Here is a 54,263-nt window from a genome sequence, read left to right on the forward strand (position 1 = left end):
GCCCCATCTACGCCGGCAACGCCATCGCCACCGTGCAAAGCCAGGATGCCGTCAAGATCATCACCGTACGCACCACCGGCTTTGACGCCGCAGCCGCCACGGGAGGCAGCGCAACGGTTGAAACAACAGCCGCCACCGCAGACAACGGCAAGAGCAAGTTTGTGGGCAGCGAAATCGCCCAAAGCGACCGCCCCGAACTCACGGCCGCCAAGATCATCGTCTCGGGTGGCCGGGCCTTGGGCAGCAAGGAAAAGTTCGACGAAGTCATGACCCCGCTGGCCGACAAGCTCGGCGCCGCCCTGGGCGCCAGCCGCGCAGCGGTCGATGCGGGCTACGCCCCCAACGACTGGCAAGTGGGCCAGACCGGCAAGATCGTGGCGCCGCAGCTGTACATCGCAGCGGGCATCTCGGGTGCGATCCAGCACCTGGCGGGGATGAAAGACTCCAAGGTGATCGTGGCGATCAACAAGGACCCGGAGGCACCGATCTTCAGCGTGGCCGACTATGGGCTGGAGGCGGATTTGTTTGCGGCCGTGCCGGAGCTGGTGAAGGCGCTGTAAGGCCTGCAGGCCCGCAAAAAGGCATCGCTTGCGGTGCCTTTTTTTTGACATTCATATCCCCTGGAGATACCCATGAGCTACACCGCCCCTGTCAAGGACATGCTGTTCAACATGCAGCACCTGGCGAATATTGAACAGATCGCACAGATCCCCGGCTTTGACGACGCGGGCCTGGATACAGCGCAGGCCGTGCTGCAAGAGTGCGCCAAGTTCACCGAGGGCGTGCTGGCTCCGCTCAATTTCGAGGGCGACAAGAACCCGTCATCGTGGAAGGACGGCGTGGTCACGGCCACGCCGGGGTTCAAGGACGCCTTCCGCCAGTTTACCGAGGGCGGTTGGCAGGGCCTGCAGCACCCGGCTGACTTTGGTGGCCAGGGCCTGCCCAAAACCATTGGCGCGGCCTGCATGGAAATGCTCAACAGCGCCAACATGAGTTTCGCGCTGTGTCCGTTGCTGACCGACGGCGCCATCGAGGCGCTGCTGACTGCCGGCAGCGACGAGCTCAAGGCCATCTACCTTGAAAAACTCATTTCGGGCCAGTGGACCGGCACCATGAACCTGACCGAGCCGCAAGCCGGATCGGACCTGGCGCTGGTGCGCACCAAGGCCGATCCGCAGCCCGATGGCACGTACAAGATTTTCGGCACCAAGATCTTCATCACCTGGGGTGAGCACGACATGGCCGAGAACATCGTGCACCTGGTGCTGGCCCGCGTGGCTGGCGCACCCGAAGGCGTCAAGGGCATCAGCCTGTTCGTCGTGCCCAAATTTCTGGTGAACCAGGACGGCAGCCTGGGTGTGCGCAACGACGCACACTGCGTGAGCATCGAGCACAAGCTGGGCATCAAGGCCAGCCCCACGGCTGTGCTGCAGTTTGGCGACGGCATGGCGGAAAGCATCGCAGACAGCGCCGGGCCCGGCGCTGTGGGTTATCTGGTGGGCCAGGAAAACCGTGGCCTTGAATACATGTTCATCATGATGAACGCCGCGCGCTACGGCGTGGGCATCCAGGGCATTGCGATTGCCGAGCGCGCCTACCAGAAGGCCGTGAGCTATGCCAAGGACCGCGTGCAAAGCCGCCCGGTGGATGGCAGCATCAATGCCAGCGCGGCCATCATCCACCACCCCGACGTGCGCCGCATGCTCATGACCATGCGTGCCACCACCGAAGGCTGCCGCGCCATGGCCGCCGTGGCCGCCGCAGCCTATGACGCCGCCCACCACCACCCGGATGCAGACACGCGCAAGCAGAACGCCACGTTCTACGAATTCATGGTGCCGCTGGTCAAGGGCTACAGCACCGAAATGAGCCAGGAGGTCACCAGTCTGGGCGTGCAGGTGCATGGCGGCATGGGCTTTATCGAGGAAACCGGCGCGGCCCAGTACTACCGTGACGCCAAGATTCTGACCATCTACGAAGGCACCACCGCGATCCAGGCCAACGACCTGGTAGGCCGCAAGACCGCGCGCGATGGCGGCCAGACGGCCAGGGCGATTGCTGCGCAGATCGAAAAGACCGAAGGCGAACTGCTGGCCTGCGGCACCCCTGCCGCCAAGGCCGTGGCGCGCCGGCTGGCGGCGGCGCGCCAGGCCTTTCTGGAAGTGGTGGACTTCGTTGCCGGTGGCGCCAAGGCCAGCCCCAACGCCGTTTTTGCGGGCAGCGTGCCTTACCTCATGCTCGCTGGCAGCCTGGTGGCCGGCTGGCAGCTGGCGCGCAGCCTGCTGGTGGCCGAGGCGCTGTTGCCCAAGGGACAGGACGAGGCTTTTTTGCGCGCAAAAATCACCACGGCGCAGTTTTATGCCGAGCACATCCTGGTCAAGGCACCGGGCCTGCGCGACAGCATCGTCGAAGGCGCAGGCAGCGTGACCGATCTGGCGCTGGAGTCGTTCTGAGACTGTGACCGGGCCGCCTGCGTTGCACCGCGGGGGGCTTTGTTGATATAAAAATGATAGCTGCTAGCGCTTTATATATAAGCGCTAGAGGCATATTTCACCCCTATTTTTGTTCAGGAAGTTGTTGCCATGTCCAAACTGCCTCCCGCGTTGCAGAACCTGTCGCTGCCCGTCATCGGCTCGCCGCTGTTCATCATCAGCAACCCCAAGCTCGTGATCGAGCAGTGCAAGGCCGGCGTGGTGGGCTCCATGCCCGCGCTCAATGCCCGCCCCGCCGAGCTGCTGGACGAATGGCTGGCCGAGATCACCGAGACCCTGGCGGCCTACAACCAGGCCCACCCCGACAAGCCCGCCGCGCCCTTTGCCATCAACCAGATCGTGCACAAGAGCAACGACCGGCTGGAGCACGACATGCAGGTCTGCGCCAAGTACAAGGTGCCGATCATCATCACGAGCCTGGGCGCCCGTGAAGACGTGAACCAGGCCGTGCACGCCTGGGGCGGCATCGTGCTGCACGACATCATCAACAACAAGTTTGCGCACAAGGCGATTGAAAAGGGCGCCGACGGCCTGATCGCCGTGGCCGCAGGCGCTGGCGGCCATGCCGGTGTGAAGAGCCCGTTTGCCCTGATCCAGGAAATTCGCCAGTGGTTTGACGGACCGATTGCGTTGAGCGGCTCCATCGCCAGCGGCGACGCCGTGCTGGCCGCGCAGGCCATGGGCGCCGACTTTGGCTACATCGGCTCGGCCTTCATTGCCACGCACGAGGCGCGGGCCTCGGATGCCTACAAGCAGGCCATCGTGGAAGGCGACTCGGACGACATCGTTTACAGCAACCTGTTCACCGGCGTGCACGGCAACTACCTGGCGCCGTCGATCCGCGCAGCGGGCATGGACCCGGACAACCTGCCCGAGTCCGATCCGAGCAAGATGAACTTTGGCGGCGATGCGAAAAAGGCGTGGAAGGATATCTGGGGCTGTGGTCAGGGCATTGGGGCGATCAATGCGGTGACGAGCACGGCCCAGCTGGTGGCCAAGTTGCGTGGTGAGTATGAGGCGGCGCGGGCGCGGTTGAAGTTGTAGTTTTGGTCTTTTTTGGCTCTGGCGCTTATGTAGCATGCGCTGGTAGCTATTGTTTTGATAGTTCGTGGCGTGCCTTTGCTCAGGGCGGGTGCCGGGTCTCGCCCCGGCGGGCGCCTCACTTTCTTTTGCTTCGCCAAAAGAAAGTAAGCAAAGAAAAGGCGACCCACAGTCTGCGACCCCTTCGCGTTGCTACGGGGCGACCTGCGGCGGTGCGGTTGCGGGGTGCGCCGTGGAACTCGCTACGCGCTGGCGCGCTGCGCTCAAACAACCACGGCGAGTCAGATGACGAGGCGTGTGTCCTGCGGCACACGCTCACCCCGCAACCGCCCCGCCGCAGGCGCAGCCAGATGGGGGAAACCACCGAACATCCAAACAACCCCACGGGCCATCGCTGCGCTCGGCCCAGGTTGCGCAGCGCGAGGCGCTTGCGCCCGCGAGACGGGGCCGAGCGCAGCGATGGCCCGAGTGGATGTTGGCTCCCCATCCCTTCTGGATGCGCCTGGGGCGCGCAGGGCGCGGGGTGGCGGGTGTGCCGCAGGACACACCCGCTTCGTGATCTGACTCGCCGTGGTTGTCTGAACGAAGCGCCGCAGGCGCGCAGTGAGTTCCACGGCGCACCCCGCACCCGAGCACCCCAGGTTGCGGGTTATTGGGGTCAGACACCCATTTCACTGCGGTGCGTAGCACCGCACCCTCCGGGCGAGCCAACGGCTCGGTGAATTGGGGCTCTGACCCCAAAAACCCGTCGCAGACAGCAGGGTCGCCTTTCTTTTGGGTACGTTTCTTTGGCGAAGCAAAGAAAAGTACCTCGCCCGCCGGGGCGCAACCCGGCCCCCACCCTCAAAAAAAGCACGCAAAAAACTATCAAAACAATAGCTACCAGCGTTTGATACACAAGCCCCAGAGCCCAAAAACATCACATATCAAAAAATCCGCCCCCAACGAAAAGCCTGAAACCCCTTACCCCGCCCCCGCTGCCATACGCCCCGAAGCCGTCACCAGGCAGGCGCAACGCTCTTCATCCGTTGCGCGCGCTTCAGCAAACATTGCTCGATCCGACGACAATTGAAGGTTTTTTGGCGCCGCCACTTGGCGGGCACTGAGCCGCCGTATCTTTTTGCTGCATGACATCTCCTCACTCCCGCACGCCGCTGATCGACATGGTCAAGGGCATTGCCTGCGCCACCATCGTGTGGCACCACCTGGCTTTTTATGGCCCCATGTCCGACATCGCGCAGCCGCTGGCGCCCGGGCTGATGGCATGGCTTTACGACTATGGGCGCATGGCCGTGCAGATCTTTCTGGTGCTCGGCGGCTATCTCGCGGCGGCCAGCCTGGCGCCGCAGGGGCTGGCGCGGTTTGACAGCGCCAGCCAGCAGATCGCACGGCGCTTCGTGCGGCTGGTGGTGCCTTATGCCGTGGCGCTGGTGTTTGCCGTAGTGGTGGCGGCGCTGGTGCGCAGCTGGATGGATCACCCCTCGGTGCCCGATGCGCCCGATCTGGCCCAGCTGGTGGCCAATGCGCTGCTGCTGCAGGACATCGTGGGCGAAGAGGCCCTGTCGGCGGGCGTGTGGTACGTCGCCATTGATTTTCAGCTTTTTGTGTGCTCCGTGCTGCTGCTGACGCTGGTGCGGTCGGTGTGCGGCGAGGGGGGTGGCGCGGTGTGTGTGCGCCACGCCGCCTGGCTGGGGCGTGCGCTGGTGGTTGCCGGCACGGCGGTGTCGCTGCTAGTTTTTAACCGCGAGCCGCAACTCGATATGTGGGCCCTGTATTTTTTTGGGGCCTATGGGCTGGGCATGATGGCTTACTGGGCGGTGCAGGCCCCGCGTGCTGGCGGCTGGATGGCCACCATCGCCGTGCTGGGTGCCGCCGCCCTGGCGCTGGATTTCCGCGCGCGCATTGCAGTGGCGCTGGTGACGGCGTTGGCGCTGGCCTGGGCGCTGCGCTCATCCCGCTGGCGGCAATGGCAGGGGTTCGCACCCGTGGTGCGGCTCGGTCAGATGTCGTACTCGGTGTTTCTGGTGCACTTTCCGGTGTGCCTGCTGGTCAATGCCGTGGTCAGCCACCTCTGGCCGCAAGCGCCTGTGTGGAATGCCCTGGGCATGCTGGCGGCGTTTGCACTTTCGCTGCTGGCCGGGCGGCTGCTGTATGAGCGGGTGGAGCGCCACGTTCCGACCTGGACCACGGCGCTGCGCTGGCAGGCCGGGCTGGTGGGCACCGGCATGCTGGTGGCGGTGACCACCAGCCAGTGGGCCTGAGAGGCTGAGAATCTTTTGCGCATGCCCGCTCATCACGCCAAAACGCACCGGCTCGTCGTTGCAAATACTCGCCATAGCCCGAGCTATGGCTGTGTTTTGCGCCTAGATCGGCTGCGTTGTGGCGCGCTGCTCGGACCCGCGCAAAAAACTCTCAGCCTCTGACGCCACACGCCTTGGCCTTGGTGTGGCACCTGGGGTGCGCGACCGCCCGGCGGGTCAGCGGTGCAACTCGCCCGCGCTTTCGGGTTGGTAGACGATGCTTTTCACGCGCACTGTCATCGATTTGCCACCCGGCCCGGGCCAGGCCAGTTCATCGCCCACCGACAGGCCGAGCAGCGCACTGCCCACGGGCGCAAAGATCGAGATGCGGTCGGCGCTGCCGTCCATGTCGCGCGGGTACACCAGCGTCAGGCAAAACTCCTTGCCGGTCTCCTGGATCGTGAACTGCACGGTGGAGTTCATGGTCACCACATTGGGCGGAATCTCCTCGGGCGCCACCACGTCGGCGCGGTCCAGCTCTGCCTGCAGATCGGCCTTGCCCGGAAAGACGCTGGCCGGAATCACCGCCAGCAGTGCTTCAATGCGGTCCAGGTCCAGGGAGGACAGGGTGATCTGGGGTTTTTTCGCCATGGCGTATCTCGACAGCTGGTTGTAAAGGCCGGGACTGTAGTGGATCGCGAATCTCGCACTGCGCCGCGTGGTCAAAAAAGGCACCGTTTCTGGGTTTGTTGCTGCGAATAAAGTCGAGAAACGGTGCATTCCTGCCGTGATGAGGGGCGATGCGGATCCGGCCGATCCGCTCTGTCGCCCTCCCTGTGACCCGTCCTGTCGGGCCCGTCTCAGCCTCTCAGGTCTTGACCGGGTTCGATGTTTTGCCAGTTGGCATGGGAGCGCCTGCATGGCCATGGTTGGCAAAGTACTCCCGGGTCAGGCGCACGATCACCGGGCTGAGCAGCAGCAGCGAGATCAGGTTCGGAATCGCCATCAGCGCGTTGAGCGTGTCGGCCACCAGCCAGGCAAAGTCCAGGCTCAGCACGGCGCCCGGAAACACCGCCAGCGTCCACAGCAGGCGAAACGGCTTTTCGGTCACGGTGCCGAACAGGTAGGCCCAGCATTTTTCGCCGTAGTAGGCCCAGCCCAGGATGGTGGTGAAGGCGAACACGGCCAGCGACCCCGCCAGCAGGTACTTGCCCACGCCGGGCATGGCTGCTTCAAAGGCCGCGGCGCTCAGGATGGCGCCGGTCTGGCCCGAGTCCCACACGCCGCTGACGATGATGGCCAGACCGGTGCAAGTGCACACGATGATGGTGTCGATGAAGGTGCCCATCATGCCGATAAGGCCCGAGAACACCGGATCGCGCGTGGCGCCCGCCGCCTGGGCGATGCCTGCGGTGCCCAGGCCCGCTTCGTTGGAGAAAATGCCGCGCGCAACACCTTTTTGCAGTGCCAGCATGACCGAGGCGCCGACAAAGCCGCCGGTGGCCGCCACCGGGTTGAAGGCGTGGTGCAGGATCAGCGCGAAGGCGCCGGGAATGCGATCGGCGAACACCGCCAAAATCACGGCCACGCAGGCGATATAGCCGATACACATGGCCGGCACCAGGCGCTCGGCCACTGCGCCGATGCGCTTGATTCCGCCCAGTACCACGGCGCCGGTCAGCAGGGTCAGCGCCAGGCCGGTGATCCAGGTCTCCACGCCAAAGGCGTTGTGCATGGCGCTGGCGATGCCGTTGGCCTGCACCATGTTGCCAATGCCAAAACCGGCCAGGCCGCCAAACACCGCAAAGACCGTCGCCAGCCAGCGCCAGCGCTTGCCCAGACCGTTCTTGATGGCGTACATCGGCCCGCCTACATGCTCGCCGCGCTCGTCCACCTCGCGGTATTTCACCGCCAGCACCACCTCGGCGTATTTCGTGGCCATGCCGACGAAAGCGGTCATCCACATCCAGAACAGGGCGCCTGGGCCGCCGATGGCGATGGCTGCGGCAACCCCGGCGATGTTGCCCGTGCCCACGGTGGCGGACAGCGCCGTCATCAAGGCGGCGAACGGCGAGATCTCGCCGTCGCCAGCGTTGCCGGGTTGCCGGCTTTGCCCGATCATGCGAAAGCCGTAGATGATCTTGCGAAGGGGCATGAAGCCCAGACGCACCTGCAGGTAAAGGCCCGTGCCCAGGATCAGGGTGATCATCGGAACGCCCCAGACCAGCCCGTTGAGCCATTCAAAAAACATGTGCAGGGATTGCATAAATCAGTTTCCTTCGGAAACAGGGTTGGGGGAGGTCGATAAGCAGGGGGAAAACCATCGGCGCCGGGCACCGCCGGGCACCGACGGGCACGGCGGCAAGCCTCAGCAATGCTGAGACTGCAGGACGGATGGCGCGCCAGCGGCGGGTGCGTGGGCACCACAGGCCTGCACGATGACGCCAGCCACCATGTCGGCGGTGACGGCCGACAGCGTCCAGCCGAGGTGGCCGTGGCCGGTGTTGTAGAAGACATTGGCACTGCGCCCGCGTCCCACGCGCGGCATCATGTTAGGCATCATTGGGCGCAGGCCGGCCCAGGGCACGACCTGTTGCGTGCTCACGCCAGGAAAGCACTGGTGCACCCAGTCCACCAGGGGCGCAATGCGGTCGGCGCGGATGTCCTTGTTGCAGCCGTTGAACTCGGCCGTGCCGGCCACGCGCAGGCGGTCAAGCCCCAGGCGGCTGGTGACCAGCTTGGTTTCGTCATCGAGCAGGCTCACGGTGGGGGCGGCCTGCTGGCTTTGCGCGTCCCGCAGGTTGACGGTGATCGAATAGCCCTTGACCGGGTAGATGTTGACACGGTCGCCGAGCTGGGTGGCAAAGTCGCGGCTGGTCACGCCAGCGCACACCACCAGGCCATCGAAGCGGTGGGTTTGGGGGGCGTCAGCCTCGCCCACGGTGACGCTGGCGGTCTTGCCGTCGCTGCGCAGGGACAGCACGTTTTGCCCGTACAGGCAGCGCACGCCCAGGCGCTCGATGGCCGCGGCCAGGCCGACGGTGAACTTGTGGATGTCGCCGGTGGCGTCGCTCTCGGTGAAGTAGCCGCCGTAGTAACTGCCGGCCAGCGTGGGCTCGATGGCGCGCATCTCGGCCGGCGTGACCGGGCGGCGTGGCAGGCCGCCAGCGGCCAGCAGTTTGGACACCTCGCCGGCGTGGTCAAAGCCTTTCTTGTCGCGGTAGATGTGCAGGATGCCTTGCTTTTTCAGGTCGAAGTCCACGCTTTCGGCATCGGCCCAGGCAAACAGGTGCTCGCGCGCAGCGACGGCCAGGCGGGCGGTCTCGATGGTGTTTTGCCGGTAGTGCGCAATGTTGCCGATGAATTCGGCAAACCACGACAGCTTGTGCCAGCTGGGCTTGGGGTTGACCAGCAGCGGTGCATCGCCCTTGAGCATCCACTTCAGGCCCTTGACGATGGTCGACCAGTGGGTCCAGACCTCGGCGTTGGATGCCGACAACTGGCCTCCGTTGGCGAACGACGTTTCCATGGCCGCATAGCGGTGTTTTTCGAACAGGGTGACGGCAAAGCCGCGCTTGGCCAGGGCATAAGCGGTGGTGACACCGGTGATGCCGCCGCCGATGACTGCGATGGATTTCATGATGACAGGCTTCCAACAGGTCGTGGGGACGTGGCACGCCGCGCACCATGCGCAACGCACGCCCCCTCTGTTTAGAACCTGAGAGATTCACGCCCCGGTGCCGGGTGCGCTTGCTCCTGCGGTGTGCCGTCTGACGAAGACCGGCAGCTCTTCAGAGTTCCTGTGAGCTGATCGGTCCTTTTGCCTGAGAGTTTCCGGGGCGGTTGCTCCTTCGGCGCCGCGGGTGCATGCCAGCGGTCTCTCCCGATCAGATCTTGGCGCAAGGCCAAGGACTGAAGCAATGATGCACAAAGCGTGCTAGTGCGCTCTCCGTAAATACCCGCCATGGGCGCAAAAAAATGCACGGTTTCAGAGCCAACGAGACTTGCGCCGTCTGGTGGGTGGCATGCGAGGCAGGGGCCGTGTGCCGATCTGGCGCACCAACGGTTCTGCGCGGCAGCCGGGGGGCTCAGACGCGGCGCTGGCGGCAGGGCGCGTAAATGTCCTGGCCCGGCTGGTAGGCCGCGGTCTGCACGTCCATCAGGCCCAGCACCGAATGAAAGTAGCCATCGTGCGTGATGCGCCGCTCGGCCAGGTCTTTTTGCAGGCAGGGCGTAGAGACGCCGCTGCGCGCCTGCATGGCGGGAGACAGCCAGGTGATCCAGGGCACATGCTTTTGCGTGTCGGGTGCGATGGAATAGGGCAGGCCATGCAGGTAGATGTTGTTTTCACCCAGCGACTCGCCATGGTCTGATACATAAATCATAGCTGTTTGCGCTTTCTCCGATTGGGCTGAGAGCCAATTGATCACTGAATCGAGAAACTGGTCGGTTTGCACGATGCTGTTGTCGTAGGCGTTCACCACCTGCGCTTGCGTGCATTCCTGCAGAGCGGTGGAGGTGCATTCGGGCTGAAACTTCTTCAGGGCCGCTGCCGAGCGCTTGAAGTAGGCCGGGCCATGGCTGCCCATCTCGTGCAGCACGACCACGGTGCCGCGGCTGCGCTGCTCGGCGGGCAGGTTGGCCAGGCGCTGGTCCAGGTCCTTGAGCATGATGGGGTCCAGGCATTCACCGTCGGGGCACAGCGCCGGGTCGTGCTGTGCCGTGGTGTGCACTTGCCCGATACGCTCGCACACGCCCTTGCAGCCTGCCTGGTTGTCCACCCATAGCACGGCCAGGCCCGCGTGGTGCAGCACATCCATCAGGTTTTCGTAATTGGCCTTGCGCGCCTCGAAGCCGTTGCGCCCCAGGTGCGAAAACATACAGGGCACCGATGCGGCGGTGCTGGTGCCGCACGACCAGGCGTTGCGCGCCGTGGCCAGGTCGGTGCGGGCCGACAGCAAGGGCGTGGTGGGCCGGTCGTAGCCGTTGAGCCCGAAGTTCACGCTGCGCCCGGTTTCGCCCAGCACCAGCACCAACAGGGGCGGCTTTTGCTGGCCCGCATAGCTGGCGCCCAGCCGGGCGTCACGTCCCAGTGGCATGAGCGTGCTGGTGTCCATCCGCAGCGGCTTGGTGGCGATGTTGCCCAGGGCGTACACGCTGTTGAGCGGATTGATCAGGTAACGCAGCTTGGTGTGGTTGCGCATGGTCGAGGCAAAGTCCTGGAACACCAGCAGCAGGCAGACCACGATGACCACGATAGCGCCCACCAGCAGCGCGCCGTTGTGGGCCATGTGGCGAAAGGCATGCATGCGGCGCACCGGGCGGCGGTACAGCCACAGCAGCGGCGGTGCTGTCAGCGCCAGCACGGTGGCCAGCATGCGCCAGTTGAGCAGGTCGCCAGCCTCTTTCACATCGGTCTGCATGACGTTGACCAGCATGCTTGCGTCAATGGCAATGCCATAGGCCAGCATGAAATAGGCACCGAAAGCGGCCATGAGCAGCACCACGGTGATGGCGGGCTTGAGCGTCCAGCGCCAGGCCAGAAGACTCAGCAGGGCGGCATTGCCGGCCGCCACGATGACCGCAAAAGCCAGTGCAAAACCCCAGCCGCGCAGCGTGCCATGGCCCGGCAGCGCCGCCACTTCGCGCCACAGCGGCACATTGCAGGCGGTGGCCAGCCAGGCGCTGGCCAGCACCACGGCCCACGCAGGGTGGATTTCACGGGAAGGGTGGGTAGGGTGGGCAACGGCACGGTGGCCGAGCGCGAAACGCTGCAATAACAATGGCATGACCCATTGTTTGCAGCGCAGCTTAAGTGGAAATTAATGTTCCGAGCGTGTTCGCGTTCTCAGACCAACGCAGTTGCGTGGTGCTGCAGGTGGTCGGCCATGAAGGTCTGGATGAAATAGTAGCCATGGTCGTAGCCCGCATGCCTGCGCAGCGTGAGCGGCTGCCCGACCTGGGCGCAGGCGCTCTCGAACAGGTGCGGGTGCAACTGCGTGGCAAGAAACTGGTCGGATAGGCCCTGGTCGATCAGGATGCCCTGGGGGTAGGGCGCGCTGGCTTTCTGGCCCATCAGCGCACTCGCGTCATGTGCGCCCCAGGTGCTTTCTTCCTGGCCCAGATAACCGGTGAAGGCGTTGTGCCCCCACGGGCACTGGGTGGGCGCACAAATGGGCGCAAAGGCCGAGACGCTGCGGAACACACCGGGGTGCCGCAAGGCGAGCGTGAGTGCGCCGTGGCCGCCCATCGAATGCCCGAAAAGGCCCAGTCGCTGATCGTCGAGGGCAAACTGCGCCGTCACATCGGGCAGCAACTCTTTGACGATGTAGCTTTCCATGCGCCAGTGGCCGGCCCAGGGCGTCTTGGTGGCATCCAGATAGAAGCCGGCGCCCACGCCGAACTCCCAGTGGTTGCTCTCCCCCACAATGCCCGCGCCGCGCGGGCTGGTGTCGGGGGTGAGGATGGCCAGCCCCATCTGTGCGGCCAGGCGCTGTGCGCCGGCCTTGATGGCAAAGGTTTCTTCCGTGCAGGTCAGGCCCGCCAGGTAGGTCAGCAATGGCACTTTCTGCCCGGCCAGGGCTTGGGGTGGCAGATACAGGCCAAAGCGCATGGGCAGGCCGATTTCGGACGAGCTGTGTTGGTAAAAGCGCTGCACGCCACCAAAACAGGCGTGCTCGCTTCGCAGCTCCAGAGCGTCTGAGGTCATGGCGGCCCCGCTTTTCAATACACCACCACCGAGCGGATCGACTTGCCCTCGTGCATCAGGTCAAACGCGGTGTTGATCTCGGTCAGCCCCATGGTGTGCGTGACAAACGGTGCCAGCTGGATTTTTCCGCTCATGGCGTCTTCGACCATGCCCGGCAGTTCGCTGCGCCCTTTGACGCCGCCAAAGGCCGAGCCCAGCCACTTGCGCCCCGTCACCAGCTGGAACGGGCGGGTGGAAATCTCCTTGCCGGCCCCGGCCACGCCGATGATCACGCTCTGGCCCCAGCCGCGGTGCGCGCACTCCAGCGCCGCGCGCATCACATCGACATTGCCAATGCACTCGAAGCTGTGGTCCACGCCCCAGCCGGTCATCTCGACGATGACTTGCTGGATGGGTTTGTCAAAGTCTTTCGGGTTGACGCAGTCGGTGGCGCCAAACACCTTGGCCAGATCGAACTTGGCCGGGTTGGTGTCAATGGCGATGATGCGGCCGGCCTTGGCCAGCTTGGCGCCCTGGATCACGGCCAGACCGATGCCGCCCAGGCCGAACACGGCCACGCTGTCGCCCTCTTGCACCTTGGCGGTGTTCTTGACCGCGCCCAGTCCCGTGGTCACGCCGCAGCCCAGCAGGCAGACTTGCTCGGGGTTGGCGTCGGGGTTCACCTTGGCCAGCGACACCTCAGCCACCACGGTGTATTCGCTGAACGTGCTGCAGCCCATGTAGTGGTAGATGGGTTGGCCGTTGTAGGAAAAGCGCGTGGTGCCATCGGGCATCAGGCCCTTGCCTTGGGTGGCGCGCACGGCCACGCACAGGTTGGTCTTGCCGCTCTTGCAAAACAGACACTCGCCGCATTCGGCGGTGTAGAGCGGGATGACGTGGTCGCCAGGCTTCACGCTGGTCACGCCTTCGCCCACTTCGACGACGATGCCCGCGCCCTCGTGGCCGAGCACGGCGGGGAAAACGCCCTCGGGGTCTTCGCCCGAGAGCGTGAACGCATCGGTGTGGCAGACGCCGGTGTGGGTGATTTTGACCAGCACCTCGCCTTTTTGCGGCGGTGCCACATCGATTTCAACGATTTGCAGCGGTTCTCCAGCCTTGAAGGCTACGGCGGCGCGGGATTTCATGGTGTGGCTCCTGGTGCTGAAAGGGTGAATGGGTGGCTTATTTCAGGTACGAGCGCAGCAAAGACAGGGTTTCATCGATCGCCTGGGGCGAAGGCGCGGGCTGCTGGGCCAGTGTCTCGCGGATATGGCTGTCGAGCAAGTCGGCCATCAGCCCATGCACGGCGCCGCGCAGGGCGGCGAGCTGCTGCAGAAGGGGGGCGCAGTCGCTACCCGCCTCTACGGCGCGCTCCAGCGCCTCGGCCTGGCCACGGATGCGGCGCAGGCGGCTGATGGCGCGTTGCTTGTCTTCGGCGGTATGGGGCATGGTGCTGGCGGCTTTCTGGCGGTCTGCGTCAGTGCTTTTTGCTGTACTCAGGGGGAGTATAAAATGTTTTTCAAATTTTGTATTTGTGAAAATTAACTTTTTATCAATTACTGGGTGGGGGTATATGGTTGGGGTGCGGCTTGAACGGCATGAAGGCTGCGTCCGATGAAAAAGCGCAGGACAAAAAAAAGCCCGCCAGTGCGGCGGGCTGGGTGAGGGGCCAGGCGCGCTGCGGGTGCAGCGCGCTGCCTGTCAGCGCTTGTCCAGGGCGGGCACGTCGCGGCGCACCGAACCGGTGAACAGCTGGCGTGGGCGACCAATCTTGTACTCAGGGTCGCTGATCATTTCGTTCAGCTGGGCAATCCAGCCCACGGTGCGGGCCAGCGCGAAGATGCCGGTGAACAGGTTGACCGGGATGCCCATGGCGCGCTGCACGATGCCCGAGTAGAAGTCCACGTTCGGGTAGAGCTTGCGCGAGACGAAGTAGTCGTCTTCCAGGGCGATTTTTTCCAGCGCCTTGGCCAACTTGAACAGCGGATCGTTTTCCAGGCCCAGCTCTTTGAGCACTTCGTCGCAAGTTTCCTGCATGAGCTTGGCGCGGGGGTCGTAGTTCTTGTAGACACGGTGGCCAAAACCCATCAGCTTCACGCCGGAGTTCTTGTCCTTGACCTTTTCCATGAACTCGCCGACCTTGTCGATGCCGCCTTGGCGCTGAATGTCTTCCAGCATGTTCAGGCAGGCTTCGTTGGCGCCACCGTGGGCAGGGCCCCACAGGCAGGCGACGCCAGCGGAGATGGCGGCAAACGGGTTGGTGCCCGACGAACCGCACAGGCGCACCGTGGAGGTGGAGGCGTTTTGCTCGTGGTCAGCGTGCAGGATGAAGATGCGGTCCAGAGCGCGCTCAAGCACGGGATTGACCTTGTAGTCTTCGCAGGGCGTGCCGAACATCATGCGCAGGAAGTTGCCGGAGTACGACAGATCGTTGCGCGGGTACATGTATGGCTGGCCGACGCCGTACTTGTAGGCCATGGCGACCAGCGTGGGCATCTTGGCAATCAGGCGGATCGCGGCGATGTCGCGGTGCTGCGGGTTGTTGATGTCGGTGCTGTCGTGGTAGAAGGCCGACATGGCGCCCACCAGGCCCGTGAGCACCGCCATGGGGTGCGCGTCACGGCGGAAACCGCGCAGGAAGAATTGCATCTGCTCGTTGACCATGGTGTGGTCGAGCACCAGCTTGTGAAAGTCACCGCGCTGGGTGGCGTTGGGCAGATCGCCCTTGAGCAGCAGGTAGCAGGTGTCGAGGTAGTCGCACTGCGTGGCCAGTTGTTCGATGGGGTAGCCGCGGTACAGCAACTCGCCCTTGTCGCCATCGATGTAAGTAATGGCGGACTGGCACGACGCCGTGGACAGGAAACCGGGGTCATAGGTGAACATGCCGGTTTGAGCGTACAGCTTGCGGATGTCGATGACGTCCGGGCCAATGTTGCCCTGGTAGACCGGCATTTCCACGCTGGGGCTGCCGTTACTGAACGACAGGGTTGCTTTGTTGTCAGCTAGCTTCATTGTTACTTTCCTTTGGGTTTCCGATGATCCGGTCTGGGGCTATCGTTTTTGTGCCAAGGCACTACGGCACTACGGCACTACGGCACCGCGGTGCGGCCAGCTTGCCGCAGCATGGCCAGCACTTCGTGCACTTCGGGAGTGTCCAGCGGGGCCTGCGGCTCGCGGCGGCGCAGCAGCAGGTCCAGCAGGTCGTTGTCCGCCAGGTCCATCAGGGCCATCAGGCCGTCGGCGTGGCGTTGGGTGAGCTGGGGCTCAAAGCGGGTGAAAAACTGCTCGATGAACAGGTCGTTCTCCAGCAGCCCCCTCCTGCAGCGCCAGTGCAGCTTGCTCAGTGCGCGCTCATCGAGCAGCGGCGAGGCTGCCGGGCTGGCGATGGTGGAAGTTTCACCCATGGCTTTGCGCTCGCATCAGATGGCGCGACGCACCATCAGTTCCTTGATCTTGCCGATGGCCTTGGTGGGGTTCAGGCCCTTGGGGCACACGTCCACGCAGTTCATGATGGTGTGGCAGCGGAACAGGCGGTAGGGGTCTTCGAGGTTATCGAGGCGCGCACCCGTGGCGTCATCGCGGCTGTCGGCGATGAAGCGGTAGGCTTGCAGCAAACCCGCAGGGCCCACGAACTTGTCGGGGTTCCACCAGAAGCTGGGGCAGCTGGTGGAGCAGCTGGCGCACAGGATGCACTCGTACAGGCCGTTGAGCTCTTCGCGCTCTTCGGGCGACTGCAGGCGCTCGCGGTCGGGAGCCAGTTCTTCGTTGATCAGGTAGGGCTTGATCGAGTTGTATTGCTTGAAGAACTGCGTCATGTCCACGATCAGGTCGCGGATCACGGGCAGGCCCGGCAGCGGCTTGAGCACGATGGTGCCCTTGAGCGTGTTCATGTTGGTCAGGCACGCCAGGCCGTTCTTGCCATTGATGTTCATGGCGTCCGACCCGCAGACGCCTTCACGGCAGGAGCGGCGGAACGACAGCGTGGGGTCCTGTTCCTTGAGCTTGATCAGCGCGTCCAGCAGCATGCGTTCGTGGCCGTCGAGCTCGATCTCGATGGTCTGCATGGTGGGCTTGGCATCCTTGTCCGGATCGTAGCGGTAGATTTGGAATGTGCGTTTTTGCATGTTTCTTCTCTCGTGACGATTTAGAACGTACGGACCTTCGGCGGAACGCTGTCCACTGTCAAAGGCTTGAGGTTGACGGGCTTGTAGTCGAGGCGGCTGCCTTCGCTGTACCACAGCGTGTGCTTGAGCCATTCCTTGTCGTTGCGGCCCAGCGGGAAGTCGGCGTGGTCGGCGGGGTGCTCGTAGTCGTACACGGTGTGCGCGCCACGGCATTCCTTGCGGGCTGCGGCAGACACCATGGTGGCCTGGGCCACTTCGATCAGGTTGTCCACTTCCAGCGCTTCGATGCGCGCGGTGTTGAACACCTTGGACTTGTCCTTGAGCGTGACACCGGCCACGCGGGTGCGAATTTCGGCGATCTTCTTGACGCCTTCGTCCATGCTGGCCTGGGTGCGGAACACGCCGGCATGCTGCTGCATTGTGGTGCGGATGTCGCCGGCCAGGCTCTGGGCGTAGATGCCGTCGCTGGACTTGTCGAGCTGGTTAAGGCGTTCCAGGGTGCGATCGGCCGCATCCTTGGGCAGGGGCTTGTGCTCCTTGTTCTTGTTGTTGAACTCGACGATGTGGCGGCCAGCGGCCTTGCCGAACACCAGCAGGTCCAGCAGCGAGTTGGTGCCCAGGCGGTTGGCGCCGTGCACGCTCACGCAGGAGCATTCGCCCACGGCATACAGGCCGTTCACCACGGCGTTGTTGATGCCATTGGCCTGGGTGATCACCTGGCCATTGATGTTGGTGGGCACGCCGCCCATCTGGTAGTGGATGGTGGGCACCACGGGAATGTCTTCCTTGGTGATGTCCACGTTGGCAAAGTTGACGCCAATTTCATACACCGACGGCAGGCGCTTGTGGATGGTGTCCGCACCCAGGTGGCTGAGCTTGAGCATCACATAGTCCTTGTTCGGACCACAGCCACGACCTTCCTTGATCTCCTGGTCCATGGAGCGCGAGACGAAATCGCGCGGCGCCAGATCCTTCAGGGTGGGCGCATAGCGCTCCATGAAGCGCTCGCCATTGCTGTTGAGCAAGATGGCGCCTTCGCCGCGGCAGCCTTCGGTCAGCAGCACGCCGGCACCGGCCACGCCGGTGGGGTGGAACTGCCAGAACTCCATGTCCTGCAGCGCAATGCCGGCGCGTGCCGCCATGCCCAGGCCGTCACCGGTGTTGATGAAGGCGTTGGTGGAGGCGGCAAAGATGCGGCCGGCACCACCGGTGGCCAGCAGCACGGTCTTGGCTTCGAGGATGTACAGGTCGCCGGTTTCCATCTCCAGCGCGGTCACGCCGACCACATCGCCATCAGCGTCGCGGATCAGATCCAGCGCCATCCACTCGACGAAGAAGTTGGTCTTGGCCTTCACGTTCTGCTGGTACAGCGTGTGCAGCATGGCGTGGCCGGTGCGGTCAGCGGCGGCGCAGGCGCGCTGCACGGGCTTTTCGCCGTAGTTGGCAGTGTGCCCGCCGAAGGGGCGCTGGTAGATCGTGCCGTCGGGGTTGCGGTCGAACGGCATGCCGAAGTGTTCGAGCTCGTACACCACCTTCGGTGCTTCGCGGCACATGAACTCGATGGCGTCCTGGTCGCCCAGCCAGTCGGAGCCCTTGATGGTGTCGTAGAAGTGGTAGTGCCAGTTGTCCTCGGACATGTTGCCCAGCGAGGCCGAAACGCCGCCTTGTGCTGCCACAGTGTGGCTGCGGGTGGGGAACACCTTGGACAGCGAGGCCACGTTCAGGCCTGCGCGGGAGAGTTCAAGCGCGGCGCGCATGCCGGAGCCGCCGGCGCCGATGATGACAACGTCAAATTTGCGCTTGGTGATGTTAGCGTTGGTGTAGCTCATTGTTTGCCTTCAGTCGCGGGAATCAGAGACGCCACAGAACCTGGATACCCCAGCCGGCGCAGCCGACCAGCCAGACGATGGTGAAAATCTGCAGCACCAGGCGCAGGCCCACGGGCTGGATGTAATCCATGAAAATGTCGCGCACGCCCACCCAGACATGCCAGGCCAGTGCGACGATGATGGAGAAGGTCAGAACCTTCATCCACTGGGCAGAGAAAATGCCGGCCCACACGTCGTAGCCGATGGGGCCTTGGGTGAAGACCAGCTGCGCGAGCAGGGCGATGGTGAACAGGGCCATGAGGGCCGCGGTCACACGCTGGCTGAGCCAGTCACGCAGACCATAGTGGGCGCCCACAACAATGCGCTTGGAGCCGTAATTGACGGACATGGTGTTTTCCTTTGGTGCTTGCGCGGCCCCGCCCAAGGCGGAAACCGCTGTGTTACTCAATACAAACCGAACAGCTTCGCGCCCAGCACCAGCGTCAGCGCAATGCTGATCGCCAGCGTGGCAATGGCCGAAGTCTTGCCGAACTCCTTGGTCACGGCGTCGTGGCTGATGTCCATCCACAGATGGCGCAGACCTGCGGTGAAGTGGTGCAGATACGACCAGATCAGCGCCAGTGCCAGGAGCTTGAAGAACCAGCCGGGCACAAAGCCGACGCCAATATTGAAGACGGCCTTGAATTTCGCGAAAGAAAATTCGGACGACACGGACGTGTCAAACATCCAGAGGATGAACGGCAGCAGCAGGAACATGATCACGCCGCTGGCACGGTGCAGGATGGATACCCATGCTGCAGGTGCCATGCGGTAGGTGGTGAGGTCCTTGAAGGCGTTGATGTTGCGGAATTCAGGCCGTTTTTTGGCAAGCTCTGTCATGGCGGGGTGCTTTCGTGGATGTAACTACTTTGTAATTTGACGGTGCAAAGAACACAAAATTCTATTGCAACGCAACAAGTGGGGTATTCCCTTGCTGCAATATTTTGATGTGTCTGCTCAAGTGCCAGCGTGTTGTCAGCTCAATTCATTGTGGTAGTGGTGGGTGTCGGTGCGGTAAAGGCCTCGTCGTAACTCCATGGGAACATCGTTGTAGGTGTAGGCGATGCGCTCTACGCTCAGCAGGGGGGTGCTGGCGGTGGTGTGCAAAAGCTGCGCCTGCTCGCCATCGGGCAGCACGGCACGGATTTTTTCTTCGGCCCGCACCATGCGCACGCCAAAGTCGAGTTCAAACATGGCATAGGTCGGGCCCTGGTAGGTGGCCATCTGCCCGGCCGTCAGGCCCTTGAAGGCCTGGCCGGGCAGCCAGATGTCTTCGAGAATGGTGGGTTCGCCCGCAAACGACAGGATGCGCCGCGCATGCACCACCGGGTCGCCGCTGCGCAGCGCCAGGGCGCGCGCCACATCGGCGCTGGCGCGCACGCGCCGGCATTCCAGCACGGTGCGTTGTGCCGGGCCTTCTTCGCGGGCGTCGCCGCTGTCGGGCAAGAGCTTCAGGAATCGGTATTGCACATGTTGCTCGGCATGGGTGGCCACGAAAGTGCCCTTGCCCTGGCGGCGCACCACGAGGTTTTCGGCCGCCAGCTCGTCAATGGCCTTGCGCACCGTGCCCTGGCTCACGCGAAACCGCGCCGCCAGTTCCATTTCGCTGGGAATGGCTTCGCCAGGCTTCCATTCGCCCTGCTGCAGGCTCTGCAGGATCAGCGCCTTGATCTGCTGGTACAGCGGGCTGAATGCCGGTGTCGCCGCGCCCGCACCACCGGGAGGTGGCGCTGGCGCGTCAACGGGGAGCGAAAGCGAAGACATGGCGAAGAAAAATAGGGTGGAGCGGCTGCGCGAAGCAGTCTCGCGCGCTGATGGCTGGGCTCGATCATATCTTATATAAGACATAAGACAAATTGACCTGTCGCAGCAATCGGCGGTACACTCCAAGGCTGTTTTTGCGGGGCACGGGCTGCTGGTAACAGGCGCTGGTGCTTGCATTTCACCTATTCCTGTTTTCCCATTTCCTGGAGTTTTCACCATGAGCAAGAAGCCCGTCCGTGTTGCCGTTACCGGCGCTGCTGGTCAAATCGGTTACGCCCTGCTGTTCCGCATCGCCTCGGGCGAAATGCTGGGCAAGGACCAGCCCGTCATCCTGCAACTGCTTGAAGTGCCCGTGGAAGGCCCGCAAAAAGCGCTCAAGGGCGTGATGATGGAACTCGATGACTGCGCTTTCCCGCTGCTCGTGGAGATGACCGCCCACAGCGACCCGATGACCGCCTTCAAGGATGCCGACTACGCCCTGCTGGTGGGTTCGCGCCCCCGTGGCCCCGGCATGGAACGCGCCGAGCTGCTGGCCGTCAACGGCGCCATCTTCACCGCACAAGGCAAGGCCCTGAACGCCGTGGCCAGCCGCGATGTGAAGGTGCTGGTGGTGGGCAACCCCGCCAACACCAACGCCTACATCGCCATGAAGAGCGCGCCGGATCTGCCGCGCAAGAACTTCACCGCCATGCTGCGCCTGGACCACAACCGCGCCGCCAGCCAGATCGCTGCCAAGACCGGCAAGGCCGTGGCCGACATCGAAAAGCTGACCGTCTGGGGCAACCATTCGCCCACCATGTACGCCGACTACCGCTTCGCCACCATCAACGGCGAAAGCGTTGCCAAGATGATCAACGATCAGGAATGGAATGCCAACGTGTTCCTGCCCACGGTGGGCAAGCGCGGCGCGGCGATCATCGAAGCCCGTGGACTGTCGTCGGCTGCCTCGGCTGCCAACGCTGCCATCGACCACATGCGTGACTGGGCCCTGGGCACCAACGGCAAGTGGGTCACCATGGGTATTCCTTCGGACGGCCAGTACGGTATTCCCAAGGACACGATGTTCGGCTTCCCCGTCACCTGCGAAAACGGCGAGTACAAGATCGTTGAAGGCCTGGAAATCGACGCGTTCTCGCAAGAGCGCATCAACATCACGCTGGCCGAACTGCAAGGCGAGCAAGACGGCGTCAAGCACCTGCTCTGATGCCATGAGCGTTGTGCGCCGCGCAGAACCACCCTCGGGCAGTGCCTCCCTTCCCCAGGGCGGCGCAGCCTTTGGCGTGAACAGCGCGGGCGGGCGAGCCCACCCGCGCGAGGTGCTGCTAGGCGCCCAGGCGGCTTCCGCCACCTTGCCGGTGTGCGACCATTACAGCGGTGCCCCGGCACGCATGCGCAAGAGCCTGCAATTGCAGGCCCAGATGACCGAGGAGTTCGGCGCGTGCGTCTTTGACGTCACGCTCGATTGCGAAGACGGTGCCCCGGTGGGTGACGAAGCAGCGCACGCGGCCCTGGTGGCTGCCCTGGCGCGCGATGCCGCCCCGGCGGCGCGCGTGGGTGCGCGGGTGCACCCCGTGGACCACCCCGCATTTACCAACGATGTGGCCACCATTGCCGGGGAAGCCGGTCATCGGCTTACCCACATCATGCTGCCCAAGGTCGAGTCGGTGGATGACGTGATACAGGCCGAAAAAGCCCTGCAACGCGCATCGGCCGGGCATCTGCCCCTGCAGGTGCTGATCGAATCCCCGGCTGCGGTGCACCGAGCCTTCGAGATCGCCGCGCACCCGCTGGTGCAAAGCCTGAGCTTTGGGCTGATGGATTTTGTGTCGGCCCATGGCGGCGCCATTCCCGCATCGGCCATGACCTCGTCGGGGCAGTTCTCGCACCCGCTGGTGGTGCGTGCCAAGCTGGAAATCGCCTCCGCCTGCCATGCCCATGGCAAGGTGCCTTCGCACTGCGTAGTGACCGAATTCAGCGACATGGCGGCCATGCAGGCCGCAGCCAGCCGCGCTGCCCGCGAGTTTGGCTACACGCGCATGTGGAGCATCCACCCGGCGCAGATCCGACCCATCCTCGAGGCCTTTGCGCCCACGCAGGATGACATTGAAGTTGCATCAAAAATAATAGCTGCTGCCGCAGACGCTGATTGGGCTCCCATCAGTTTTGACGGCACCTTGCATGACCGTGCCAGTTACCGCTATTACTGGCAGTTGCTGGAGCGTGCGCACAGCACCGGGCGCACTTTGCCTGCGGCCGTGGGCCCGTGGTTCGCCCCTTCTGTGCCCCCTGTCCCTGAACAAGCCTGTCCCTGAACATTTACCTGCAGGATCTCTGATGAAAACCTTTATCGCCTCTGCCCTGATGCTGCTGGCGCCCGCCTTTGCGCTGGCCCAGACACCCGCACAGCCTGCAGCCAAACCGGCTGCCAAGGCAACCGCCAAGGCACCAGCCAAAGCCAAGACCGCCAAGACCGCCAAGGCAGAGCCTCCAAGCAGCCGCACCCAGCTCAGGTCTGCCACCGGTCAGGTGGCTGCGGGCATCATGGCCGCCGAGGCCGCACTTTCGCCTGCCGAATTGGCCATTGCCCAACGCGTGCATGTAGGCCGCATTGCCTGCGAGCTCGGTGCCCACGTCACCCTGAAAGCCGACCCCGCCTCGCCCGGCCACTTCGATGTGGAAGGCAAGGGCTTCAAGTACCGCATGGCGCCGGTTGAAACCTCCACCGGCGCGGTGCGTCTGGAAGACCAGAAGGGCGGCGCGGTCTGGCTGCAGATTGCCAACAAGTCCATGCTCATGGACCAAAAGCGCGGCCAGCGCCTGGCCGATGAATGCATGAGCCCCGAGCAAAACCTGGTGGCCGAATCCCTCAAGAAGAACCCGCCCCCCAGCGTGCTCGAACCCCTGCCCGTCGCCAAGCAATAACGATTGCGGTGCGCCCGGTTTCCGGCACGCACCTGACCCACTTTATAGAACGCAACCGGAGAAAATCGATGTTGAAAGCCTACCGTGACCATGTGGCCGAACGCGCCGCATTGGGCATTCCGCCCCTGCCTTTGAGCGCCAAGCAGACCAGCGAACTGATCGAGTTGCTGAAGAACCCGCCCGCAGGCGAGGAAGCAACCCTGCTTGATCTGATCACGCACCGCGTGCCCGCCGGCGTGGACGATGCCGCCAAGGTCAAGGCCAGCTACCTGGCCGCCGTGGCGCACGGTACCGAAAAATGCACGCTCATCAGCCGTGAAAAGGCCACCGAGTTGCTGGGCACCATGCTGGGCGGCTACAACCTCACGCCGCTGATCGACCTGCTCGACGACGCTGCCGTGGCCGCCGTGGCGGCCGAGGGCCTGAAGAAAACCCTGCTGATGTTCGACCAGTTCCATGACGTCAAGGAAAAGGCCGACCAGGGCAACACCTTCGCCAAGGCCGTGCTGCAAAGCTGGGCCGATGCCGAGTGGTTCACCAGCCGCCCTGAAGTGCCGCAAAGCATCCAGCTCACGGTGCTCAAGGTCACCGGCGAAACCAACACCGACGACCTGTCGCCCGCGCCCGACGCCTGGAGCCGCCCCGACATTCCGCTGCATGCGCTGGCCATGCTCAAGAACAAGCGCGACGGCATCACCCCTGAGGAAGACGGCAAGCGCGGCCCGGTGAAGTTCATCGAAGACCTGCGCGCCAAGGGCAGCCTCGTGGCCTACGTGGGTGACGTGGTGGGCACGGGTTCGAGCCGCAAGTCGGCCACCAACAGCGTGCTGTGGTTCACGGGCGAAGACATCCCCTTCGTGCCGAACAAGCGTTTCGGCGGCGTCTGCCTGGGCAGCAAGATCGCTCCCATCTTCTACAACACCATGGAAGACGCGGGCGCGCTGCCCATCGAACTCGACGTCAGCCAGATGAACATGGGCGACACCATCGAGCTGCGCCCCTACGAGGGCAAGGCCCTCAAGGATGGCAAGGTCATTGCCGAGTTCACCGTCAAGAGCGACGTGCTGTTCGACGAAGTGCGCGCCGGCGGCCGCATTCCGCTGATCATCGGCCGGGGCCTCACCACCAAGGCGCGCGAGGCGCTGGGCCTGCCCGTGAGCACGCTGTTCCGTCTGCCGCAAGTGCCCAAGGGCCACGGCAAGGGCTTCACGCTGGCGCAGAAGATGGTCGGCCGTGCCTGCGGCCTGCCAGAAGGCCAGGGCGTGCTGCCCGGCACCTATTGCGAGCCCAAGATGACCTCGGTGGGCTCCCAAGACACCACCGGCCCCATGACGCGCGACGAGCTGAAAGACCTGGCCTGCCTGGGTTTCAGCTCCGATCTGGTGATGCAGTCCTTCTGCCACACGGCCGCTTACCCCAAGCCCGTGGACGTGAAGATGCACCACGAACTGCCCGAGTTCATCAGCAACCGCGGCGGCATCTCGCTCAAGCCCGGCGACGGCATCATCCACAGCTGGCTCAACCGCATGCTGCTGCCCGACACCGTGGGCACCGGTGGCGATTCGCACACCCGCTTCCCCATCGGCATCAGCTTCCCCGCAGGTTCGGGCCTGGTGGCGTTTGCCGCGGCCACGGGCGTGATGCCGCTCGACATGCCGGAATCGGTGCTGGTGCGCTTCAAGGGCCAGATGCAGCCCGGCGTCACGCTGCGCGACCTGGTGCACGCGATTCCGCTGTATGCCATCAAGGCCGGCCTGCTGACTGTGGAGAAAAAGGGCAAGAAGAACATCTTCTCGGGACGCATCCTCGAAATCGAAGGTCTGCCCGACATGAAGGTCGAGCAGGCATTCGAGCTGTCCGACGCCTCGGCCGAGCGCTCTGCCGCCGGCTGCACCGTGCGCCTGAACAAGGAGCCGATCATCGAGTACATCAACTCGAACATCGTGCTGCTCAAGAACATGATTGCCCAGGGCTATGCCGACGCGCGCACCATCGGCCGCCGCATCCAGGCCATGGAAGCCTGGCTGGCCAAGCCCGAGCTGCTGGCACCCGATGCCGACGCCGAATACGCCGCCGTGATCGAGATCGACCTGGCCGAGATCACCGAGCCCATCGTCTGCTGCCCCAACGACCCCGACGACGCCAAGACGCTGTCGGACGTGGCTGGCGCCCCGATCGATGAAGTGTTCATTGGCTCGTGCATGACCAACATCGGCCACTTCCGCGCAGCTTCCAAGCTGCTCGAAGGCAAGAAGGACATCCCGGTCAAGCTGTGGATGGCCCCTCCCACCAAGATGGACGCGCACCAGCTCACCGAAGAGGGTCACTACGGCGTGTTCGGCGCCGCTGGTGCCCGCATGGAAATGCCGGGCTGCTCGCTGTGCATGGGCAACCAGGCGCAGGTGAAGGAAGGCGCCACCGTGATGTCCACCAGCACGCGCAATTTCCCCAACCGCCTGGGCAAGAACACCAACGTGTACCTGGGTTCTGCCGAACTGTCAGCCATCTGCTCCAAGCTGGGCCGCATCCCGAGCAAGGCCGAATACCTGGCCGACATGGGCGTGCTCAGCGCCAATGGCGACAAGATCTACAAGTACATGAACTTCGACCAGATCGCTGAGTACAAGGACGTGGCCGACGGCGTAGCCGCCTGAGCGATCAACGCCTTTCAAGGCTAAAAAAAGCCCGGTGCTCGCGAGAGCATCGGGCTTTTTGCTATTTGTTTAATAGCTAATAGCGCTTTCTGTATGAGCGCTAGAGGCTTATTTTCTCTAAATTGTGCCGGGTTCGAGCACGCGCGCTACCCATGCGCCTTCGGCCGGCGACGCCAGCGGAATGCGCGCGCAGCGGGGCGGCCGGCCACGGCGTCGTCAAATTTTCAATCCTGCGGGCGAAAACCGATTTCCAGCGTGGATGGAACGCGTCCGTCCACGTCGCGGGGCAGCGACTCGGTCTTGTCCAGTGCGCGCAGCACGGCGTCGTCCCAGGCCTTGTTGCCGCTGGACTGGATCAGCTTGGTGCCGACGATGGTGCCATCGGGCGCCGCGCGCACCTGCACCACCGCGCGCGGATTGCCGGCGATGGCATCGGGGTACACGATGTTGGGGCGGACCTTGGCTGCCACCTTGCCGCCATAGCTGCCCGAGGGGCCTGAATCACGCAGGGCCTTGCCGGTGGCGCTTTCGCCGCCCGTGGCGCCGGCCAGGCCTTGCATGCGGCGGATGTTTTCCTGGCGGCGGGCTTCGGCCGCCTTGGCATCGGCCTTGGCGAGGGCGTCCTGCTTGCGCTTGTCTTCCTGCGCCTGGCGTTTTTTGTCTTCGGCCTGTTGCTTTTGCTTTTCCAGCTTGTCCAGGCGTTCTTTCTCGCGCTCGGCTTTTTGCTGTTCGGCCTTTTCCTTTTGCAGGCGTTCCTTTTTCTCTTGCTCCAGGCGCTCGCGGCGCTCTTCTTCCTTGCGCTCGCGCTCGCGTTTCTCGCGTTCGAGCTGCTGCTGGCGCTCTTTCTTTTCTTTCTCCAGGCGTTTTTTCTCGCGCTCGATGGCAATGTCGGCTTCGCGGGTGTCGGGTTCTGCCTGCCGTGGAGGGGGCGGTGGGGGTGGCGGGGCCGGTGTGGGTGGGGGCGGCTCGGGCACCGGCTCGGGTGTGGGTGCCGGCGGTTCCACCGCCCTGGGGGCCGCCTGTTGTGCAACGGCCGACCACAGCTCGGCCTGCACGGCCGGCATGTCGGCGCTGCTTTTCCAGTTCACGCCCCAGGTCAGGGCCGCAATCAGGATGGCGTGTGCCAGCACGGCCAGCGCAATGGCGCGCAGGCGTGCCGGGGGGCGGGGCGGGGCAAACTGGTCGCGGTCGTCGTGGGCGTGCATGCGATTACGGTGGGGGCGGGGCGGCGCTCAGCCGCCGCTCTTGACTGCCAGTGCAACGCGGGCCACACCGGCCTGTTGCAGGGCCGACATGGCTTTCATGACCGATTCGTAGGAAACGTCCTTGTCGGCGCTGATGAGCACCGGCGTGTCCTCGGGCTGGTCCTTGAGCCAGTTTTTGGCCGTGGCGCCCAGGTTTTGAAGCGGCACCGGGCGCTCGTTGCCGTCGGCCTTGAAGCGCACGCTGCCGTCCTTTTCCACGATCACGTCGGCCCGCGTCTTGGGCACCTTGGCGCCCTTGCCGACAGAGGGAACATTGACCGAACTGGGCGTGAGCATGGGCGCCGTCACCATGAAGATGATGAGCAGCACCAGCATCACGTCGATGAAGGGCACCATGTTGATTTCGTTCATGGAGCGGCGGCGGCTGCCTGTGCGCGAGGCCATTGCGGGCATATCGGTCTCCCGGCTCAGTGGCCCGAGGGCGAGCCGGGGTGGGCGCCCAGGTTGCGCTGCAGGATGTTGGAGAACTCTTCGATGAAGGTCTCCTGGTGATTGGCCACGCGGTCGATGTCGCGCGCAAAACGGTTGTAGGCGATCACGGCCGGGATGGCGGAGAACAGGCCCAGGGCCGTGGCCACCAGGGCTTCGGCAATGCCGGGCGCCACGGTGGCCAGCGTGACCTGTTCCATTCCGGCGAAGCCCGTGAACGCGTGCATGATGCCCCACACCGTGCCGAACAGGCCCACGTAGGGGCTCACCGAGGCCACCGAGCCCAAAAAGGACAGGCTGGATTCGACCACGTCCATCTCGCGCTGAAAGCTGGCGCGCATGGCACGGCGGGCGCCGTCGAGCAGCGTGCCGGGGTCGGTGATGCGGCGCTCGCGCAGCTTCTGGTGTTCGCGCATGCCGCTGGCGAAGATGCGTTCCATGGGCCCGGCGTTCTTGGCGTTCTGCGCGGCGCTGGCATACAGGTCGTTGAGGCTGGTGCCCGACCAGAAGTCGCGCTCGAAATCTTCGTTGAGTGCCTTGACGCGCTTCAAGGCAAACAGCTTGCGGAAGATGGCGGCCCAGCTGGCGACGGAGACGCCCAGCAGCAGCAGCATGACGAGTTGCACCACCCAGCTGGCTTGCAGCACCAGGGTGACGATGGACATGTCTTGGGAATTCATGAAAGTTGTTCCAGAAGGGTGCTCGGGATTCTTGCGGGGCGCATGCTGGCGGCGTCCACCCAGCCGATACGGATGGTGCCTTCGCTCAGCAAAACGCGCGGTTGATCGGTCAATTGCTCATTATTCAATAGCGCCTGCTGCACGATTGTCAAGGACGCGCGGCCTGCTTCCTGCAAATGGGCGGTAACAATGAGTGCATCGTCCAGGCGGGCCGGGCGCAGGTAGCGCAGGCGGGCATCGGTTACGACGAACATTCCGCCCGTTTGTTCCCGCAACTGCTGCTGGCCAATGCCCAGCGAGCGCAGCCACTCGGTGCGGGCGCGTTCAAAGAACTTCAGGTAGTTGGCATAAAACACGATGCCGCCGGCATCGGTGTCTTCCCAGTAGATGCGGATGGGGAACTCGAAGGGCATGGTTCAGCGTCCGCACGGCCGCCCGAAGGGCGCTGAGCGCCCCCTTGGGGGGCAGCGATACATGCAATGATGAGCGTGGGGGCCGTTCATTTCAGTTCAGCCCAGCAATCCGCGCAGGCGCGCCACCGATTCCTGCAACTGCGCCATCGAATTGGCCGTCGAGAAGCGCACGAATCGCTGTGTCTCGGCTGTGCCGAAGTCGCGCCCCGGCGTCACGGCCACATGGGCGCGGCGCATCAGCTCGTAGGCAAAGTCCCAGCTGCCCTGCACGCCGAGCTTTTCGCAGGCGCTGGTGCAATCGGCCCAGGCATAAAAGGCGCCGTCGGGCATCACGGGCACGGCCAGGCCCAGGGCCTGCAGTTCGGGGATGAAGTAGTCGCGCCGGGCCTTGAACTCGGCGCGCCGGCGTTCGTATTCGGCGATGCTCTCGGGCTCGAAGCAGGCCATGGCCGCCAGTTGCGAGACGGTGCTGGCGCAGATGAACAGGTTTTGCGCCAGACGCTCGACCACCGGCACCATGGCATCGGGCACCACCATCCAGCCCAGGCGCCAGCCCGTCATGTTGAAGTATTTGCTGAAGCTGTTGATGCTGATGACGTTGTCGTCGATGGCCAGGGCCGTCTGGCCAAAGGCATCGTCGTATGAGAGGCCCAGATAGATCTCGTCGATCATCGTCACGCCGCCCCGCTCCTGCACCACGCCGTGGATGCGGCGCAGTTCATCGGGCGCAATGGAGGTGCCCGTGGGGTTGGAGGGCGAGGCCAGCAGCACGCCGCGCGTCTTGCTGTTCCAGGCGGCCTGCACCTTGTCGGCGCTCAGCTGGTAGCGCTCGGCGGCGGTGGTGGGGATCAGCACGGCGTTGCCTTCGGCGGCGCTGACGAAATGCCGGTTGCACGGATAGCTCGGGTCGGGCATCAGCACTTCGTCGCCCGCCTCGATCAGCGCCAGGCAGGCCAGGTGCAGCGCCGCCGAAGCACCCGCCGTCACCACGATGCGCCGCGCCGGCACGTTGACGCCAAAGCGCTGCTGGTACCAGCCGCTGATGCGTTCGCGCAGGGGCTCGTAGCCCAGCGATTGCGTGTATTGCGTGGCGCCATCGCGCACGGCGCGCGCGGCGGCCTCCTGCACAAGCGGGGGCGCCGTGAAATCGGGCTCGCCAATGTTCAGAAAGATCATGGGCTGGCTGCTGCCGGCCACCTCGCGGGCCATGGCCTGTGCGGCCTTGGCGACTTCCATCACATAAAACGGATCAATGCGCTCGGCGCGCCGGGAAAACTTCATGGGGCGAGATCCTGCCCGCGTTGGGCGGGTGGTGGCGAAAAAGGCGGGCCGCAGGGCGGCCTGTAACGCTGGTTCAAGCGCTGGTCAAGGCGCTGGTTCAGGCGCCAGCGTCGGTGTGGGCGGGTGCGGCGGCGGGCGCTGCACCCTTGTCGGCCGCCACCTCGGCCGCGCGCAGGCGAGGCGCCAGGCCGTTGAGCACGGCATTCACATACTTGTGGCCGTCGGTGCCGCCAAATTCCTTGGCCAGTTCGATGCATTCGTTGAGCACCACGCGCCAGGGCACATCCAGGCAATGCTGGAACTCATACACCCCGATCCACATGGTGGCGTGCTCGATGGGCGAGATCTCGGCCATCTTGCGGTCAAGCAGCGGGGTGATCAGGGCATCGAGCTCGGCGGCCGTGTTGATGCAGCCGTGCAGCACGGCGTTGTAGTGCGCGGCGTCTGCCTTGTGAAAGCCGGCCAGATCGCGCGTGAACGCATCAATGGCCGTGGCCTCGTTGCGGCCCACGATGTGCTGGTACAGCGCCTGCAGCGCGAACTCGCGGGCGCGGCTGCGGTTGGATTTGGAGGCCGCCTTGCGCATGCCGTTGCTTTTGAGGCCGGTGCGGGCCTGCTTGGGGGGGCGTGCCGCCGTGGGCGCGGCGGGCGTGGTGGGTTCGCTCATGACAATTCTTCCAGCAGGTGGGCCATTTCCACCGCCACGTAGGCGGCATCACGGCCTTTTTCGGTCTGGCGCGCAATGGCCTGGTCCAGGTTTTCGGTGGTGAGGATGGCGTTCGCAATCGGCATTTGGTAGTCCAGCCCGATGCGCGTGACTGCGGCGCCCGATTCGTTGGCCACCAGTTCGAAATGGTAGGTTTCGCCGCGGATGATGCAGCCCAGCGCGATCAGCGCGTCGAACTCGTCGCGCTCGGCCAGGGCCTGCAGTGCCAGGGGCACTTCGAGGGCGCCGGGCACCCGCACATGGGTGATGTGCTTTTCCTGCACGCCCAGGTCGAGCAGTGCACTGCGGCAGGCCTGGGCCAGCGCGTTGGTGATGCCTTCATTGAAGCGGGCCTGGACGATGCCGATGTGCAGTTTTGTGCCATCGAGCCTGTCTGCTGTGCCTTTGTCTGCGTCAAGCATGGTTTATTCCTTGGGGATGTAGCCGGTGATTTCGAGGCCGTAGCCCGCCATGCTGGGCATGCGCCGCGGCTGGCCCATGAGTTGCATCTTGGCAACGCCCACTTCGCGCAGGATTTGCGCGCCCACGCCGTAGGTGCGCAGGTCCATGCGGCCGCGCTCGGGCGCCTGCGCGGCACGCGCCGTGCCTTCAAATTGCTCCAGCAGCTGCGCGGCGCTTTCGCCGCAGTTGAGCAGCACGGCCACGCCCTGGCCTTGGGCTGCGATGTAGTGCAGGCTGGTGTCCAGGCCCCACGAGTGCATGGAGCGGTTCACTTCCAGCGCATCCAGCACCGACAGCGGTTCGTGCACGCGCACGGGCACCACGTCGTCGGCGCCCCACTGGCCCTTGACCAGCGCCAGGTGCACGGCCCGGCTGGGCTTGTCGCGAAAGGCGTGGGCGGTGAACTCGCCATAGGCCGTCTGCAGCGTGCGCTGGCCCATCTTCTCGACCAGCGATTCGGTGCGGCTGCGGTGCTCGATCAGGTCGGCAATGGTGCCGATCTTGATGCCGTGTTCGGCGGCAAAAATCTGCAGGTCGGGCAGGCGCGCCATGGTGCCGTCGTCCTTCATGATCTCGCAGATCACGGCGGCGGGGCTGCAGCCGGCCATGGCCGACAGGTCGCAGCCGGCCTCGGTGTGGCCCGCGCGCATGAGCACGCCGCCGTCCACCGCCTGCAGCGGGAAGATGTGGCCGGGCTGCACCAGGTCGCTGGCTTGGCTGCCCTTGGCCACGGCCACCTGCACGGTGCGCGCGCGGTCGGCGGCCGAGATGCCGGTGGTCACGCCCTCTGCGGCCTCGATCGAAACCGTGAAGGCCGTGCTGTAGGCGGTTCCGTTGCGGGTGGCCATGGGCGGCAGCTTGAGGTGTTCGCAGCGCTCGCGTGTGAGCGTCAGGCAGATCAGGCCGCGGCCGAAGCGCGCCATGAAGTTGATGGCTTCTGGCGTGACATGGTCGGCCGCCAGCACCAGGTCGCCTTCGTTTTCACGGTCTTCTTCGTCCACCAGGATGACCATGCGCCCGGCGCGCATCTCGGCCACGATGTCTTGCACCGGCGAGATGGGCGCGGGGGTGAGGGGGGTGTTCATGGGGGGGCTTTCGTTGGGGGGCGCAGTGAGCGGTCGGGCTGCAGCGCAGGTTCCCGAGGCCAGACGGCTGTGCAGGCCTGCAAGGCCCGCCCCAAAGAACATGCGATGCGGCGCGGCCGCACGGTGCAGAGATCGGCGCGGTGCGCAGAACTCCAAAGCCGACGATTTTAGTTCAGACCGGGCCGGCCTGCCGTCGGCCAGGCAAGTTCAGGCTTGCAGTTCGACATCGCTCACGGGATAGGCCACGCAGGGCAGCACGCAGCCCTCGGCCATTTCTTCGGCCGACAGCCCCGGCCACTCGATCTCGTAGCGCACGCTGCCCTGGCGCAGCTGCGCGAGGCAAGTGCGGCAGGTGCCGTTGCGGCACGAGCTGGGCCAGTCGATGCCGCCTTGCTCCAGCGAAACCAGCAGCGGCTGGTCGGGCCAGGCATCGCATTGCGCACCGTCGGGTGCAACGCGGGCGATGAAAAAGGGCGCTGTCATGGGGGAATGGGAGGAGTCGCTCATGGTTTCAAGGGTGATCAATGGCTGGGAGCGGTGCGTTGCCACACCAGCAGCAGGTTGTTGGCGGGCAGCGCGTGGCGTGCGGCCAGGCGCAGGCCGGCGTGCTGCGCTTCGCGCGCCACATCGCTGAGCGCACGAATGCCCCATGCGGGGTTCTGGGCGCGCAGGCTGGCATCGAACTGCAGGTTGCCGGGGGCTGTGGGCACATCGTCTTCAAGGTAGGGCCCGTAGGTGACCAGGTGCCCCGTGGGCGCGAGGTGCCTTGCGGCGCCCTGCATCAGGCCTGCGCAGCACGCCCAGGGCGCGATGTGCAGCATGTTGGCGCAGTAGATGAGGTCAAAGGGCGTGGTGAAAGCGTGGCCTGTGCTCGGCCAGCGGTCTGAAAGCACATTCAGCAGCAGCGGCGCCCGCACGTTGCTGGCGCCCGCGTCGGCGCTCCAGGCGGCAATCGAGGCGAAGCCGTGGGGCGCTGCATCGGTGGGCTGCCAGGTCCAGCCGGGCAAGGCCGCGCCAAAGCAGGCCGCATGCTGGCCCGTGCCGCTGGCAATCTCCAGTGCGGCACCGCGCTCGGGCAGCAAGGCCTTCAATACCGCCAGGATGGGGCCGCTGTTGCGCGCGGCGGCAGGGCTGTGTTCACGGGCATCGATGGGCATGATTTGGATAAAAAACGGTTCTAGCGCTTACCAGTAAAGCGGTGAAAGCTATTGAAAAAGTAGCAATGTATGCCGCCGTGTTTGCGCGTGGGTGGCGCCTAAAAAATAGGCGATGCGATGGATTTCTTTACAAATCAAGGGCTTGGCGCCGCCATACAGGGCTTGTCAAAAGTTATCCACAAGATTGTCCAGTGCGGGCTGGGATAAGCCGGTGTCGATGTGGACTGCACTGCTTAAAAAACAGGCGGCGCAGGGGATTCCTTTATGAATCAACCACTTGGCGCTGTCATACAAGGCTTGTCAAAACTTATCCACATGATTGTCCAGCGCTGGCAGGGATAACCGGCGCGGCTTTGGCGCAGATTCCGTTCGCTGCCGGTGTGGCTCAGGCGGCCACCTTGACGCCTTTCCAGAACGCAACGCGGCCGCGGATTTCTTCGGCCTCGGGCTTGGGGTCGGCATAGAACCACGCCGCGTCGGTGTTCATCTCGCCATCGACCAGCAGCGACAGGTAACTTGCCTGCCCTTTCCATGCGCAGGTGGTCTTGTGGTTGCTGAAGGTGAAGTACTCGCGCTTGAGCGCGCTTTCGGGGAAGTAATGGTTGCCTTCGACCACCACGGTGTCGTCGCTCTCGGCAACCACCACGCCGTTCCAGCTGGCTTTCATGGGAATCCTTTTTGCAATAAAAATGGGTTGCAGCGCTTATGGAATAAGCGCTACATGCTATCAATTCAATAGTTTGGCTCGCATGGCCGCAATGCACAGGTGATGCGGCTGCGCAACCCTGCGCCGCCGCCGCATTTTCGTGCGTCAGTCAAACAGCGCGTCAAAGCCCTGTTCCGGGGTGAAGCGGCGCTCGCGGTAATGCAGCCGCGTGGGGCCGGGCAGGGCGCGCTCGCGCACCGGGTGCATGGCATCGCCGGGGTAGCAGATCACGCGCACGCCCTCGTGGTCAAACGGCTCGGGCAGGATCAGGGGCGGGCGCTGGCTGCGTGCGGCGGCCAGCACGCTGGCCACGCTGGCATGGCGCGCCAGATGGGCCAGGCTCATGATTTGCGGCGGCGCCAGGTCGATGCGGCCATCGCGGTATTGCTCCAGCGCCGTGCGCGGTGCCAGCCACACGCTGTCGGTGGTTTCCTCGTCGTCGTGCCGCGCGGTCTGGTCGGCGGGCGCCTGGGCGACAAAAAAGCGCGTGTCAAAGCGGCGCGTGCCCATGGTGGGCGCCAGCGGCGTGATCCAGCGCGACCAGGGCGCGAGCTGGCGGGTTTGCAGGCGCAGCTGCAGTGCGGCCAGCACCTGCGCAAACGGCTGGCCTTCGCGCAGCATGGCGCGGGCGCGCAGGGCATCTACCGGGGCGTCGCTCACCATGGGCTCGGCCAGCAGCAGGCCGCATTCCTCCAGCGCTTCGCGCAACGCGGCCACATACAGGCCGGCGGCGGTGGGGTGGTCGGTGTCGGGCTCGTTCAGGCGCTCGTGTAGCGCGGCATGCGGCTGGTCGAGGTGGGCGGCGGGGTTCAGGGTGGCGTCGTCGGCATCGAGCTTGCCGCCGGGAAACACATACACCCCCGCCATGTTCGATGCCTTGGCGTGGCGGCGCAGCAGCAGCACCTCGGGGCCGGCGGCGGCGTCGCGCAGCAGCACCACGGTGGCGGCAGCGCGGGGTGTTTCGGAATCAACGGGGGCGGCAGGCTGCATGGGGGCTTTCATGGGGGGCAGGCAGTCACGCAATGGACTGGTGGGGCGCTCTTTGTGGCGTAGAGTGCTGCAGTATTTTCCACATTCATCACAACACAGGGGAGTGATTTCAGCATGGCGATTGATTTCAAAGGCCGCGTGGCCATCGTGACGGGCGCCGGTGGCGGTCTGGGCCGCCAGCATGCATTGGCGCTGGCGGCGCGCGGCGCCAAAGTGCTGGTCAACGACCTGGGCAGCGGCGTGCACGGCGAGGGCGGCTCGGTCAGCCCGGCGCAGGCGGTGGTCGATGAAATTCGCGCCGCCGGTGGCGAGGCGCTGGCCAATGGTGCATCGGTCACCGACTTTGCCGCCGTGCAAGCCATGGTGCAGCAGGCCATCGCCGCCTGGGGCCGGGTGGACATTCTGGTGAACAACGCCGGCATCCTGCGCGACAAGAGCTTTGCCAAGATGGACATGGCCGATTTCCGCCTCGTGGTGGATGTGCACCTGATGGGCGCCGCCCACTGCTGCAAGGCCGTGTGGCCGCACATGGTGGCGCAGGACTATGGCCGTATCGTCATGACCACCTCGTCCACCGGCCTGTATGGGAACTTTGGCCAGGCCAACTACGGCGCCGCCAAGCTGGCGCAGGTGGGCCTGATGCAGACGCTGGCCATCGAGGGCGCCAAGCACCACATCCATGTCAACGCCCTGGCGCCCACGGCTGCCACCCGCATGACCGAAGGCCTGATGCCCGAGGAGGTGCTGGCCGCCCTGAAGCCCGAGGCCGTGGTGCCCGCCATGCTGGTGCTGGCGCACGAGAGCGCGCCCACGCGCACCATTTTGTGCGCGGGCGCCGGCACCTTCGAGGCGGCGCACATCACGCTCACGCAGGGCATTCACCTGGGCTTGGGCGCCGATGTGCCCGAGCAGCTGGCCGCGCGCCTGACCGAGGCGTGCGACCGCACCGGCGAGCAGATACCACAAAGCGGCGCAGCCCAGGGCACCAACGAAGTGGGCAAGGCCTTGGCGGCAAGGGTTTGACGGGCCGGCAGGCGGATGTCGCTGCGCCGTGCTAAGTTCCGGGCCGACCCCGACGATCGGTAACAAAGATATGAGCACCTTGCAGCAAAAAATCACCGCCTGCCCCCCCGATGCCCTGGCTGGCATCCGCCGCGGCATCGAAAAAGAAGGCCTGCGCGTGCTGCCCACGGGCGATCTGGCCCTTACGCCGCACCCGATGGCGCTGGGCTCGGCGCTCACCCACCCGCACATCACCACCGACTACAGCGAGTCGCAGATCGAGCTGGTTACCGGCGCGCACCGGGGCGTGCAGCAGTGCCTGGATGAACTCACCGAGATCCACCAGTTCGCCCTGCGCACGCTGCACGAGCAGGGCGACGAAATGCTGTGGGTGTCGAGCATGCCCTGCCGCCTGCCCACCGACGAAACCATTCCGCTGGCGCGCTACGGCAGCTCCAATGTGGGGCGCGCCAAAAGCGTGTACCGCATGGGCCTGGGCCACCGCTACGGCCGGCGCATGCAGACCATTTGCGGCATTCACTACAACTGGTCCATGCCCGGCGTGAGCAGCGAGCAGTATTTCGCGCTGATCCGCAACTTTCGGCGCCACGCCTTTGTGCTGCTGTACCTGTTTGGCGCCTCGCCCGCGTTGAGCCCGTGCTTTGCGCAGGGGCGCCCGCATGCCATGCAGCGCCTGAGCGAGCAGGCGCTTTACCTGCCGCACGCCACCTCGCTGCGCATGGGCCGCCTGGGCTACCAGAGCGACGCGCAGGCCACGCTGGCCGTCAGCTACAACGGCCTCGATGGCTATGCCGACTCGTTGCACGAGGCGCTCACGCAGCCGTATCCCGCCTATGAAGCCGTGGGCATCCGCAACCCCGGTGGCGACTACAACCAGCTGGGCACCAGCCTGCTGCAGATCGAAAACGAGTTTTACGGCACCATCCGCCCCAAGCGGGTGATAGAGCCCGGCGAGCGCCCGCTGCATGCGCTGCGCGAGCGCGGGGTCGAATACGTTGAGGTGCGCCTGATGGACCTGGACCCGTTCGTGCCCGTGGGCATCACGGCCGAGACCATGCGGCTGCTGGATGTGTTTTTGCTGCACTGCCTGCTGACCGACAGCCCGCCCGACACGCCGCAAGAGATCACCGAGCTCAAGCACAACCAGCATCTCACGGCCGCGCGTGGCCGCGAACCGGGCCTGTGCCTGGTGCGCAATGGCCGCAATGTTCCGCTGGTGGACTGGGCTGCGCAGGTGCTGCAAGAGTGCGCGCCGCTGGCCGCCGCGCTCGATACCACGCACCACAGCACCGATTACAGCGCCGCGCTGGCCAGCGCCCGCGCCACGCTGGCCCACCCAGCGCAGACGCCTTCGGCCCGCGTGCTGGCGCACATGGCGCGCGAGCACGGCAACAGCTTCACCGGGTTCACCACCCGCCAGTCGGCCCTGGCGCGCGACGCGCTGCTGGATTTGCCCTGGAGCGACACCCAGCAGGCGCGGTTTGCCGCGCTGGCCGATGAATCCGTGGCGGCCCAAAAGGCCATCGAGGCGGCCGACACGCTGCCGTTTGAGGAATGGCGCCAGCACTACATGGCGGCGCAGGGGCTGGGCTGATCCCTTTTACGGAGTCAGGGCAGGGCAGACCAGGCGCGCTGCGAAGGGCCTCTGGCAAAGCCGCCGAATCGTTGGCCAGGAACCCTGGGTCCGCTTCAGTCGATCCACTGGCCACGCTCAGGCAATGACGGCCACGGATTTCACCTGGATCCAGATTGGCAAGCCCGGTTTGATTTGCAGTTCCTCGACGGACTTCCACGTCACGCGCGAAATCAAGGACTGGCTGTCGCAACGAACGCGCACCAACGCTTGCGCAGGATGGCTGTCTGCCATGACGGCGTCAACCACGCCGGGGAGGTGGTTCTGGATGCTGCTGCGCATCGGCTCATCGAGCGTCAGGCTGACATCGCGCGCCAGCACGCGCAGCCGAACGCGACTGCCAGAGGGCAGTCCGCTGTCACGGACGACGATGCATCGCTCCTTGAGTTGAACGCGGGCGAGATGCCAGTGCGGATCTCGCTCGACGACCGTTCCCTGAATCACGGTTGCGGCCTCTTCGCCTGCCAGTGCGGGCAAGTCACCCCGCGCCAGAATCTCGCCAACGGGGCCAACGGCGACGGCCTGCCCATTTTCGAGGACCACCACTTCGTCTGCCAGCCGGCTCAGCTCGTCCATCGAATGCGTGACGTAGAGCATGGGTGTCGCCAGTTGGTCGCGCAAGCGCTCAAGCCACGGCATGATTTCGTGCCGGCGTGGAAGATCCAGGGAAGCAAGTGGTTCATCCAGCAGTAGCAGTCTCGGCCGGGTGGCCAGGGCGCGGGCGATGGCTACCCGTTGCCGCTCACCGCCAGACAGCTCCTGCGGGCGGCGTTTGAGCAGGGAGGAAATTCCCAGCAGTTCGATGGCTTCGTCCAGGGTGTTGTGATCGGCCGACTTCTCGGTGCGACGCAACCCGTACTCAAGATTGTGCTGCACATCCAGATGCCCGAACAGGCTGGCTTCCTGGAAGACGTAACCCAGCGGACGGCGCCAGGTCGGCACGAAAACGCCCCGTGCGTCGTCCTGCCAGACCGCATCACCGATGCGAACGTGGCCGCACGCGGCACGCTCGAGTCCCGCCACACAACGAAGAATGGTCGTCTTGCCCGACCCCGACGCACCGAAAAGTACGGTGATACCTCTTGCGGGGAGGTGCAGATCAACATCGACATTGAACTGCGCGCGCGGCAGTTCCAAGCGGATCCGGTTCGTGTCGGTCATCAGCGCATCACGCTCGCGCCATTGCGCTTGAGCAGCGACAGGCACAGCAGAACCACGAAGGAAAAGGCCAGCATGCCGCCCGCCAGCCAGTGGGCCTGAACGTACTCCATGGCTTCGACGTGGCCGTAGATCTGGGTGGAGACCACGCGTGTCTTGCCCGGGATGTTGCCGCCGATCATCAGCACCACGCCGAACTCCCCCACCGTATGTGCAAAGCTGAGGATGGCGGCGGTCAGCAGGCCGGGGCGTGCCAGCGGCAGCGCGATGCTGAAGAAAGTGTCGAGCGGGCTCGCGCGCAGCGTTGCGGCAGCTTCGAGTGGCCGCTTCCCGATGGACTCGAAGGCGTGCTGGATCGGCTGCACGGCGAAAGGCAGCGAGAACGCGACCGAACCAATCAACAGGCCAGTGAAGGTGAAGGACAGCGTGCCCCAGCCCAAGGCCAGGGTGAGTTGCCCCAGCGGCCCCTGTGGCCCCATCAACACCAGCAGGTAAAAGCCCAGCACCGACGGCGGCAATACCAGGGGCAAGGTCACCACGGCGCTGATCGGCGCCCGCCAGCGCGAGCGCGTTTGTGACAGCCACCAGGCCAAGGGCGTCGCAAAGAGCAACAGCAACAGCGACGTCAGCGTCGCCAGTTCCAGCGTGAGCCAGATGGCCTGCCAGGCGTGGTGGTCAAGCATGGCCGACCTCAAAGCCCGTAACCGTAAGCGCGGATGATGTTCTTCGCCGATTCGCCCTTCAGATAGCGCACCAGTTCCGGCGCTGCAGGGTTGTTTTTCCCCTTGGCGAGGATGAGCGCGTCCTGGCGGATCGGGTCATGGAGCGTTTGCGGCACCATCCAGGCGGAGCCCTCGGTCATGCGCCCATCGACGAGCACCTGGGACAGCGCCACGAAGCCCAGCGGGGCGTTCTGAGTGGCAACGAACTGGTAGGTCTGGCCAATGTTCTCGCCCTGAACGAACTTGCTGCCAAGCGCCTGAGCGAGGCCGAGTTGGTTCAAGGTTTGTAAGGCCGCCGCACCATAGGGCGCGAGCTTGGGGTCGGCCAGCGCGATGCGGTCGAACGACCCCGCACGCAGCACTTCGCCCTTGTCGTCAACCAGGTCCGGCTGCTTGCTCCACAGGACAAGCTTGCCAATGGCATAAGTGAAGCGCGTTCCCGCCACGCCCTGGCCTTCCCGTTCCAGACGCGCGGGGGTTTCATCGTCGGCGGCGAACAAGACCTCGAACGGGGCACCATTCTTGATCTGCGCATAGAACTTGCCCGTCGAGCCGAAGGACAGCACCAGCGTGTGCCCCGTCTCCTTCTCGAAGGCCTTGGCAATCTTTTGCATCGGTGCCGTGAAGTTCGCGGCAACGGCCACACTGAGCTCGGCCGCCTGCAAGGAGCCGCTCAGGAGCAGGCCGGCAAACACGAGGATGGCAACGGGTTTCATGAAGAAATCTCGCTATTCAAAAGTGGAATAACGAGTATAGCCACGCTTTCACTGCGAGGGGACAATCCGTGCATGAACGAACCAGTCCCCCTTCAGCTCGATGCCGTCCTCGGGCACGACGCAACAGACAAACGCATTGACGTGCTGCGCCGCATCGGGGCGGCCGGCTCCATCTCTGAAGCGGCGCGTGGTGCTGGCATCAGCTACAAGGCTGCGTGGCAGGCCATTGAAACCCTGGGCAACCTCACCGGCACGCCGCTGGTGGAAAAGGCAGTTGGCGGCAGCGGCGGCGGCGGTGCGCAACTGACACCGGCCGGACACCGCGTGCTGCGGGCCTTCGATCTGCTCGTGGCTGCCCGCCACGCGGTCCTGGCTCAGCTGGATGACGAGGACGGTGGAGGCGTGCCGTCGCTCGGCCTGGCAGCAATTGGGCTGCGAACCAGCATGCGCAACCAGCTTCCTTGTGTCGTCGCCGGCGTGAGCCCATCGGGCGCTGCGGTCAGGATCGAACTCGCGCTATCGGATGGAACCCGTCTTTCGTCGCGGATCACACAGGAGAGCGCACAGCTACTCGATTTGACTCAGGGCCGGAACGTCCTTGCGTTGTGCAAGGCGACCGCCGTCAGGGTCACCTGTGTGGGCTCCGGGGCGGCTTCGAAAAATACGCTGGGTGGGCGCGTTGTCCGGATTTCGGGAGACACTGGGGCCGCCGAGGTGAGTTTGAAGCTGGACTGCGGCTTGTCGATGGTTGGATTCGCATCCGACGCCGGCCCGCTGAACGTGGGTGATGACTGTGCGGCCCAGATTGACGACTCCGCCGTCGTGATCGCGCTTACAGGTTGATCGTTGAGTGACGGGGTGACGGGGTGACGGGGTGACGGGGTGACGGGGTGACGGGCAAGAAAGCGCCGCTCTGTGTGAAACCGCGGCCTGGCAATGAGCCATCAAACAACGGGTCCTTTCCATCGGCATCCGCCGCATGTCGCCAGTCAATAAAAAATGATAGCTGCTAGCGCTTACACAGCAAGCGCTGCGGGCATATTTCACCAAAAATCAACAGGATCTATCTGCAGCAGCGCTTCTTGCCGCCAGTATTCGGCCGCATCCAGATACCCCTCCCACACGCAGCCGTTGCAGCCGCGCCCGCAGCAGGTGGTGGGCTCGGGCGGCGGCGCGCGCAGCGCCAGGCCCTGCGCCCGGGCCAGCTGCTGCAGCACCTCGAACATGGCGCGGGCCGAGGGGCCGTCGGTGGCGCGGGCGGGCCGCTGCGCCCCAAGGTCCCGCATCATGACCGGCCGCGTGCCTTGGCCGCCGCCGCCCGTCGCATGGCATGGCGCACCAGAAACCCGCCCCCCAGCACCAGCGCGAACCAGCCCGCCAGCGCCGACTGGGCCATGATGTCCTGCACGCTGGGTGAGCGCGCCACATAGGGGCCTATCAGCACCACCAGGCCGATCAGCACGCAGGTGACGCCCTTGAACAAAAGCTCTTTGTCGGCCTTGTCGGAGGCCTTGTCGGCGGGGCTGGCGGGGCGGTTGGTGGGTGCGGGCATGGCGGGCGTGAAACGAAAGGGCAGGGGACGCGATTATCCTTGCCACCCTCAGCCCGCACCGAACAATCAAGAAAGTACCCCTCGCATGGCCATCCAGTGGTTCCCCGGTCACATGCACCTGACCAAGAAAGCCATCACCGAACGCATCAAGGACATTGACGTGGTGATCGAGGTGCTGGACGCGCGCCTGCCCGGCTCCAGTGCCAACCCGCTGCTGGCCGAGCTCACGGGCCACAAGCCCACGCTCAAGGTGCTCAACAAGCAGGACGTGGCCGACCCCGAGCGCACCGCGCTGTGGCTGGACTGGTACAACGCCCAGAGCGCCACGCGCGCCGTGGCGCTGGATGCGCAGGACCCCGCGCCCGCCCGCAAGCTGATCGACGGCTGCCACCTGCTGGCGCCCCACCGTGGCGGCATGGCCAAGCCCATGCGCGTGCTGATCTGCGGCGTGCCCAACGTGGGCAAGTCCACGCTCATCAACACCCTCACCAACAAGCGCCAGGCCAAGACGGGCGACGAGGCCGGCATCACCAAGCTGGAGCAGCGCATCACGCTGGCCGACGATTTTTATCTGTGGGACACGCCGGGCATGCTGTGGCCGCGCATCGTGGTGGTGGAAAGCGGCTACAACCTGGCCGCCAGCGGCGCCATTGGCCGCAATGCGTATGACGAAGAACTGGTGGCGCTGGAGCTGCTGCGCCGCCTGCAGCAGCACTATGCGCCGCTGCTGGAGGCGCGCTACAAGCTGGGCCTGCCGGCTGGCACCGTGGCCCGCATGCACGACGAAGATCTGCTCGAAGCCATTGGCAGAAAGCGCGGCGCCATGCTGGGCGGCGGGCGCGTAAATTTGCAAAAAACGGCCGAGATCGTGATGACCGACTTCCGCACCGCCATCCTGGGCCGCATCACGCTGGAGACGCCGGCCGAGTTCGAGGCCTGGCGGGCCGCCGGTGCGCTGGCGGACGCCGAGCGCGAGGCCAAGAAGCAGGCCCGTGAAAACCGCAAAAAGAAGGGCAGCGGCACCCGCGAGCCGTGAGTTTTGCCGATGGGCCCGGCTCTGTGGGGGCTCAACTTTTCTCGCCCCAGCGCAAAACCGCTGTCGCTTATTTGTTCTTGTCCTTGCCGCGCGGGATCACCGTGGTCATGGGCGGCATGGGGCGGTCAGAGCCGTGGCCTTCCTTGGGGGGCGATGTGTCTTTCTTGGGCTTTTTCGCCATCTTGTTGTTGTGCATTTGTCCTTTTGCCATAGATCCTCCTGTGTGGGTCTCGGGATGGGACCACTCGGGGTGGGATGGTACGTCACAAACCGGGCCGGTTTGCCCAGCGTGGGCCGCGCGGCGGTTTGCCTTGCGCGGCCCCTGTGAGGCCCCGCGGCCGGGGCTTCAGAAGGATGAGCCCGGCTGGGCCAGAAACGCCAGCTCGCCGGGCGTGGACACGCGCCCCAGTGTGGCATTGCGGTGCGGATAGCGGCCAAACCGCGCAATGATGTCGCGGTGCAGCACCTCAAAGCGCAGGTTGTTCTCCAGCCCCGGCTGGTCAAACAGCACCATGGCCTGGGCGTGGATGGCGGCGGATTCGCTGTGCATGTAGGGCAGGTAGGCAAAGGCCCGCTGCGCCGGGGGCAGGGCTGCATCGTGGCCGCCGGCCACCAGTTCCTGGGCCAGCACCAGGGCCTGGGCATCTTGCGCAAACGCCAGCGGCGTGCCGCGATGGATGTTGCGCGAGAACTGGTCGAGCACCACGATCTCGGCCAGGCGGCCCTGCGGCGTTGCGCGCCACCCCCACAGCTCGCAGCGCTGCGCCGCCTGCCAGGTGGCGCCAAAGCGCACGCGGATCATGGCGTCGATCGCGTCTTCCTGGGCAAAGTGCTGCGCGGGCGAGAGTTCGTCGAACCAGAAATGAAGGATGTCTTCGGCTTGCATGGCAATGGGTTATGTATCAAATCGGCTTCTAGCGCTTGATGATAAAGCGTTAAGTGCTATAAAAAACATAGTTGTTGCTGCGGCGCTCCGGGTCGGCATCTTGCAACTGGCCGAGCCCGGCTAGCGTGCACCGGGCGAGGCTTGCCAAGGCAGCTCTGCCAGCAGCCGTTGCCAGTCTGCCGTGGGGGCCTGCGCGCCGTTGTCTTCTTGCATGGCATTCGCGGCAGTGGGGCTGGGGGTGTTCCACGCGGGCCACTGCAAGCCGCTGTCCAGCGCCAGCGCAACGCCCGTCACCGGGTGCGGCACCACCAGCTGCCAGGCGTGCAGCCACAGCCTTTGCTGGCCCAGGCGCTCGGCCCACCAGCGGTTCAGCGGCCCTTTGCCGTGGGTGGCGTCGCCGATGATGGGGTGCGCCAGGTGCTTGAGGTGGCGGCGGATCTGGTGGCGCCGCCCGGTGGTGGGCCAGGCCTCCACCAGCGACACGCGCGTGCTGGCAAAGCGCGCGTCACTGGCTTCAGGCAGCGTGAGCTGCGCCAGGCGGCGAAAGCGCGTGTGGGCGTTTTGCACAGCGGCATCGGCAGGGGCATCGTCGGGCTTGAGGGCGTGGTCCACGTCGATGGATTCAGGCGCCCAGCCGCGCACCATGGCCAGGTAGCGTTTGTGCGTCGCCCCGTGCTCGAAGGCCTGCGACAGCGCGCGCGCCGCAGCGCTGTGCAGCGCCATCACCAGTACGCCGCAGGTGCCTTTGTCGAGCCGGTGCACGGGGTACACATGCTGGCCCAGTTGATCGCGCAGGGTTTGCATCACAAAGCGCGTTTCGCCCGCATCCAGGCCTGTGCGGTGCACCAGCCAGCCGGCGGGCTTGTAAACCGCCACGAGGTGCTCGTCGCGCCAGAGGATGTGCAGTGGGGGCATGGACATGGGCGCTGGGGTGAAGACGGCGAAGCGAAGATGCAGTGGAGCACGGCAGGCGCGCATTGTGCAGTAAGGGATGGCTTGCACACGGGCCACGATGGGTTGCCCCCGTGTCGGTAGCAGGGGGCTGTGCGCGCGACAATCGGGGCCATGACGAAGAAAACCATCCTCCCGCTGCAACTGCTGGTTGCACCCGACAAGAACGACCCCGCGCCGCTGATCCTGTACCACGGGCGCAACTGCCCCGACGGCTTTGGCGCCGCGCTGGCCGCGTGGCTGTATTACGGCGATGCCGCCGAGTTCCGGGGGCTGGACCATGGCGAAATCCAGTCGGTGGATGACCTGCCGGCCCTGCAGGGCCGCGCGGTTTACATCCTGGATTTTTCGTTCTCGGCCGAGATCCTGTGTGCCATCGAAGAGCGTGCCGCCAAGCTGGTGATGCTGGACCACCACAAAAGCGCCGCCGAAAAGCTCACCGGCTTTGCCTGCCGCTGCGGCGTGGTGCACTTTGACATGGACAAGTCGGGCGCGCGCCTGGCGTGGGAGTTTTTCCACCCCGGGCAGCCGGTTCCGGCCCTGCTGAAATACATCGAGGACCGCGACATCTGGAAATGGGAGTTCCCCGAGAGCGCGGGCTTTTTGTCGGCCCTCGACATGGAGCCCCAGGAGTTTGCACGCTGGCAGGAGATCGCCGCCTTCACGCCCGAGCAGCTCACGCAGTTCATGGCGCGCGGCGCGGCGATGGACGAAAAATACCGCAAGCTGGCGGCCGACATTGCCGAAGGCGCGCAGCCCCTGGTGTTCAACGGCATCGAGGGCCTGATGGTGAACGCGCCGGGCATGTTCCACAGCCTGGTGGGCGACCTGCTGTCCGCCAAAACCGGCACCTTCGCGCTGATGTGGAGCGCGGGCGCCAAGGGCGTGAAGGTGGGCCTGCGCGCGCAGCGCAACTTTGATTGCATCGCGCTGGCCGAAAGCATGGGCGGCGGCGGCCACGCGCAGGCCTGCGGTTTCAAGATGGGGGCCGAGCGGCTCACCGAACTGCTCAGCGGTGTTTTCAACGCCCAGCCTGCAGCCGCCGACTGAATCGCGCCGGGGCGCGGAGTTGTCGCTCCCAAGGCCTTGCGAAGTGGGCTCAGCCTCTCAGCGCTGGTACCGCTGCCGATAGCTCCACGGCGCCAGCGGGCGGGGCTGTGCCCACAGCCCTTTGCCGCTGGCACGGGCCTGCTGCTGCAATCGCACCAAGTGCGGGTGCTCGCTGGCATAGGGTGTGTAGACCCACGCCAGGCCTGCGCTGACCTGCGCTGCGGCCACATCGGTGGTTCCGCAGCGCACGTTGGCTACGGTGCGGCCGTAGTGGTCTTCGTCCATCGCGTGCAGCGTGGCGCGCTGCTTGAAACACAGCTGCGCCAGATGCTGCTGCGCCCGCTGGCCAAAGGCCTGCTTGCGCTCGGGCGCGTCGATGGCCGCGATGCGCACTTTCATTGGCTGGTAGGCGCCGGGTGTGCCGCAGCGGGCGGTCAGGGTGTCGCCGTCGCTGATGGCGACGACCAGGCAGAGCAGGGCAGAGACAGGCACGGGAACGGGAACGGGAACGAGTGCGGTGGATGGTGCGTTACCGTGGTGTCGATGCCTGCGCCGCCGACTGGGCTGGCTCGTCCATCAGGCGCCGTGGGTGCGCGGCCAGGGCGCTTCCCGCCGCCAGGCCCACGGCATCGGCCAGCCAGTCGCTCCATTCGCCATAGCGCCAGCCGGTGGCGGCCTGCGCCAGTTCGATGGCGCCGCCAAAAGCCAGCAGCCCGATGGCCACGCGCCAGGGCTGGCGGGGATAGGCCAGCAGGCCCAGTGTGGCCAGCGCGGTGAAGGCCAGTGCATGCTGGGCTTTGTCCCACAGGTTGAACACCTGTGCCGGCAGATAGGCGGTGGGCATCAGCGACAGCACCGCCACGCACAGCAGCAAGGCCCAGAACGCCCACGCCAGCGCGCGGTGTTGCCGCAGCAGCATGCGCACGGCGGCACTCATGCGGCACCGCCTTGCTGTGCGGGCAGGCCTTTTTCCAGCAGCCGCACCAGCGTGTGCAGCAGCCGGTTGACGGGCGTGGCAATGCCCAGCGCCTCGCCCCGGCGCACGATGAAGCCATTGAGGTGGTCGATCTCGCTGCGCCTGCCGCGCGCCAGGTCTTGCGCGGTGGACGACATTTGCGCGGGCATGGTGGCTGCCAGGCGCAGCACGGCGTCCAGGGTGTCGGCCGGCAGCGCGATGCCGCTGGCCTGCGCCACCCGCTGGCATTCGTGCACGATGTCCTGCATTACCTGGGGCACGGCCAGGCCGGGGCTGTGCATGATCTCGCCATAGGGCAGCCGGGTGATGGCCGACAAGGCGTTGTAGGCGCAGTTGAGCACCAGCTTGGCCCACAGCGCGCCGGCCACGTTGTCGGACACCTGCACCGGCACGCCCGCCGCGCCCAGGGTGGTGGCGATGGTGGCGCTGGCGGGCGCGGGTGCCATCACCAGCTCGCCGCGCCCGTGGTGCCGCACATGGCCCGGTCCGGCCATTTCGGTGGCCACGTACACCACGGCCGGGATGACGGGGCGGCCTATCACTGCCTGCAGGCGCTCGGCGTTGTCCACGCCGTTTTGCAGGCTCAGCACCACGGCGCCCTCGGCCAGGTGTGGCGCTAGCGCGCGGCCTGCGCTTTCGGTGTCGGTGGATTTGACGCAAAACAGCACCCATTGCGCGCCACGCACGGCGCTGGCATCGGTGCTGGCCGCCATGCGCAAGCGCTGCGTGAATGCCTGCGTTTCGAGCAGCAGGCCGTGGGCGTTGATGGCCTGGGCATGGTGCGCGCGGGCTATCAATGTGACCTCGTGGCCTGCGCGCGCCAGCATGCCGCCGTAGTAGCAGCCCACGGCACCCGCGCCCATCACGGCAATCTTCATGGAAAACCTTTGTCTCAAGCCCGCCTTCGGGCGAAGGCGCCATTGTGCGATGCCCTTGGCCAACGCGGAAAGTTCCGGGGAACCGGCCACTGGCTTTGCTGTCAGAGACTGGGTGGCATGATCTTGCAATGCCCGCGAAAATTGCTACCCCAAGGAGTACCCGGTTTTGAGCTTTTCCTGGATGCCCCAGCGTATTTTTTTTCACACCGCCACCCCCGCGCCTGCCGGGCGTGGTGCTATGCGTTTGGTTCTTGGCCTGTTGGCTGTTGGGGTCGTGCTGGCCGGGTGCGCCGCGCCCACCAAGGTGTATTCGCCGCAGGAAAATTTCGGTTCTGTGGCCACCTATTCGCGCCTGTTCGATGCCGCGCCGGCCCAAACCTGCGAGGCCGCCCGCCGGGCGCTGCTGAGCCAGGGCTACATCATCAACAACCATGTGGCCGAGATGGTGGAGGGGCGAAAGAACTTTCAGCCTGAGGCCGACGCGCACCTGCAGATGATGATCCGCGTGGTGTGCGTGCCCGAAAGCGCCAATGGCAAGGTCAGTCTGGGCTTTGTGACGGCCCTGCAAGACCGCTACTCCCTCAAGAAGACCAACAACTCCGCCAGTGTGGGCGTGGGCGGCGTGGGCTCGTTGTCGCTGCCCTTGCTGGCCACCGATGAAGCCCTGATCAAGGTGGGCAGCGAGACCATTGCCTCTGATGTCTTCTATGACAGTTTTTTTGACCTCATCAAACGCTACCTGGCCATGGGTGAACTGACGGTGGAGTAGGTGCTGCCTACCGCATGCCGGCGGCCTGGCGGCTGTTGTGCTGCTGGCGCCTGCGGGTTAATACGGTTGTCATAAAAATGCAACTCGATTAGTCGATGATTGCATCTATTTGTAACAGGCGGCGAAGTCGTCTCTTCTTCATGACCGTACGACAACGCATTGTTTTTCTCATCGCCCTGACCTTCGCCGCATTGGGTGGTATTGGCGGATACGCGCTCTACCAGTCCCAGAAAGGGGCTCACGAGGTCAAGTCCGTCACCGAGGGTGTGATGCCCAGCACCATCCAGTCGGTGGAGTTGATGGGGCAGCTCAAAGACATCCAGATCGCAACCCTGTCGATGGTTGCGGCGCCCGACAAGGAGGCCGCCCAGCGGGCCCATGAGGAGCTGAGTTCGCGCAAAGCCAGTCTGGTCAAAGCGCTGCAGGACCAGTCCGCGCAAGCGGACAGCCATGCGCAGCGCGGCATCATCAAAGAGGCACAAGACAGCCTGAGCAACTATTTCGCGGCCATTGACGACACTGCGAACTTCAAGCGCGCGGGCCAGCAGGATCTGGCCGAAGCCACCATGGCGGCCACCGTGGATCAGTACCTGCGCGAACAAGGGCTGTTGCTGGATGCGGTGCAGTTGGAAAAGCGCCGCAGCAAGGATGAGGCCATCGAGGCACTCAACCAGAACCTCAAGGACACCAGTGCCACGCTGGCGGTCGTCACGGTGGTTTCGGTGTTGGGCCTGGCCTTCATCGGCTATCTGCTGTACCGGCAAATCATCCATCCCATCGGCGAGATGGAAGCCAAGATGACCGCCATTGCCACCAGCCAGGATTTCACGCACCGCGTGCCCGTGACCCGGCAGGACGAGATCGGGCGCTCGCTCATGGCCTTCAACACCATGGTCGAAAAGATCCAGCAAAGCAGCGAACTGGTGCGCCAAAAGAGTGCGGACATCCAGGCCATGCTGCACTACATCCCGCAGGGCATTTTGACGCTGCAGTCTGGTGGGTTGATTCACCCCGAGTTTTCCGAGCATCTGACGGCGCTGCTGGAGCGGCGCGACATCGCTGGCCAGACCGTGGCGGATGTGGTCTTTGCGGGGTCGAATATCGGGGTGGATGCCAAGGACCAGGCCCTGGCCGCCATCGGCGCGTGCATCGGCGAGGATGCGATGAATTTTGATTTCAACGCCCACCTGCTGCCCCGCGAGATCGTTCGGCCACAACCCGACGGCAGCACGCGCACCTGGGAGCTGGGCTGGTCGCCCATCACCAGCGAGGGTGGCACCATCGAGCGGCTCATGCTGTGCATTCGCGACGTTACCGAGCTGCGCCAGCTCGCGCATGCCGCGCATGCCCAGCAGCAGGAGCTGGCGATCATCGGCCAGATCCTCGGCATGGACCGGGACAAGTTCCAATCCTTCATCGCGGGCGCCACGGCGTTCCTGCAGGCCAACGAGCGCCTCATCGGGCAGGCCGCCACCAACGCCGCTGCGCGCCCGGCGGCCATTGACGAGCTGTTCCGCAACATGCACACCATCAAGGGCAATGCGCGCACTTATGGTCTGCAGCAGCTGACCGATGTGGTGCATGCGGCCGAGCAACGCTATGACCAGCTGCGGCAAGACCCTGCCGCCTGGGCAACCGACACGCTCCAGTCAGACCTGGCAGGCGTGCGCGAGATGCTGGCCATCTACCAGATCGTCAACGAGGTCAAGCTGCGCGACCGGAGCGCGGGTGCGCCTGCCGCCAACGGCCAGATGGTGGCGATGGAGCGCGAGCAGGTGGAGGCACTGGCGCTCGCACTCAGCGACGCGGCCGGCAGCGACGATGTGGCCGCGCTGCGCACCGCCACGGCCCAGGCCGCGAATGCATTGCATGGCTGGGTTGGCGTGCGCCTGTCTGACGCGTTGAGCGGGCCGCTGGCCTCCCTGCCGTCGCTGGCGCAGGAGCTGGACAAGGAGCCGCCCCTGGTGCAGGTGAACGATGCCGACATCGTTCTGCGCCACCAGGTGGCCGACATGCTGCGCGACGTGTTCACGCACCTGCTGCGCAACTCCATGGACCATGGCATCGAAGAGGCTGCAACCCGGGTGAGTGCAGGCAAGCCGCCGGCTGGCAGCATCGTCATCGACATGGCGCTGAATGAGGAACACCTGCAGCTGCGCATTGCTGATGACGGCCGGGGGCTCGATCTCGAACGCATCCGCGCCAAGGCGCAGCAGGCAGGGCTGCTGGAGCCCCACGATGCGCCCAGCGATGAAGCGCTGGTGCAGCTGATTTTTGAGCCAGGCTTTTCGACCGCCGCCGCCGTCACTGCGGTGTCGGGCCGGGGTGTGGGCATGGACGCGGTCAAGGCCTTTGTTGCGGAGCATGGCGGCAACGTTGCCCTGCAGCTGCGTGCAGCCACTGCGAGTACCCAACGGGCTTTCGATATCCTGATCCACCTGCCCGCGCAGCACGCCTTGCGCGTGCAGTCCTGAGCGCGCCGGAGCACATTCCCATGGACATGCTGATTTTCTTCGTGGGCGGCGCCGTGGCCGGCGCTCTGGTGTCGGGCTGGTGGTTTGCGCGCAGGGCGCGCCAGCGTGCCCAGCTCGTCCCCGTCATCGACCATGGCGCGCCCCAGCGGGAGGCTGAGGCACAGTGGCAGGCACAGATCGAAGATCTGCAGCTGGCGCTGCAACAGACTGACCATGAACTGCAAATGGCACTGCAGCGCCTGCCCAGCGAACTGCAGGCGCTGGAATACAGCGCCCAGGCCAGAACCCAGTCGCTGGTGGAGGGCGCCACCGTGCACACGACGGCCCTTGCCAGCTCGCTGGCGGAACTGCAGGGCATCAGCAAGACGTTTGAGCGCTGGCACGCCGACATGAGCCAGCTGGTGGCCCACAACAAGGACATGCACCAGAAGAACGACGATTTCGCGCGCATCGTTTCGCAGATGATCATCGTGGCGCTGAATGCCTCCATCGAGGCGGCCCGCGCAGGCGCGGCGGGCCGGGGCTTCGCCGTGGTCGCCAATGAAATGCGGGAGCTGTCGGTGCGGGCCGAAGCCCTCTCCAAGCACTACCGCGACAACCTCTACAAAAACGACCTGATCGCCACCACGGTCTTCCAGGACATGCAGGCCGGCGGCAAGATGGTGATCAACACGGCCAGCGCCCTGGAGTTGACCAACCAAAAAGTCCAGGCGGCACTGCACGCATGAACCGAGTTCCCGAAATCAGTGCCCGCGCCAAGGCCAGCCTGGACCGCATGATGCTGCTGGGCTTGCGCCATGGCATTGCGGGTGGCGCCCCCGGCGTTGACATCCAAGCCATGGACCCCATCGCAGGCGGCACCGGCACGCGCATGGTGGTGCTCACCATCGCTTCCTACACGTTTCGCATCATAACGGCGCTGCATTTCGATGAGTCGGCGCCCATGAAGGCCTACATGGCGCAGATGGGCCAGCGCTCACCCGAGTCTATGACCCACCAGGATTTCATCGACGCCATCTGCGAAAGCGGCAACATGTGCTGCGGCACCCTCAACCGGGAGCTGGGCGCTTTCTACGACGGTCTGGGTCTCTCGACCCCGCAGATCCTGGACATCCGGAGCCTGCCCCACCTCGATCATCTCGGTGCGCAGCACCTGCAGCATTTTCGGGTGGACACCCCCGATGGCCTGCGCCTGCATGCCTCGCTGTGCGCGCGGGTCTATGAACCCATGGACTTCGAATGGAAGGCCGAAGAGCAACCCGTCAGCACCGGGGAACTGGAACTGTTCTGACGCCCGCCTTCCCCGCGCTTCCAACACCTGCAATCCAAGGACAACTGACATGGCAAACGTACTCATCGTGGACGACTCCAGCACCGTTCGCAACGAACTCGGCGACTTTTTGACCAAGAACGGCTTCAAGGTGGCTTTTGCCGTCGATGGCGTGGACGGCCTGGCCAAGCTGCGGCAAGACCCCGCCATCAAGCTGGTCGTCTGCGATGTGAACATGCCCAACATGGACGGGCTCACCATGGTCGAGAAAGTGCGCAGCGAACTGCGCAACAGCACCGTGAACATCATCATGCTGACCACCGAGAACTCGCCCACCATGAAGGAACGCGGCAAGGCCGCGGGCATTCGCGGCTGGATCGTGAAACCGTTCAACGGGCCCGCCGTGCTGAATACCTTCAAGACGCTGGCTGGCGTCTGAAGCCATTGCCGTGGGCCGGTGCAGGCGTTTTGCTCAGCCTCTCAGCCCGCCCAGGCGCCCGGCGCCAGCCCCTGCAGCGTGTAGGGCCCGATGGCCGCGCGAATCAGCCGCAGCGTGGGGTGGCCCACCGCAGCCGTCATGCGGCGCACCTGGCGGTTGCGGCCCTCGCGGATGATGAGCTCGATCCATGCCGTGGGGATGGCCCGGCGCTCGCGGATGGGCGGGTTGCGCTCCCACACCTCGGGCGCTGGCTCCAGCAGGCGTGCGCGGGCGGGCAGCGTGGGGCCGTCGTTGAGCTGCACGCCACCGCGCAGCGCGGCCAGCGCGGCTTCATCCGGCACACCCTCCACCTGCACCCAGTAGGTTTTCTCCATCTTGAAGCGCGGGTCGGCAATGCGGGCCTGTTGTTTGCCGTCGTTGGTCAGCAGCAGCAGGCCTTCGCTGTCGGCATCCAGCCGCCCGGCCACATACACGCCGGGCAGGTCGATGTAGTCCTTCAGGCCTTGCCATTTGCCCTCGGCGGTGAACTGGCTGAGCACGCCATAGGGTTTGTTGAAGCGGATCAGGCGCGCCGGGGTGGATGGCGACGAGGTGGGTGGCGAGGTGCGCGGCGCCACGGGGCTGCGTGACGACGGGCCTGCCAGGGTGGGGCGGCGGGGGGCAAGGTTCATGGCAAGGCGGGCATAGCGGGCGGCGGGGTCGCCGCACCGGCGCTCATTCGTCGTCGTCGTCGCTGCCCGCCACGGCGCGCACGCCGGCGGCGCCCACATCCACCGCCGCGCCCACCACGGTGGCGCCGACCTTCACGGTGGTGGCGGCCACCGTGATGGCTGCATCGGCCACGGCCACGACGGCGCAGCCTGTGCATGCCAGCGCTGCCGACACAAGTGCCAGGCGCCACGCTGTGCGGCTGCGTTGGTGGGAAGGGGTTGCTACGGACATGGTCGAATTTTTGGTTGCGGGCGCGCGGCCCCGGTGCGCGTTCATGCGGGCACAAACAGTGCCGGGTCCACCATGGCGCGGTTCAGCATCACGCCCCAGTGCAGGTGCGGGCCCGTCACGCGGCCGGTGGCGCCCACCTTGCAGAACGCTTCGCCGGCCTTCAGTACATCGCCCACGCGCACGTCCATGCTGCTCAGGTGGCAATACATGCTGAGCAGGCCCTGGCCATGGTCCAGCCACACGGTGCCGCCATTGAAGAAGTAGTCGCCCACATCGATCACCTTGCCCGGCAGCGGCGCCACGATGGGCGTGCCCGTGGCGGCGGCAATGTCCATGCCGCTGTGCGGATTGCGCGCCTGCCCATTGAACACGCGCCGCAGCCCGAACGAGCTGGAGCGCCGCCCCGGCACCGGCACCTGCATGCGCAGCGACTGCAGCGCGCCGCCCGCGGGCTGCTCGCTGAACGTGGCCATCACCTGCGCCTGGTGGTCGCGCTCGCGCTCATAGCGGGCCTGGTCTTCGGGCGACAGGTCCACCGTGCGCGGCGACACTTTCAGGTGCTGCTCCTGGTACTGCTTGGGCGCCACGGTGTAGGGCACCTGCCTCGCGCCGCCGCCATCGGCCTGCACCACACTGATGTGCGCATCGCCCGGCACGGCCGCCAGCGGTATGCCCACCACGGCCGTCCACTCGATGGCATCGCCCACCACCAGCACCGGCACATCGGTGTTGCCCTGGCGCGCCTGCGCCACCGGGCGCGTGGCCGCCGGGCCCAGCGACAGCCGCGCCACGCCGCCGGGCACCTGCAAGGTGCGCGGCCA

At 65.1% G+C, this 54,263-nt stretch carries 58 protein-coding genes and 1 riboswitch (1 of these 59 running past the window's edge); of the genes, 18 read left to right on the plus strand and 40 right to left on the minus strand.

The genetic code is table 11. From position 1 onward, the window contains the following. The 4 genes from J8G26_RS14660 to J8G26_RS14675 all read left to right on the plus strand — a co-directional run. The coding region (locus J8G26_RS14660) for an FAD-binding protein (protein ID WP_210569817.1) at positions 1 to 560 on the plus strand (560 nt) is incomplete at its 5' end. 72 nt (positions 561 to 632) lie between these two features. Beyond that, on the plus strand, positions 633 to 2,453 hold the full coding sequence (locus J8G26_RS14665) for an acyl-CoA dehydrogenase (protein ID WP_210569820.1): 1,821 nt from the start codon (positions 633 to 635) through the stop codon (positions 2,451 to 2,453). Between the two features lie 129 nt (positions 2,454 to 2,582). Next, a complete protein-coding gene (locus J8G26_RS14670) occupies positions 2,583 to 3,536 on the plus strand; it encodes a nitronate monooxygenase family protein (RefSeq protein ID WP_210569822.1) in 954 nt (317 codons plus the stop codon). Positions 3,537 to 4,660: 1,124 nt separating this feature from the next. Continuing rightward, entirely contained in the window at positions 4,661 to 5,794 is a 1,134-nt protein-coding gene (locus J8G26_RS14675) for an acyltransferase (protein WP_210569823.1), read from the plus strand. Between the two features lie 216 nt (positions 5,795 to 6,010). On the opposite strand, the gene rnk is transcribed toward J8G26_RS14675, so the two are convergent. From rnk to J8G26_RS14745, 14 genes are all read right to left on the minus strand, one after another. Continuing rightward, positions 6,011 to 6,424, minus strand: coding sequence for a nucleoside diphosphate kinase regulator (rnk, locus tag J8G26_RS14680; RefSeq protein WP_087746783.1), 414 nt, complete (start codon positions 6,422 to 6,424; stop codon positions 6,011 to 6,013). Positions 6,425 to 6,641: 217 nt separating this feature from the next. Continuing rightward, positions 6,642 to 8,039: a sodium:alanine symporter family protein gene (locus tag J8G26_RS14685; RefSeq protein ID WP_210569825.1), complete on the minus strand. Its 1,398-nt coding sequence runs from the start codon at positions 8,037 to 8,039 to the stop codon at positions 6,642 to 6,644. A 102-nt stretch (positions 8,040 to 8,141) separates the two neighbouring features. After that, positions 8,142 to 9,413: a D-amino acid dehydrogenase gene (locus J8G26_RS14690; protein ID WP_210569827.1), complete on the minus strand. Its 1,272-nt coding sequence runs from the start codon at positions 9,411 to 9,413 to the stop codon at positions 8,142 to 8,144. 162 nt (positions 9,414 to 9,575) lie between these two features. After that, positions 9,576 to 9,669, minus strand: a riboswitch (glycine riboswitch). A 192-nt stretch (positions 9,670 to 9,861) separates the two neighbouring features. Further along, entirely contained in the window at positions 9,862 to 11,562 is a 1,701-nt protein-coding gene (locus J8G26_RS14695; RefSeq protein WP_210569829.1) for a phosphoethanolamine--lipid A transferase, read from the minus strand. 59 nt (positions 11,563 to 11,621) lie between these two features. Beyond that, the gene (gene fghA, locus J8G26_RS14700) at positions 11,622 to 12,482 is read right to left on the minus strand and encodes an S-formylglutathione hydrolase (protein ID WP_210569831.1); all 861 of its coding nucleotides are present in this window, start codon (positions 12,480 to 12,482) and stop codon (positions 11,622 to 11,624) included. Positions 12,483 to 12,496: 14 nt separating this feature from the next. Beyond that, entirely contained in the window at positions 12,497 to 13,606 is a 1,110-nt protein-coding gene (locus J8G26_RS14705) for an S-(hydroxymethyl)glutathione dehydrogenase/class III alcohol dehydrogenase (protein ID WP_210569833.1), read from the minus strand. A 37-nt stretch (positions 13,607 to 13,643) separates the two neighbouring features. Next, positions 13,644 to 13,910, minus strand: a complete 267-nt coding sequence (locus tag J8G26_RS14710; RefSeq protein WP_210569835.1) for a metal/formaldehyde-sensitive transcriptional repressor — start codon at positions 13,908 to 13,910, stop codon at positions 13,644 to 13,646. 252 nt (positions 13,911 to 14,162) lie between these two features. Beyond that, the gene (gene gltA, locus J8G26_RS14715; protein WP_210569837.1) at positions 14,163 to 15,473 is read right to left on the minus strand and encodes a citrate synthase; all 1,311 of its coding nucleotides are present in this window, start codon (positions 15,471 to 15,473) and stop codon (positions 14,163 to 14,165) included. Positions 15,474 to 15,550: 77 nt separating this feature from the next. Continuing rightward, positions 15,551 to 15,865, minus strand: coding sequence for a succinate dehydrogenase assembly factor 2 (locus J8G26_RS14720; protein ID WP_210569838.1), 315 nt, complete (start codon positions 15,863 to 15,865; stop codon positions 15,551 to 15,553). Between the two features lie 15 nt (positions 15,866 to 15,880). After that, a complete protein-coding gene (locus tag J8G26_RS14725) occupies positions 15,881 to 16,585 on the minus strand; it encodes a succinate dehydrogenase iron-sulfur subunit (RefSeq protein WP_210569839.1) in 705 nt (234 codons plus the stop codon). A 20-nt stretch (positions 16,586 to 16,605) separates the two neighbouring features. Further along, positions 16,606 to 18,414: a succinate dehydrogenase flavoprotein subunit gene (gene sdhA, locus J8G26_RS14730; protein WP_210569840.1), complete on the minus strand. Its 1,809-nt coding sequence runs from the start codon at positions 18,412 to 18,414 to the stop codon at positions 16,606 to 16,608. A 22-nt stretch (positions 18,415 to 18,436) separates the two neighbouring features. Further along, positions 18,437 to 18,802 (minus strand): succinate dehydrogenase, hydrophobic membrane anchor protein, encoded by a 366-nt coding sequence (gene sdhD / locus J8G26_RS14735; RefSeq protein ID WP_087748318.1) that lies wholly within the window; start codon positions 18,800 to 18,802, stop codon positions 18,437 to 18,439. A gap of 56 nt (positions 18,803 to 18,858) precedes the next feature. Then, positions 18,859 to 19,293, minus strand: a complete 435-nt coding sequence (gene sdhC, locus J8G26_RS14740; protein ID WP_087746761.1) for a succinate dehydrogenase, cytochrome b556 subunit — start codon at positions 19,291 to 19,293, stop codon at positions 18,859 to 18,861. A 135-nt stretch (positions 19,294 to 19,428) separates the two neighbouring features. Continuing rightward, positions 19,429 to 20,217, minus strand: a complete 789-nt coding sequence (locus tag J8G26_RS14745) for a GntR family transcriptional regulator (RefSeq protein ID WP_210569842.1) — start codon at positions 20,215 to 20,217, stop codon at positions 19,429 to 19,431. Between the two features lie 217 nt (positions 20,218 to 20,434). Between J8G26_RS14745 and J8G26_RS14750 the strand changes: the two genes are divergently transcribed. The 4 genes from J8G26_RS14750 to acnB all read left to right on the plus strand — a co-directional run bounded on the left by J8G26_RS14750 (position 20,435) and on the right by acnB (position 25,793). Then, complete coding sequence (locus tag J8G26_RS14750) at positions 20,435 to 21,421, plus strand: malate dehydrogenase (protein WP_087746756.1); 987 nt, start codon at positions 20,435 to 20,437, stop codon at positions 21,419 to 21,421. 4 nt (positions 21,422 to 21,425) lie between these two features. Then, on the plus strand, positions 21,426 to 22,529 hold the full coding sequence (locus J8G26_RS14755) for an aldolase/citrate lyase family protein (RefSeq protein WP_087746754.1): 1,104 nt from the start codon (positions 21,426 to 21,428) through the stop codon (positions 22,527 to 22,529). Between the two features lie 22 nt (positions 22,530 to 22,551). Beyond that, on the plus strand, positions 22,552 to 23,139 hold the full coding sequence (locus J8G26_RS14760; RefSeq protein ID WP_087746752.1) for a hypothetical protein: 588 nt from the start codon (positions 22,552 to 22,554) through the stop codon (positions 23,137 to 23,139). A 68-nt stretch (positions 23,140 to 23,207) separates the two neighbouring features. Further along, on the plus strand, positions 23,208 to 25,793 hold the full coding sequence (gene acnB / locus J8G26_RS14765) for a bifunctional aconitate hydratase 2/2-methylisocitrate dehydratase (protein WP_087746750.1): 2,586 nt from the start codon (positions 23,208 to 23,210) through the stop codon (positions 25,791 to 25,793). Positions 25,794 to 26,017: 224 nt separating this feature from the next. Here acnB and tolA read toward each other — a convergent pair whose 3' ends face one another. The 12 genes from tolA to J8G26_RS14825 all read right to left on the minus strand — a co-directional run bounded on the left by tolA (position 26,018) and on the right by J8G26_RS14825 (position 34,967). Beyond that, positions 26,018 to 26,998, minus strand: coding sequence for a cell envelope integrity protein TolA (tolA, locus tag J8G26_RS14770; RefSeq protein ID WP_210569844.1), 981 nt, complete (start codon positions 26,996 to 26,998; stop codon positions 26,018 to 26,020). Between the two features lie 27 nt (positions 26,999 to 27,025). After that, positions 27,026 to 27,451, minus strand: a complete 426-nt coding sequence (locus J8G26_RS14775) for an ExbD/TolR family protein (RefSeq protein ID WP_087746745.1) — start codon at positions 27,449 to 27,451, stop codon at positions 27,026 to 27,028. 14 nt (positions 27,452 to 27,465) lie between these two features. After that, positions 27,466 to 28,167 (minus strand): protein TolQ, encoded by a 702-nt coding sequence (gene tolQ, locus J8G26_RS14780; protein WP_210569846.1) that lies wholly within the window; start codon positions 28,165 to 28,167, stop codon positions 27,466 to 27,468. Then, the gene (ybgC, locus tag J8G26_RS14785; RefSeq protein WP_087746741.1) at positions 28,164 to 28,580 is read right to left on the minus strand and encodes a tol-pal system-associated acyl-CoA thioesterase; all 417 of its coding nucleotides are present in this window, start codon (positions 28,578 to 28,580) and stop codon (positions 28,164 to 28,166) included. Before ybgC ends, tolQ begins: the two co-directional genes overlap by 4 nt. Positions 28,581 to 28,676: 96 nt before the next feature. Continuing rightward, positions 28,677 to 29,861 (minus strand): pyridoxal phosphate-dependent aminotransferase, encoded by a 1,185-nt coding sequence (locus J8G26_RS14790; RefSeq protein WP_087746739.1) that lies wholly within the window; start codon positions 29,859 to 29,861, stop codon positions 28,677 to 28,679. 97 nt (positions 29,862 to 29,958) lie between these two features. Continuing rightward, a complete protein-coding gene (gene nusB / locus J8G26_RS14795; protein WP_087746737.1) occupies positions 29,959 to 30,528 on the minus strand; it encodes a transcription antitermination factor NusB in 570 nt (189 codons plus the stop codon). Further along, positions 30,525 to 30,989 carry a 6,7-dimethyl-8-ribityllumazine synthase gene (ribH, locus tag J8G26_RS14800; protein ID WP_087746736.1) on the minus strand — a complete coding sequence of 155 codons (465 nt, stop codon included), beginning with the start codon at positions 30,987 to 30,989 and terminating at the stop codon, positions 30,525 to 30,527. The genes nusB and ribH overlap by 4 nt, the downstream gene beginning before the upstream one ends. A 3-nt stretch (positions 30,990 to 30,992) precedes the next feature. After that, positions 30,993 to 32,114, minus strand: a complete 1,122-nt coding sequence (gene ribBA / locus J8G26_RS14805) for a bifunctional 3,4-dihydroxy-2-butanone-4-phosphate synthase/GTP cyclohydrolase II (RefSeq protein WP_210569851.1) — start codon at positions 32,112 to 32,114, stop codon at positions 30,993 to 30,995. A gap of 207 nt (positions 32,115 to 32,321) precedes the next feature. Beyond that, positions 32,322 to 32,621, minus strand: a complete 300-nt coding sequence (locus J8G26_RS14810; RefSeq protein WP_210569853.1) for a 2Fe-2S iron-sulfur cluster-binding protein — start codon at positions 32,619 to 32,621, stop codon at positions 32,322 to 32,324. Between the two features lie 14 nt (positions 32,622 to 32,635). After that, positions 32,636 to 33,271 carry a DUF938 domain-containing protein gene (locus J8G26_RS14815; protein ID WP_210569855.1) on the minus strand — a complete coding sequence of 212 codons (636 nt, stop codon included), beginning with the start codon at positions 33,269 to 33,271 and terminating at the stop codon, positions 32,636 to 32,638. Positions 33,272 to 33,656: 385 nt separating this feature from the next. Further along, the gene (locus J8G26_RS14820) at positions 33,657 to 33,938 is read right to left on the minus strand and encodes a DUF427 domain-containing protein (protein ID WP_086911889.1); all 282 of its coding nucleotides are present in this window, start codon (positions 33,936 to 33,938) and stop codon (positions 33,657 to 33,659) included. Between the two features lie 144 nt (positions 33,939 to 34,082). Next, positions 34,083 to 34,967: an NUDIX hydrolase gene (locus J8G26_RS14825; protein WP_210569858.1), complete on the minus strand. Its 885-nt coding sequence runs from the start codon at positions 34,965 to 34,967 to the stop codon at positions 34,083 to 34,085. 114 nt (positions 34,968 to 35,081) lie between these two features. Here J8G26_RS14825 and J8G26_RS14830 point away from each other — a divergent pair, with 114 nt between their 5' ends. Further along, positions 35,082 to 35,990 (plus strand): SDR family NAD(P)-dependent oxidoreductase, encoded by a 909-nt coding sequence (locus J8G26_RS14830; protein WP_210569860.1) that lies wholly within the window; start codon positions 35,082 to 35,084, stop codon positions 35,988 to 35,990. Between the two features lie 70 nt (positions 35,991 to 36,060). After that, positions 36,061 to 37,584, plus strand: a complete 1,524-nt coding sequence (gshA, locus tag J8G26_RS14835; protein WP_210569862.1) for a glutamate--cysteine ligase — start codon at positions 36,061 to 36,063, stop codon at positions 37,582 to 37,584. Positions 37,585 to 37,701: 117 nt separating this feature from the next. Here gshA and modC read toward each other — a convergent pair whose 3' ends face one another. From modC to modA, 3 genes are read right to left on the minus strand one after another with little or no spacing between them, the layout of a single operon-like run. After that, on the minus strand, positions 37,702 to 38,784 hold the full coding sequence (gene modC / locus J8G26_RS14840; RefSeq protein WP_210569864.1) for a molybdenum ABC transporter ATP-binding protein: 1,083 nt from the start codon (positions 38,782 to 38,784) through the stop codon (positions 37,702 to 37,704). Then, complete coding sequence (modB, locus tag J8G26_RS14845; RefSeq protein WP_210569868.1) at positions 38,784 to 39,464, minus strand: molybdate ABC transporter permease subunit; 681 nt, start codon at positions 39,462 to 39,464, stop codon at positions 38,784 to 38,786. Before modB ends, modC begins: the two co-directional genes overlap by 1 nt. 8 nt (positions 39,465 to 39,472) lie before the next feature. Next, a complete protein-coding gene (modA, locus tag J8G26_RS14850) occupies positions 39,473 to 40,219 on the minus strand; it encodes a molybdate ABC transporter substrate-binding protein (protein ID WP_087746715.1) in 747 nt (248 codons plus the stop codon). Between the two features lie 72 nt (positions 40,220 to 40,291). Here modA and J8G26_RS14855 point away from each other — a divergent pair, with 72 nt between their 5' ends. Continuing rightward, on the plus strand, positions 40,292 to 41,062 hold the full coding sequence (locus J8G26_RS14855; protein WP_087746713.1) for a TOBE domain-containing protein: 771 nt from the start codon (positions 40,292 to 40,294) through the stop codon (positions 41,060 to 41,062). Between the two features lie 200 nt (positions 41,063 to 41,262). Here J8G26_RS14855 and J8G26_RS14860 read toward each other — a convergent pair whose 3' ends face one another. Both J8G26_RS14860 and J8G26_RS14865 read right to left on the minus strand, forming a co-directional pair. Then, positions 41,263 to 41,508, minus strand: coding sequence for an oxidoreductase-like domain-containing protein (locus J8G26_RS14860; protein WP_232476390.1), 246 nt, complete (start codon positions 41,506 to 41,508; stop codon positions 41,263 to 41,265). Beyond that, complete coding sequence (locus J8G26_RS14865) at positions 41,505 to 41,771, minus strand: hypothetical protein (protein WP_087746710.1); 267 nt, start codon at positions 41,769 to 41,771, stop codon at positions 41,505 to 41,507. The genes J8G26_RS14860 and J8G26_RS14865 overlap by 4 nt, the downstream gene beginning before the upstream one ends. An 85-nt stretch (positions 41,772 to 41,856) precedes the next feature. Between J8G26_RS14865 and ylqF the strand changes: the two genes are divergently transcribed. Continuing rightward, a complete protein-coding gene (gene ylqF, locus J8G26_RS14870; RefSeq protein ID WP_087746708.1) occupies positions 41,857 to 42,807 on the plus strand; it encodes a ribosome biogenesis GTPase YlqF in 951 nt (316 codons plus the stop codon). A gap of 67 nt (positions 42,808 to 42,874) precedes the next feature. Here the strand turns inward: ylqF and J8G26_RS14875 are convergent, their stop codons facing one another. The 3 genes from J8G26_RS14875 to J8G26_RS14885 form a co-directional block, all read right to left on the minus strand. Further along, positions 42,875 to 43,018 (minus strand): hypothetical protein, encoded by a 144-nt coding sequence (locus J8G26_RS14875; RefSeq protein ID WP_167372725.1) that lies wholly within the window; start codon positions 43,016 to 43,018, stop codon positions 42,875 to 42,877. Positions 43,019 to 43,153: 135 nt separating this feature from the next. Further along, entirely contained in the window at positions 43,154 to 43,693 is a 540-nt protein-coding gene (locus J8G26_RS14880) for a DUF924 family protein (RefSeq protein WP_210569870.1), read from the minus strand. Between the two features lie 120 nt (positions 43,694 to 43,813). Next, positions 43,814 to 44,608, minus strand: a complete 795-nt coding sequence (locus tag J8G26_RS14885; RefSeq protein WP_210569900.1) for a pseudouridine synthase — start codon at positions 44,606 to 44,608, stop codon at positions 43,814 to 43,816. 150 nt (positions 44,609 to 44,758) lie between these two features. On the opposite strand from J8G26_RS14885, the gene J8G26_RS14890 reads away from it, so the two are divergent. Further along, entirely contained in the window at positions 44,759 to 45,694 is a 936-nt protein-coding gene (locus J8G26_RS14890; RefSeq protein ID WP_210569871.1) for a DHHA1 domain-containing protein, read from the plus strand. Between the two features lie 57 nt (positions 45,695 to 45,751). Here J8G26_RS14890 and J8G26_RS14895 read toward each other — a convergent pair whose 3' ends face one another. From J8G26_RS14895 to J8G26_RS14905, 3 genes are read right to left on the minus strand one after another with little or no spacing between them, the layout of a single operon-like run. Next, entirely contained in the window at positions 45,752 to 46,186 is a 435-nt protein-coding gene (locus J8G26_RS14895; protein WP_349238326.1) for a thermonuclease family protein, read from the minus strand. A gap of 37 nt (positions 46,187 to 46,223) precedes the next feature. After that, the gene (locus J8G26_RS14900; RefSeq protein ID WP_210569873.1) at positions 46,224 to 46,631 is read right to left on the minus strand and encodes a VanZ family protein; all 408 of its coding nucleotides are present in this window, start codon (positions 46,629 to 46,631) and stop codon (positions 46,224 to 46,226) included. Then, the gene (locus J8G26_RS14905; protein ID WP_210569875.1) at positions 46,628 to 47,548 is read right to left on the minus strand and encodes a 2-dehydropantoate 2-reductase; all 921 of its coding nucleotides are present in this window, start codon (positions 47,546 to 47,548) and stop codon (positions 46,628 to 46,630) included. The genes J8G26_RS14900 and J8G26_RS14905 overlap by 4 nt, the downstream gene beginning before the upstream one ends. A gap of 238 nt (positions 47,549 to 47,786) precedes the next feature. Here J8G26_RS14905 and J8G26_RS14910 point away from each other — a divergent pair, with 238 nt between their 5' ends. From J8G26_RS14910 to J8G26_RS14930, 5 genes are all read left to right on the plus strand, one after another. Further along, positions 47,787 to 48,317, plus strand: coding sequence for a DUF2242 domain-containing protein (locus J8G26_RS14910; protein WP_087748315.1), 531 nt, complete (start codon positions 47,787 to 47,789; stop codon positions 48,315 to 48,317). Positions 48,318 to 48,457: 140 nt separating this feature from the next. Continuing rightward, a complete protein-coding gene (locus J8G26_RS14915) occupies positions 48,458 to 50,791 on the plus strand; it encodes an ATP-binding protein (RefSeq protein ID WP_210569877.1) in 2,334 nt (777 codons plus the stop codon). Between the two features lie 20 nt (positions 50,792 to 50,811). After that, the gene (locus J8G26_RS19575; RefSeq protein ID WP_210569879.1) at positions 50,812 to 51,519 is read left to right on the plus strand and encodes a methyl-accepting chemotaxis protein; all 708 of its coding nucleotides are present in this window, start codon (positions 50,812 to 50,814) and stop codon (positions 51,517 to 51,519) included. Continuing rightward, the gene (locus J8G26_RS14925; RefSeq protein ID WP_087746693.1) at positions 51,516 to 52,082 is read left to right on the plus strand and encodes a chemotaxis protein CheX; all 567 of its coding nucleotides are present in this window, start codon (positions 51,516 to 51,518) and stop codon (positions 52,080 to 52,082) included. The genes J8G26_RS19575 and J8G26_RS14925 overlap by 4 nt, the downstream gene beginning before the upstream one ends. Before the next feature lie 49 nt (positions 52,083 to 52,131). Continuing rightward, positions 52,132 to 52,500, plus strand: a complete 369-nt coding sequence (locus J8G26_RS14930; protein WP_087746691.1) for a response regulator — start codon at positions 52,132 to 52,134, stop codon at positions 52,498 to 52,500. A 41-nt stretch (positions 52,501 to 52,541) separates the two neighbouring features. Here J8G26_RS14930 and J8G26_RS14935 read toward each other — a convergent pair whose 3' ends face one another. The 3 genes in view from J8G26_RS14935 to J8G26_RS14945 are tightly spaced (at most 43 nt apart) and all read right to left on the minus strand, a layout consistent with a single transcriptional unit that may run on beyond the window. Then, positions 52,542 to 53,171 carry a pseudouridine synthase gene (locus J8G26_RS14935; protein WP_246881420.1) on the minus strand — a complete coding sequence of 210 codons (630 nt, stop codon included), beginning with the start codon at positions 53,169 to 53,171 and terminating at the stop codon, positions 52,542 to 52,544. Positions 53,172 to 53,214: 43 nt separating this feature from the next. Next, entirely contained in the window at positions 53,215 to 53,442 is a 228-nt protein-coding gene (locus J8G26_RS14940) for a hypothetical protein (protein ID WP_210569881.1), read from the minus strand. A 41-nt stretch (positions 53,443 to 53,483) separates the two neighbouring features. Further along, positions 53,484 to 54,263, minus strand: partial view of a peptidoglycan DD-metalloendopeptidase family protein gene (locus tag J8G26_RS14945; protein ID WP_210569883.1) — the 3' portion only. 144 nt of this gene lie beyond the right edge of the window; 780 of the gene's 924 nt are visible here — the last part of the coding sequence; its start codon lies off the right edge, out of view; its stop codon occupies positions 53,484 to 53,486.

Origin of the sequence: Acidovorax sp. JG5, assembly GCF_017939685.1 — a bacterium.
Lineage (GTDB): Bacteria > Pseudomonadota > Gammaproteobacteria > Burkholderiales > Burkholderiaceae_C > Acidovorax.

Coding starts and splice junctions, on each gene's coding strand:
- J8G26_RS14755 (WP_087746754.1), top strand. CDS start 21,426: ATGAGCGTTGTGCGCCGCGCAGAACCACCCTCGGGCAGTGCCTCCCTT.
- J8G26_RS14690 (WP_210569827.1), bottom strand. CDS start 9,413: ATGAAATCCATCGCAGTCATCGGCGGCGGCATCACCGGTGTCACCACC.
- J8G26_RS14705 (WP_210569833.1), bottom strand. CDS start 13,606: ATGAAATCCCGCGCCGCCGTAGCCTTCAAGGCTGGAGAACCGCTGCAA.
- J8G26_RS14865 (WP_087746710.1), bottom strand. CDS start 41,771: ATGCCCGCACCCACCAACCGCCCCGCCAGCCCCGCCGACAAGGCCTCC.
- J8G26_RS14825 (WP_210569858.1), bottom strand. CDS start 34,967: ATGCAGCCTGCCGCCCCCGTTGATTCCGAAACACCCCGCGCTGCCGCC.
- J8G26_RS14855 (WP_087746713.1), top strand. CDS start 40,292: ATGAACGAACCAGTCCCCCTTCAGCTCGATGCCGTCCTCGGGCACGAC.
- gltA (WP_210569837.1), bottom strand. CDS start 15,473: ATGAAGCTAGCTGACAACAAAGCAACCCTGTCGTTCAGTAACGGCAGC.
- J8G26_RS14670 (WP_210569822.1), top strand. CDS start 2,583: ATGTCCAAACTGCCTCCCGCGTTGCAGAACCTGTCGCTGCCCGTCATC.
- sdhD (WP_087748318.1), bottom strand. CDS start 18,802: ATGTCCGTCAATTACGGCTCCAAGCGCATTGTTGTGGGCGCCCACTAT.
- J8G26_RS14815 (WP_210569855.1), bottom strand. CDS start 33,271: ATGCCCATCGATGCCCGTGAACACAGCCCTGCCGCCGCGCGCAACAGC.
- J8G26_RS14925 (WP_087746693.1), top strand. CDS start 51,516: ATGAACCGAGTTCCCGAAATCAGTGCCCGCGCCAAGGCCAGCCTGGAC.
- tolQ (WP_210569846.1), bottom strand. CDS start 28,167: ATGAATTCCCAAGACATGTCCATCGTCACCCTGGTGCTGCAAGCCAGC.
- J8G26_RS14830 (WP_210569860.1), top strand. CDS start 35,082: ATGGCGATTGATTTCAAAGGCCGCGTGGCCATCGTGACGGGCGCCGGT.
- acnB (WP_087746750.1), top strand. CDS start 23,208: ATGTTGAAAGCCTACCGTGACCATGTGGCCGAACGCGCCGCATTGGGC.
- nusB (WP_087746737.1), bottom strand. CDS start 30,528: ATGAGCGAACCCACCACGCCCGCCGCGCCCACGGCGGCACGCCCCCCC.
- ribBA (WP_210569851.1), bottom strand. CDS start 32,114: ATGAACACCCCCCTCACCCCCGCGCCCATCTCGCCGGTGCAAGACATC.
- J8G26_RS14725 (WP_210569839.1), bottom strand. CDS start 16,585: ATGCAAAAACGCACATTCCAAATCTACCGCTACGATCCGGACAAGGAT.
- J8G26_RS14675 (WP_210569823.1), top strand. CDS start 4,661: ATGACATCTCCTCACTCCCGCACGCCGCTGATCGACATGGTCAAGGGC.
- J8G26_RS14810 (WP_210569853.1), bottom strand. CDS start 32,621: ATGAGCGACTCCTCCCATTCCCCCATGACAGCGCCCTTTTTCATCGCC.
- J8G26_RS14745 (WP_210569842.1), bottom strand. CDS start 20,217: ATGTCTTCGCTTTCGCTCCCCGTTGACGCGCCAGCGCCACCTCCCGGT.
- J8G26_RS14720 (WP_210569838.1), bottom strand. CDS start 15,865: ATGGGTGAAACTTCCACCATCGCCAGCCCGGCAGCCTCGCCGCTGCTC.
- J8G26_RS14910 (WP_087748315.1), top strand. CDS start 47,787: ATGCGTTTGGTTCTTGGCCTGTTGGCTGTTGGGGTCGTGCTGGCCGGG.
- J8G26_RS14890 (WP_210569871.1), top strand. CDS start 44,759: ATGACGAAGAAAACCATCCTCCCGCTGCAACTGCTGGTTGCACCCGAC.
- J8G26_RS14790 (WP_087746739.1), bottom strand. CDS start 29,861: ATGAAGTTTTCCCGGCGCGCCGAGCGCATTGATCCGTTTTATGTGATG.
- J8G26_RS14695 (WP_210569829.1), bottom strand. CDS start 11,562: ATGCCATTGTTATTGCAGCGTTTCGCGCTCGGCCACCGTGCCGTTGCC.
- J8G26_RS14905 (WP_210569875.1), bottom strand. CDS start 47,548: ATGAAGATTGCCGTGATGGGCGCGGGTGCCGTGGGCTGCTACTACGGC.
- J8G26_RS14775 (WP_087746745.1), bottom strand. CDS start 27,451: ATGCCCGCAATGGCCTCGCGCACAGGCAGCCGCCGCCGCTCCATGAAC.
- J8G26_RS14915 (WP_210569877.1), top strand. CDS start 48,458: ATGACCGTACGACAACGCATTGTTTTTCTCATCGCCCTGACCTTCGCC.
- J8G26_RS14710 (WP_210569835.1), bottom strand. CDS start 13,910: ATGCCCCATACCGCCGAAGACAAGCAACGCGCCATCAGCCGCCTGCGC.
- sdhC (WP_087746761.1), bottom strand. CDS start 19,293: ATGACAGAGCTTGCCAAAAAACGGCCTGAATTCCGCAACATCAACGCC.
- J8G26_RS14860 (WP_232476390.1), bottom strand. CDS start 41,508: ATGATGCGGGACCTTGGGGCGCAGCGGCCCGCCCGCGCCACCGACGGC.
- gshA (WP_210569862.1), top strand. CDS start 36,061: ATGAGCACCTTGCAGCAAAAAATCACCGCCTGCCCCCCCGATGCCCTG.
- J8G26_RS14665 (WP_210569820.1), top strand. CDS start 633: ATGAGCTACACCGCCCCTGTCAAGGACATGCTGTTCAACATGCAGCAC.
- J8G26_RS14940 (WP_210569881.1), bottom strand. CDS start 53,442: ATGTCCGTAGCAACCCCTTCCCACCAACGCAGCCGCACAGCGTGGCGC.
- J8G26_RS14750 (WP_087746756.1), top strand. CDS start 20,435: ATGAGCAAGAAGCCCGTCCGTGTTGCCGTTACCGGCGCTGCTGGTCAA.
- J8G26_RS14875 (WP_167372725.1), bottom strand. CDS start 43,018: ATGGCAAAAGGACAAATGCACAACAACAAGATGGCGAAAAAGCCCAAG.
- ybgC (WP_087746741.1), bottom strand. CDS start 28,580: ATGCCCTTCGAGTTCCCCATCCGCATCTACTGGGAAGACACCGATGCC.
- sdhA (WP_210569840.1), bottom strand. CDS start 18,414: ATGAGCTACACCAACGCTAACATCACCAAGCGCAAATTTGACGTTGTC.
- modC (WP_210569864.1), bottom strand. CDS start 38,784: ATGACCGACACGAACCGGATCCGCTTGGAACTGCCGCGCGCGCAGTTC.
- J8G26_RS14820 (WP_086911889.1), bottom strand. CDS start 33,938: ATGAAAGCCAGCTGGAACGGCGTGGTGGTTGCCGAGAGCGACGACACC.
- J8G26_RS14885 (WP_210569900.1), bottom strand. CDS start 44,608: ATGCCCCCACTGCACATCCTCTGGCGCGACGAGCACCTCGTGGCGGTT.
- J8G26_RS14685 (WP_210569825.1), bottom strand. CDS start 8,039: ATGCAATCCCTGCACATGTTTTTTGAATGGCTCAACGGGCTGGTCTGG.
- J8G26_RS14900 (WP_210569873.1), bottom strand. CDS start 46,631: ATGAGTGCCGCCGTGCGCATGCTGCTGCGGCAACACCGCGCGCTGGCG.
- fghA (WP_210569831.1), bottom strand. CDS start 12,482: ATGACCTCAGACGCTCTGGAGCTGCGAAGCGAGCACGCCTGTTTTGGT.
- J8G26_RS14880 (WP_210569870.1), bottom strand. CDS start 43,693: ATGCAAGCCGAAGACATCCTTCATTTCTGGTTCGACGAACTCTCGCCC.
- modA (WP_087746715.1), bottom strand. CDS start 40,219: ATGAAACCCGTTGCCATCCTCGTGTTTGCCGGCCTGCTCCTGAGCGGC.
- J8G26_RS19575 (WP_210569879.1), top strand. CDS start 50,812: ATGGACATGCTGATTTTCTTCGTGGGCGGCGCCGTGGCCGGCGCTCTG.
- tolA (WP_210569844.1), bottom strand. CDS start 26,998: ATGCACGCCCACGACGACCGCGACCAGTTTGCCCCGCCCCGCCCCCCG.
- ylqF (WP_087746708.1), top strand. CDS start 41,857: ATGGCCATCCAGTGGTTCCCCGGTCACATGCACCTGACCAAGAAAGCC.
- J8G26_RS14935 (WP_246881420.1), bottom strand. CDS start 53,171: ATGAACCTTGCCCCCCGCCGCCCCACCCTGGCAGGCCCGTCGTCACGC.
- J8G26_RS14930 (WP_087746691.1), top strand. CDS start 52,132: ATGGCAAACGTACTCATCGTGGACGACTCCAGCACCGTTCGCAACGAA.
- ribH (WP_087746736.1), bottom strand. CDS start 30,989: ATGCTTGACGCAGACAAAGGCACAGCAGACAGGCTCGATGGCACAAAA.
- J8G26_RS14760 (WP_087746752.1), top strand. CDS start 22,552: ATGAAAACCTTTATCGCCTCTGCCCTGATGCTGCTGGCGCCCGCCTTT.
- rnk (WP_087746783.1), bottom strand. CDS start 6,424: ATGGCGAAAAAACCCCAGATCACCCTGTCCTCCCTGGACCTGGACCGC.
- modB (WP_210569868.1), bottom strand. CDS start 39,464: ATGCTTGACCACCACGCCTGGCAGGCCATCTGGCTCACGCTGGAACTG.